Below are 56,150 nucleotides of genomic sequence, written 5' to 3' on the forward strand. Positions count from 1 at the left end.
AAAGAAGCACTGAAACAGCGCTTCGACAAATCGGACAAGGAACAATGGGGATGGAATATTGTCGAGTTCTACCTGGGCAACATTAGCGAAGCAACGCTAATGGAACGGCTCAAGGCGGACGCAACGGATAACACCTCGCTCGCTGAACATCTCAGTGAAACCAACTTCTATTTAGGTAAGTACTACCTAAGTCTGGGGGATATGGACAGCGCTACGGCACTGTTCAAATTAGCGGTTGCTAACAACGTACACAACTATGTTGAGCACCGTTATGCATTGTTGGAATTATCGCTCTTGGGCCAGGAGCATGACGACCTGGCAGAATCGGACCAGCAATAGCTGACGACATAAACATCAGCCCGTAATCTTTTGATTGCCATCACCTTCACTGGTGAGGGCGTTGTTGTTCGTCAATACACCTACTTTGAGCCGGTTCACACTTTTCAATGAAAATTGCTAATCATTTTCACGATGAGCTAAGTAGACTGGCCGCCATTAATATCGAGGCACTTGTACTACATGGCTGAATTCGAAACCACTTTTGCAGATCTGGGCCTGAAGGCTCCTATCCTTGAAGCCCTTAACGATCTGGGTTACGAAAAACCATCTCCGATCCAGGCAGAGTGTATCCCACATCTGCTCTCTGGTCGTGACGTGCTGGGCATGGCCCAGACGGGTAGCGGTAAAACTGCGGCGTTCTCGCTGCCGCTGCTGAACAACATCGATCCGGACCTGCGTGCACCGCAGATCCTCGTTCTTGCTCCAACCCGTGAACTGGCTGTTCAGGTTGCAGAAGCAATGACTGAATTCTCTAAACATATGCGCGGCGTAAACGTGGTAGCCCTGTACGGCGGCCAGCGTTATGACGTGCAGTTACGCGCCCTGCGCCAGGGCCCACAGATTGTCGTCGGTACGCCGGGCCGTCTGCTGGATCACCTGAAGCGCGGTACCCTTGATCTCTCTAAACTGAGCGGTCTGGTACTGGATGAAGCAGATGAAATGCTGCGTATGGGCTTCATCGAAGACGTAGAAACCATTATGGCGCAGATCCCGGAAGGTCATCAGACCGCTCTGTTCTCTGCAACCATGCCAGAAGCTATCCGTCGTATTACCCGCCGCTTCATGAAAGAGCCGCAGGAAGTACGTATTCAGTCCAGCGTGACCACGCGTCCTGACATCAGCCAGAGCTACTGGTCTGTGTACGGCATGCGTAAAAATGAAGCGCTGGTACGCTTCCTGGAAGCGGAAGATTTTGATGCGGCGATCATCTTCGTGCGTACCAAAAACGCGACCCTGGAAGTGGCTGAAGCGCTGGAGCGTAACGGCTATAACAGCGCAGCGCTGAACGGTGATATGAACCAGGCTCTGCGTGAGCAGACGCTGGAACGTCTGAAAGACGGTCGTCTGGATATCCTGATTGCAACCGACGTGGCAGCACGTGGTCTGGACGTTGAGCGTATCAGCCTGGTTGTGAACTACGACATTCCAATGGACTCCGAGTCTTACGTTCACCGTATCGGTCGTACCGGTCGTGCGGGTCGTGCTGGCCGTGCGCTGCTGTTCGTTGAGAACCGCGAGCGTCGTCTGCTGCGCAACATCGAACGCACCATGAAGCTGACCATTCCAGAAGCAGACCTGCCAAACGCAGAGCTGCTGGGCAAACGCCGTCTGGAAAAATTCGCCGCCAAAGTTCAGCAGCAGCTGGAAAGCAGCGATCTGGATCAGTACCGTGGTCTGCTGGCGAAGATTCAGCCAGTGGAAGAAGGCGAAGAGCTGGATATGGAAGCTCTGGCTGCGGCACTGCTGAAAATGGCTCAGGGCGAACGTACCCTGATCGTTCCGCCAGATGCGCCAATGCGTCCTAAGCGTGAGTTCCGTGACCGTGACGACCGTTTCGAGCGTCGTGGTGATCGTAACGACCGTGGCCCACGTGGCGATCGTCCAGAGCGTGGTGGTGAAGACCGTCCACGTCGTGAGCGTCGTGACGCTGGCGATATGGAACTGTACCGTATTGAAGTTGGCCGTGATGATGGTGTTGAAGTTCGTCATATCGTTGGCGCTATCGCTAACGAAGGCGACATCAGCAGCCGTTACATCGGTAACATCAAGCTGTTCGGTACCCACTCTACTATCGAACTGCCGAAAGGTATGCCGGGCGAAGTTCTGCAGCACTTTACTCGCACCCGCATTCTGAACAAACCGATGAACATGCAGTTGCTGGGCGATGCTCAGCCGCGTCCTGACCGTGGCGGCGAACGTCGTGGCGGTGGTGAGCGTCGTGAAGGTGGTCGTAGCTTCGGCGGCGGTGAGCGTCGTGAAGGCGGTCGTGGTCCTCGTCGTGAAGGCGCTGCGCCAGGCGCGGGTCGCTTCAGCGGTGAACGTCGCGAAAACCGTGGTCCACGTCGTGACGAAGGCACCAGCCGTCGCCGCTTCGGTGGCGATGCGTAACCCCTGCGTTAACTAGCGTAAAGTAATCTATACAGCCCCGGTAATCATTATCGGGGCTTTTTTTATTCCTTTTGTACTCTTGTACTGGTACAGTGCAGCGCATTGATATGCTGTACCAAATTTATGACTGGAGATCTGGCTGTATGGCGACACTAACCACCACCCAAACGTCACCTTCGCTGCTCGGCGGCGTGGTGATCATCGGCGGCACCATTATCGGCGCGGGGATGTTCTCCTTGCCGGTGGTCATGTCCGGGGCGTGGTTCTTCTGGTCACTGGCAGCGCTGGTCTTTACCTGGTTTTGTATGTTGCACTCCGGGCTGATGATTCTGGAAGCCAACCTGAACTACCGCATAGGTTCCAGCTTCGACACCATTACGAAAGACTTGCTGGGCAAAGGCTGGAACCTGGTAAACGGTCTCTCCATCGCCTTCGTGCTTTATATCCTGACGTACGCCTACATTTCTGCGAGCGGTTCGATTCTGCATCACACCTTTTCAGAACTCTCATTAGACGTGCCGGCGCGTCTGGCGGGGTTGTGCTTTGCGCTGGCGGTGGCCTTTATCGTCTGGCTGAGCACAAAGGCCGTCAGCCGCATGACGGCCATTGTACTGGGCGCCAAAGTCATCACTTTCTTCCTCACCTTTGGCAGCCTGCTGGGGCATGTGACGCCAGCAACGCTGTTTAACGTGGCGGAAAGTCATGCCAGCTACACGCCGTACCTGCTGATGACCTTACCGTTCTGTCTGGCGTCGTTCGGTTATCACGGCAACGTGCCGAGCCTGATGAAGTATTACGGCAAAGATCCGCGCACCATCGTGAAGTGCCTGGTGTACGGCACGCTGCTGGCGCTGGGGCTGTATGTCATCTGGCTGCTGGGGACGATGGGTAACATCCCGCGTCCGGAATTTATCGGCATTGCGCAGAAGGGCGGAAACATCGATGTGCTGGTGCAGGCGTTAAGCGGTGTACTGAACAGCCGCAGTCTGGATCTGCTGCTGGTTATTTTCTCGAACTTCGCGGTGGCAAGTTCCTTCCTCGGCGTGACGCTGGGCCTGTTTGATTACCTGGCGGATCTGTTTGGCTTTGATGATTCCGCGCCGGGGCGCTTCAAAACCGCGTTGCTGACCTTCCTGCCCCCGATTGTGGGTGGTCTGATGTGGCCGAATGGTTTCCTGTATGCTATCGGCTATGCGGGGCTGGCGGCCACCATCTGGGCGGCAATTGTTCCTGCGCTGCTCGCACGTAAATCGCGTCAACGCTTCGGCAGTCCAACATTCCGCGTCTGGGGCGGTAAGCCGATGATTGCCCTGATTCTGGTCTTCGGGGTGGGCAACGCCCTGGTGCACATCCTGTCGAGCTTTAATCTGTTGCCGGTATATCCGTAAATCGGATCATTTTGCCCTCTCCCCACAGGAGAGGGCAGAATCACAACTAACCCACCAATTCTTCTTTCACCTGCATCGCCAGATCAAACGAGTGTAAACGAGCCTGATGATCGAAAATCTGGCCGTTGACCATAATCTCGTCGGCCTGGGTTTCACGCAGAACCGCTTCCAGCCCATGGCGTACTTTCGCTTTATCGCCCACCAGCGACATACTCAGCGCCTGCTGAACCCCGTACTGCTCGGAGGCCGACCACAGCTGATGGATATTATCGACGGGCGGCGGTAACTGCCCGCTTTCGCCGCGACGCAACTTCATAAACGCCTGCTGCATAGAGGTAAAGAGGAACTCTGCATCGCGGTTGCTATCGGCAGCAACAATGTTAATGCAGACCATCGCATACGGCTTCTCAAGTCGCGCAGACGGCTTGAACTGGGTACGATAAAGATGCAGCGCCTGGTGCAGCATATCTGGCGCGAAGTGCGACGCGAAGGCAAAAGGCAGGCCAAGCTGGGCTGCGAGCTGGGCGCTATAAAGGCTAGAGCCCAGCAGCCAGACGGGGATCTTCTCGCCATAGCCCGGCACCGGGCGGACATGAGGATTCGGGTCGCGAGCGTCGAACCACTCGACGAGCTCAAGCACATCGCGGGGGAAATTGTCTACATCGCCGCTCATATGGCGGCGCAGCGCGCGCATCGTGGGCTGATCGCTACCAGGCGCACGGCCCAGACCTAAGTCGATGCGCCCCGGGTAAAGGGTATTTAAGGTCCCGAACTGCTCGGCGATGACCAGCGGAGAGTGGTTCGGCAGCATGACGCCCCCTGAGCCCAGGTGCAGCGTGGTGGTATTCGCGGCCAGATAGCCCAGCAGCACAGAGGTTGCCGCACTGGCGATGCCCACCATATTGTGATGTTCCGCCAGCCAGTAGCGATGATAGCCACGCTGTTCAGCCTGACGCGCGAGATCCAGGGAGTGTGAAAAAGCCTCTCGGGCAGAGGAGCCTTCAGGGATCGGTGCCAGATCCAGCACCGAAAACGGAATGGTTTTATCAGTCATAAGAGCTCACTTTGTTCCGGTTAATCTTTCCATACTGCATTAAAGATTAGCTAAAGTTGTTAACAAAGTGAGCTATTACGTCAGCCCTGCAGCTCCAGCCCGGCAAGGCGTTTCCAGTAGCCGTTGCAGTCACTGTTGGCAGTCAGCGGCAGGGGAGCTTCGCCGTGTTGATTGGCGCGAAACGCATCGAGCATGGCGAAAACGTTAGTATCCAGTGGGGACAAGCGCACCATATCCACCAGCCCGTCCATCGACGTCAGCTCGTTACCGAGATTGTAGACATAGCCGCTCATGGTCTGAATACCGTTGAGGACGAAAACCTGCTGATTTTCCTGCGACAGCATGCTGCGCCCGTTCGGGTACTTGATGCAGCAGGTTTCGCATTCGTCCTTCGGACGGTCTTCCGAGCGGGCGGTAAAGCAGCGGGCAGAGTAAGCCAGCGGCAGATGACCATAGCTCAGCACCTCCACTTCAAACTGATTGCGGATCCCCAGCGTTTCGCACTGGTCTAGCAAATTGACCAGCCAGTCACGCGACAGCTCAACCGGCATACACCAGCGGGTCATCCCCTGTTTAAGCAGCAGACGCAAGGTTACGGCGTTATAGCAGTTCAGCGCATGGCCTGCGACAAACGGCAGCTTGCGCTCGGCGCACAGGTTCACCACCCCCAGGTCGCTGGCCTCGAGTAAAAACTCACCGTTATCAACGTATCGTTTTATTTCGCCCAGCTCAGAGGAGGCTTGCACCAGCGCAAGCGTTGAAAGCACCACCTGTTTGCCGCTGCCCGCCAGATTTTTTGCCATCTCCAGCCAGTCACCCACTTTTGTGGCGCGGCGTTTACTGCACACTGCTTCGCCAAGATAGATCACATCGGCGCTGCTGGTGGCCGCCTGCTGATAGAACGCTTCCAGCGTCTCTTTCGGCCAGTAGTAAAGCACCGGCCCTAAGGAATATTTCATGGTTATCTCACTGCCATTTACGGTGATACGCGCCAAGCGTAGTTTGGGTGCCTTCGGACATGGCGCCGAGCGTCTCCATCCAGGCGGGCTGTGGCGCATAGTTTTGTGGATCGGCCATACAGCGATCTATCGCCTGACGCCACACTTTTGCCACCTGGCTAACGTAGGCCGGGCTACGCTGGCGGCCTTCAATTTTCACCGAGGCGATATTCGCAGCCAGCAGCTCTGGTAATAGCGACAGCGTGTTAAGGCTGGTGGGCTCTTCAAGAGCGTGATAGCGCTCGCCGTCCACCAGGTAGCGCCCTTTACACAGCGTTGGGTAGCCTGCGTTTTCCCCCTCCTGGTAGCGGTCGATCAACACATCGTTCAGGCGAGACTCCAGCCCTTTCGGTGTCTGCTGCCAGCGTACAAAGCGGGCAGGGGAACATGCGCCAACGGTATTGGGTGATTCCCCGGTTAAATAAGAGGAGAGGTAGCAGCGCCCTTCGGCCATGATGCACAGGCTGCCGAACGCAAAAACTTCCAGCGGAACTGGCGTGACGCGCGCCAGTTGCTTAACCTGATGAATAGAGAGCACCCGCGGCAATACGACGCGGGCAACATCGAAGTGGCGATGATAAAAACGGATCGCTTCTTCGTTGGTCGCCGAGGCCTGTACCGAGACATGGCGCTCAATATGAGGATAGCGTTCTGCGGCATACTCCAGCATAGCGAGATCGGCCAGGATCAGCGCATCGGCACCTGACTGAGCTGCCATATCCACCGCGCGCTCCCAGCGGGAATAGCCATCCGGGTGGGCGAAGGTGTTAATCGCAATATGCAGTTTACGGCGATGCTGGTGCACAAAACGAGCGGCTTCCTGCAGCTTTTTCTCGGTAAAATTGAGGCCTGCGAAGTGGCGGGCGTTAGTGTCATCTTTCAGACCGATGTAAACCGCATCGGCGCCATTTTCGATAGCCGCCTTAAGCGCCGGAAGATTTCCGGCAGGACAGAGCAGTTCCATAATTTATCCTGACGTTCGCAGCCCAGGGGATGCAAAAATGTTATAAAACAGGGATTTTAATGAACCCCCTGGGGACAAATTTTGATTTGAGGCAGTTAATCGCGTATTGATGGGACCAATAATGGCTGATGAAGGTCGCTGGTTTGTTGATTTACGCCGCTATACCGACGACTGGATATGGCAATATATCGGGACTATAGATATCAGGGAGAAAAGTTCGTGCTGGAAAAACTGCGTTCACGACTCGTACAGGCAGGCCCGTCACTGTTAAGTTTGCCGGTGAAGCTAGCCCCCTTTGCACTGAAGCGCCAGGTGCTGGAACAACTGCTAAGCTGGCAATTCCGCCAGGCGCTGGAAGAGGGCGAGCTGGAATTTCTGGAAGGGCGCTGGTTAAGCATCACCGTTCGTGATATCGGTCTTTGCTGGTTTACCTCTGTTGAAAAGGGTCGGCTGGTCGTTCGTGAATCTGCCGACGCCGATGTCAGTTTCAGCGCAGATGCCAGCGATCTCCTGATGATCGCAGCGCGTAAACAGGATCCGGACACGCTCTTTTTCCAACGCCGTCTGGTGATTGAAGGGGATACCGAGTTAGGTCTGTATGTGAAAAACCTGATGGATGCCATTGAGCTGGAGCAGATGCCAAAAGCGTTACGCATGGCCTTGCTGCAAATGGCCGATTTTGTCGAGGCAGGTCTGAAAAGCCCGCCGGAGAGTAAACACACTTCAGTAGGTGAGCCATGCTGATTCGAGTTGAAATTGGGATTGATGCCCCCGGCATCGATGCCTTATTACGTCGCGCTTTCGAAGGTGAGGGTGAAGCGCAGCTGGTGCATAATCTTCGTGAAGATGGCCTGATCACCCTTGGGCTGGTGGCGACCGATGATGAGGGGCAGGTCGTTGGTTACGTCGCGTTCAGCCCGGTTTCCGTACAGGGTGAAGAGCTGCAGTGGGTCGGTATGGCTCCGCTGGCGGTAGACGAAAGTTATCGTGGCCAGGGGCTGGCACGCCAGCTGGTTTATGAAGGGCTGGACTCCCTGAACGAGTTTGGCTACGCCGCCGTGGTCACTCTGGGCGACCCTGCCTTTTACAGCAAGCTAGGCTTTGAAAAGGCAGCCCATTACGATCTGCATTGCCGCTGGCCAGGTACAGAATCTGCGTTCCAGGTGCATCGTCTGGCTGATGACGCGCTGCAGGGGGTAAGCGGCCTGGTTGAGTATCACGACCACTTTAACCGTTTTTAACTCACGGCGTTAGCAGGCTCTCGCGTAGCGCCTCGAACGATCCATCCCCGGCGACGAGGCGCTCTTTCTGGCGCTTCGTAAGCTGCTTGATCCTGTATTCCAGCCGCAGCGCCAGCGAGCGCTCACCCACCGGTGCCGCAAACGCCAGCTGCAGCTCACCTTTTCCCCGCAAGGCTTTTGCCCCTTTTCCGGTTTGATGTTGCAAGAAACGCCGCGCCACATCGGTGGTGATCCCCGTGTAGAGTGCATTATCAGCGGTACGGATAAGATAGAGAAACCAGCACACGGCTATCAATTCGTTATGTTAAGGTGAACGCACCTTAGCAAGAGAGACGCAAAATGGAAACACTGCCCACCATTAACCGCTGGCTGGCAAAGCAGCACGTCGTGACCTGGTGCGTACATCACGAGGGCGAAATGTGGTGTGCGAATGCCTTCTATTATTACGATCCACAAGCTGTGGCTTTCTATGTCTTAAGCGAAGATAAGACGCGTCACGCACAAATGACCGGGCAACAGGCGAAAGTAGCAGGCACTGTCAATGGCCAGCCAAAAAGCGTGGCGCTGATCCGCGGTGTGCAGTTTAAAGGGGAGATTCGCCGCCTGGAGGGAGAGGAAAGCGACGCGATGCGTAAGCATTACATCCGCCGCTTCCCAATTGCCGCAGCGATGTTAGCGCCGGTATGGGAGATCCGACTCGATGAACTGAAGTTCACCGATAACACGCTGGGCTTTGGTAAAAAACTGCACTGGTTACGCGCCGAGCAGGCGTAGCGCTTCCCGGTTAAAGGCAGGCAGATCGTCTGGCGTACGGCTGGTGACCAACTGGTCTTTATCGACCACCACTTCCTGGTCGTAAAAATCTGCCCCGGCATTTTTCAGATCAATGACGATCGGTTTAACCGCGGTCAGCTTACGTCCGCGCACCACATCCGCGCTGATCAGCAGTTGGGGGCCATGGCAAATGGCGAACACCGGTTTCCCGCTGGTAACGAAATCGCGCGTAAAGGTAACGAAACGGTCATCTCCGCGCAGCGAGTCCGGGGAGTGGCCACCCGGCAACAGCAGGGCGTCGAAATCTGACGGGCTGACCTCATCAATGTTTTTATCGATGGTCACTTTCGCCTCGCCTTTATGCCCCGTGACGGTTTTGCCGGTCTCTTTCTCAATGGTGATGACCTCATGTCCCGCTTTGCGGAACGCCTCAGCGGGTGAGGTGAATTCTGAATCTTCAAACTCGTCGGTAATCAGGACCGCAATTTTCTTGCTCATGTTTCCTCCGTTGTTTTGGCTTCAGACAGATTTTTCTACGTTTGTGGTAAATACTTACCTCACAGACTTCTAAGTGTGGTCGAGCAGGGCAAAATCGCCTACGGACTATTCTGCAAAGGGGAAAAAAATGAGTCAGGTGCTAATTACCGGCGCCACCGGACTGGTGGGCGGGCATCTACTGCGAATGTTAATTCAGGATCGGCGGGTAAATTATATCGCCGCCCCCACGCGTCGTCCGCTGGCGGATATTTCGGGCGTTTTTAACCCTCACGATCCGCAGTTGAGCGATGCGCTGGCGCAGGTCCAGGACCCGATTGATATCGCTTTTTGCTGTCTGGGAACCACCCGGCGCGAAGCGGGCAGCAAAGAGGCTTTTATCCATGCGGACTACACCCTGGTCGTGGATACCGCCCTGACGGCGAAAAAGCTGGGCGCTAAACACTTCCTGGTGGTCAGCGCAATGGGGGCCAGCGCCCGCTCTCCCTTCTTTTATAACAAAGTGAAGGGGAAGATGGAGGAGGCGTTAATCGCGCAGAAGTGGGAACGGCTGACCATCGTTCGCCCTTCCATGCTCCTGGGTGAGCGTGAAAAGCACCGTTTTAGCGAGTCCCTGTTTGCCCCTCTCTTCTCACTGTTACCGGGCAACTGGAAATCAATCGACGGACGCGAAGTGGCCAGAGCGATGCTGAGCGAGGGGCTTTCCCCCTCCAGAGAGGGGGTAAATATTATTCCTTCAGCAAAACTGCATGAAATTTCAAAAGGCGAGGCGTAATATCCCCGGGCAAAATTAAAAACACTCCCCGGGGAATGCTATGACTGGTCAGTCTTCATCTCAGGCGGCAACACCACTGCAGTGGTGGAAGCCCGCTCTCTTTTTTCTCGTTGTTATTATTGGGCTCTGGTATGTGAAGTGGCAGCCCTATTACGGCAAAGCCTTTACTGCCGCCGATACCCACTCGATCGGTAAATCAATTCTCGCTAACGCCAACAGCAGCCCGCTGCAGGCGGCGTGGGACTATGCGCTGGTCTACTTCCTGGCCGTATGGAAAGCTGCGGTGCTAGGGGTATTACTTGGCTCGCTGATCCAGGTGCTGATCCCACGTAACTGGCTGCTGCGAACCTTAGGGAAACCCCGTTTTCAGGGGACCCTGCTGGGTACGCTCTTCTCATTGCCGGGCATGATGTGCACTTGCTGTGCCGCGCCGGTGGCCGCCGGGATGCGTCGCCAGCAAGTGTCGATGGGCGGGGCGCTGGCATTCTGGATGGGCAACCCGCTGCTCAACCCCGCCACGCTGGTGTTTATGGGCTTCGTGCTTGGCTGGCATTTTGCCTTTATTCGTCTGGTCGCGGGTCTGTTGACCGTGCTGGTGGTGGCAACCCTCGTGCAGAGACTGGTGAAAGAGACCGCCGTGACCCCTGCGCCGCTGCAGGTCGAACTCCCGGAGCCGCAGGGCAGTTTCCTGTCGCGCTGGGGTAAAGCGCTCTGGCAGCTCTTCTGGAGCACGATCCCGGTCTATATCCTTGCGGTACTGGTTCTTGGCGCAGCCCGCGTCTGGCTCTTCCCGCATGCGGACGGTGCCGTTGAAAACTCGCTGCTGTGGGTGATCGCGTTGGCCGTGGCCGGTATGTTATTTGTAATTCCTACTGCCGCCGAGATCCCGATTGTGCAAACCATGATGCTGGCGGGTATGGGCGTCGCCCCGGCGCTGGCGCTACTCATCACGCTTCCGGCGGTTAGCCTGCCATCGCTTATCATGCTGCGTAAATCATTCCCGGCAAAAGCGCTGTGGCTGACGGGGATGCTGGTTGCGCTGAGTGGAATTATTGTGGGAAGCATTGCGCTGGTATAAAAAAAGCCGGATGGCGTTAAGCGCATCCGGCCTGTTGTAAGACCTTCTTGAGGGCAAGAAGGTTATTTGATGAAGGTAAAGGCGGTAGTGACGTGCTTCACGCCGCTCACCCGGCTGGCGATATCCGCTGCCGCTTTGCCTTCACGATCGGTAACCAGACCGAGCAGGAAGACTTCACCGTTCTCGGTGGTCACTTTTACGTTGGAAGATTTCACCTGATCGCTACCCAACAGCTGCGAACGCACTTTGGTGGTGATCCAGGTATCCGATGACGCAGTGGTCAGACCGATTGGCTGCCCCTGACGCACTTCGTTGAACACCTCTGTCGCACCTTCAACGCCCATGGCGATCTGCTTCGCACGGGATGCCAGTTCGGTGGTGGGCGCCTGGCCTGCCAGCAGAACTTTGCCCTGATAAGCGGTCACGTTGATGCGCGCTTCTTTCTTAATCTGTTCGTCTTTGGACAACGCGCTGTTTACACGCAACTCAAGGGTGCCGTCATCTACCTGCGTGCCCACGGAGCGTGGGTCGGTTGCGGCTTTGGTGCTCACTGCGGCAGTACCCACGACCGCTGCGGCGACACATCCCTGAAGCAGCAGCGCAGAAATAAGGACTGCGAGGGGCGAAAATGCCTTCATGTTGACTCCTTAATCATCCTGGTGAGGGAAAAGCGTGTTATCGATCAGATCGCATAAACAGTTCACCGTCAGCATATGCATCTCCTGGATGCGCGCACTGCGGTGAGAGGGAATGCGAATTTCCACATCCTGCGGACCCAAAAGCCCGGCCAGCTCGCCACCGTCGTATCCCGTCAGCGCTACGATAGTCATATCGCGAGTGACGGCCGCTTCTACGGCTTTGACGATGTCGCGGCTGTTACCGCGCGTAGAGATAGCCAGCAGCACATCACCGGCATGCCCTAACGCACGGACTTGCTTGGCATAGATTTCATCGTGAAGACGATCGTTAGCAATCGCTGTTAAGACCACGTTATCGGTATTAAGTGCAATGGCGGGTAAACTCGGACGCTCCGTTTCGAACCGGTTGATCATGCTGGCGGCGAAATGTTGGGCGTTGGCGGCCGAGGTACCATTACCGCAGCACAGAATTTTGTTGCCATTGAGCAGGGACTGCACCAGCGTCATCGCGGCGCGTGAGATGGCATCCGGCAGCGCTTCTGCCGCGGCTATCTGAGTCTGAATGCTTTCTGTGAAGCACACCTTAATTCTTTCGAGCACAATATCCCTTAACGATCTGGTTTACGCGTCTTCGCCGAAGGCGTTTTTAAGCCATTCGATGGCGTTTCCGGTGAAGGCTACCACATCGAACCGGCAATCCACAGTATCAAAACTCCCATTATGGCGGGCAAGCCACACGCGGGCGGTCTGTAATAATTTTTGTTGCTTGGCCCGGGTCACGCTGGCGGCGGCACCGCCAAAGTGGGATGTTTGTCGGTAGCGAACCTCGACAAACACCGTCACCCGGCCCTCTTTCATGATGAGGTCAATTTCACCGCCGCGCGCGCGGACGTTTGCGGCGATAAAGCGCAGTCCCTTGCTCTCCAGCCAGCGACGCGCCTGTAATTCCCATGCGTCGCCGGTCTGTTTACGGCTTAACTGGCCGGGACGATCTGCCCCTGCTGGTATTTGAGCCATGATAACTTCCTGTTAATCACGCAGTCCTGAGTCGCGGTCAGATCGCCAGTGTTGCCGCTAATTCCAAAGCCGGGTACCTGACGCATCTGAGTGAAGTGGTTTGCCAGCGCCCAGGCATCAACGCCCATGGCGTACAGGCGGGCCAGCGAGTAGTCGTTACGTACGCTGCCGAGCGCTTGCTGCATCAGCGCCGGGTTACTGCCGGCGAGCATGGGGATCTCACTGTACTGCAGACCTTCCATCTCCAGACGGAAGTCAGGGCCAGAGGTGCCCTGCGCGCTGCGGGAGCTGGCATACAGCGTCACGCCGCTCTGGCTACCATTGCGCATGGCAATCATCGGTTTGATGAAGGCGATCTCCTCCGGTGTGGCCACAATGTACGCTGAATCGACCTTACCGCCACCCGAGATTTGCGCATCCGTTGGCGGAGCCGGTATGTTCAGGCCGCCGATGGTCACACCCTGCTGCTGCGGCAGACTGGCGGTGACCGGGCTGCCACTCAGCGCGATACCTGCGCCGCCGTTAATCCCGGCGCGCAGCTCTGAGCTTGAGCCGAATTTCTGCTGCAGCACGATGCCGCCACCCAGCTGTTGCCACTCCTGGGCAAAGGCATTCGCGACGCGATCGCCCAGCGTAGAGCGTGGGGTCAGCAACAGGGGCGCCTGCTTACCTTGCTCATGGATATGACGCGCGGCGTCGCGGGCTTCGTCTTCCGGAGAGAGGGCGAAATAGCAGATATTGGCGCGGTTCTGTACCTGCTCTGGCTGATTAAGCGCCAGCACGTTTAACGAGGTGTTGCTCTTCATCAGCTCTTCCACGTTGTTTTTCAACAGCGGCCCGACCACGATGCTGGCGCCGTCCTGTTGAACCTGAGCCAGCACCTGATCCAAAGGTTGTGCGCTGGTGTCATAAATCTTCAGCTCAGCGCCCGGGTTCGCCGTGGTCGCTGCTACGGCCTGCGGTTGCGCAGCCGGTTGTTGTGGCTCAGTAGTCTGCGGTTGTGCCGCCTGTTGTTGTGGCTCCATAGTCTTCGGCTGCTCCGTGGCTGCCGCATTCGTCGCCGGGGTGGCCTGCGATTGCGGAGCTTGCTGGGTCGCCGGGGCTGCGGATGGGGTGGTAGGGGCGGTAACCGGGTTCTGCATCGTGCCCTGCGGCTGGGTCGCCGTCAGATCGCTGGTCTCTGCCGCAGAAGGGCTAACAACGTCATTCACGTTTGCAGCCTGAGCTGTCTGCGCCGGTACTGCGCTCCCCGTCACCGCCGTGGTGCCGTTTTTCGCGGCTTCAAAGCCTTGCTGGATGGTGCGTCCAAATACGGCTGCCTGGCCATTTAAAGGCAGCAGCAGCGCTATTTTGCTGGTGGAGGCAGGTTTGAAATTCTGCACGTTCACCAGCTGCGTTGGCAGCATTTTAGCACCAGGGTTGTTGGGATAACGGGTCTGCCAGTCGGTAATACCCGCTTTCAACATCGTGGGATCATTGCGGTTATCAAACCAGACGCGCTGGAGATCCAGCCAGCCCTGCAGAATGTTTTCATCGGCGTTGATCACCAGCTTACTGGCCTGATCCTGCGTCATGGACGACAGCGCCTGCCAGGTGGCATCAATATTCTTTTGCTTCAGGTCCCCTGCCAGCAAAGGCTCTTGTGCAATCAGAGCACGGAGAAGCGTCAGGGAAGGGCGGCCTTGCTCGGTGGTGATGACGGCCTGCCAGTAACGTGCCTGCTGGTTGTTTTCCAGTGCATTGACGTCAATATCGGCAAGGATCTTTTTCGCGCCAGCAGCGTCGTTCTGTGCCACTTTCAGCTCAGCGGCAAGAAGCTGCTGCTCGCGACGCTGGCTGTCGGTGAGATCCTGCGGCAACTGGTTAAACAGTTCGCTTGCCCGCTGGGTTTGGCCTTCTTTCAGCAGTGCACGAATGGCAAGTAATTGCCAGTTGATCCTGGTATCATTCGAGCTCTGCTCCATCTGGTGCAGATAATAGCCGGAATCAGCCTGAGCAGTGCCCTCCATGTGAGGAGTCGTCTGATCGGGCGCCTGGGTGCCACAGCCTGCAAAAATCAGCGCGGCAACTACAAGGGGAAGGCTGCGCGTGACTTTGTTACGAAGAAACGTTAAGGGTACCATACTGTATCCAGTGATATTTTTTACGCATGCTCAATATTAAATCGGCAATACGGATGAAACAATGAAACAACACGAAACGGCAGATAATTCTCAGGGTCAACTGTATATTGTACCTACTCCCATCGGGAATTTGTCTGATATTACCCAACGTGCACTCACCGTATTGCAAAGCGTTGATTTAATTGCAGCTGAAGACACCCGCCATACGGGATTACTGCTACAGCATTTCGCTATCAGCGCGCGGTTGTTCGCGCTGCACGACCATAATGAGCAGCAAAAGGCAGAGACGCTGGTCGCGAAGCTGAAAGAGGGGCAGAACATTGCCCTGGTATCAGATGCCGGCACGCCGCTCATCAACGATCCTGGATATCACCTGGTGCGTACCTGCCGGGAAGCGGGCATCCGCGTAGTGCCACTGCCTGGCCCCTGTGCCGCCATCGCGGCCTTAAGCGCTGCGGGTCTGCCTTCCGATCGTTTCTGCTATGAAGGTTTCTTACCGGCAAAATCGAAAGGACGTCGCGACGTACTTAAAGCGCTGGAAGCCGAGCCGCGCACGCTTATTTTCTATGAATCCACCCACCGCCTGCTGGAGAGCTTAGAAGATATGGTCGCCGTCTGGGGAACGTCGCGCTACGTGGTGCTGGCACGCGAGCTCACCAAAACCTGGGAGACGATCCATGGCTTGCCCGTCGGCGAACTGCTGGCGTGGGTTAAAGCGGACGAGAACCGTCGTAAGGGCGAGATGGTACTGATTGTGGAAGGCCACAAAGCCGAAGAGGACGCGCTGCCTGCCGATGCGCTGCGCACCCTGGCGCTGTTGCAGGCCGAGCTTCCCCTGAAGAAAGCCGCCGCGCTGGCCGCCGAAATCCACGGTGTGAAAAAGAATGCGCTGTATAAATACGCCCTGGAGCAGCAAGGGGAGTAAGCGGTGAGCCGGTATCACACCGGCCAGCCTCAATCAGGCCGTTGAGATCGCTTAACGGCAGACACCCTCGGCCGGCATCCTGCGCTGAATGCAGAATAAAAAAAAGCATGGCCGAAGCCATGCTAAGCAAGGTTTACTGCCAACTCAGGTAACTGGCGCCGGGTTAAACACCGCCAGTTGATTGTGCAAGCCCCACTGGTCAGAGAAGGTTTTCTTACGGCCGCTCGCCACATCAAGAATAAAGTGGAACAGCTTCCAGCCCACATCCTCAATGCTCTCTTCACCGGTGGCGATGGTGCCAGCGTTGATATCCATTAAGTCAAACCAGCGGTTTGCTAACTCGGTGCGGGTGGCCATCTTGATCACCGGAACCGCCATCAGGCCGTACGGGGTGCCGCGTCCGGTGGTGAATACCTGTACGGTGATACCGGAGGCCACCTGCTGGGTGCCGCAGACGAAGTCGCTCGCCGGGGTCGCCGCGTAGATCAGGCCACGTTTGGTTGGACGCTGACCCGGGGACAACACTTCCACAATGGCGCTCTGGCCAGATTTGGCAATCGAGCCGAGGGCTTTCTCCACCACGTTTGCAAGGCCGCCCTTTTTGTTGCCCGGAGAGGGGTTAGCGCTGCGGTCGGTTTTACCCATATCAAGATAGTTGTCGTACCAGGCCATCTCTTCCAGCAGACGTTTACCCACCTCTTCATTGACGGCGCGCGGGGTCAGCAGATGGATTGCGTCACGCACTTCCGTGACCTCAGAGAACATTACCGTGGCGCCGCAGCGTACAAACAGGTCCGAGGCGTAGCCGACCGCCGGGTTCGCGGTCACGCCTGAAAACGCATCGCTGCCGCCGCACTGGGTACCCACAACCAGCTCGGAAGCCGGACAGGTTTCACGCTGGCGTTGATTGAGTTTCGCCAGATGGCGTTCGGCCACCTGTAAAATGTCGTCGACCATCGAACGGAAGCCCACGTGCTGCTCGTCCTGCAGACGCACGATACTGGCGTCATCCACCGGAATAGCCTGCACATCTTCGGTGCCCATCAGCAGTTTTTCTGGCTGCAGTTTTTCACAGCCGAGCCCGATGACCATCACCTCGCCGCCGAAGTTGGGGTTCAGAGCGATGTTATGAATCGTCCGGATGGGGACGATGGCCGCCGGGGCGTTGATCGCCACGCCGCAGCCGTACAGGTGGTTAAGTCCTACCACGCCGTCGACGTTGGGGTATTTAGGCAGGAGATCACGCTCAATGATTTTCACCACATAATCCACTACGCCTGCCACGCAGTGTACGCTGGTACTAATGCCGAGCAGATTTTTTGTACCTACGCTGCCGTCTGCGTTGCGGTAGCCTTCAAAGGTGTAACCCTCAAGCGGCGGCAGCGGCTCCGGCACGCGGGTCGCCAGCGGCAGGGTATTCAGCGGTGGAGCTTTTGGCAGTTCGACCAGTGATTCATCGATCCAGCTGCCCTGTGGAATAGCACGCACCGCGTAGCCAATAACTTCACCGTAACGAACAATTTCGCCTTTCGCCGGAATATCCACCAGCGCCACCTTATGTCCCTGCGGGATATGCTCAATCAGCTCCAGTCCGTCCGGGAAGCGGGTTCCTGCTTTTAACCCATAATCGTTAACAATAATCGCCACGTTATCGGTGTCATGCACCTTTATATAAAACGCCGTCGGCGACTCTTGACGAATTTCGATGTCGGCCATTGTTCAGTATTCTCCAGCGAAGTTTTAGATATTAAAAGTCGATAAGAGGATGCTTATTTTCTTATTGTCAGAAATAAAGTCTCGGTCTTGTTGAATAAAGAATGTCAGGACTCCGGGAATAAAAAAGTGATCATGATCACTCATCGGGGAGAGAGAGCGCCGCGACTGGCGGCTTATGCGTAAATCTGTGCATCAGCGCCCAGGATGTTGTGCATATGCTCAATATATTATTCGTTATTGGCGTGATAATTGAGCTTTAACACAATGTGCAGGTTGAGTCTGATGTTTATACTTATTCTCGATTTCATTGTATCTGGTTAATTAATTGATATTACCTGCTGTCTAAAATAACCAGGGAAACTTCTTCTTAAAATAATAAAAAGTATAGCGATGTGCCCGAGGAATTATATATGAGCCTGGATACTGCTGTAGAAACGAAAAAGGGTATTCATACCCGTCATTTAATATTGCTGATTATTTTTATTGTGACTGCGGTTAACTACGCTGACCGCGCGACCTTATCGATTGCCGGGACGGAAGTGGCAAAGGAGCTGCAGTTAAGTGCCGTGTCGATGGGATACATCTTCTCCGCATTCGGCTGGGCTTATCTGCTGATGCAGATCCCGGGCGGCTGGCTGCTGGATAAGTTTGGCTCCAAAAAAGTCTATACCTACAGTCTGTTCTTCTGGTCCCTGTTTACCTTCCTACAGGGCTTTGTCGATATGTTCCCGCTGGCCTGGGCCGGTGTGTCGATGTTCTTCATGCGCTTTATGCTCGGCTTCTCGGAAGCGCCCTCCTTCCCGGCAAACGCCCGTATCGTGGCTGCCTGGTTCCCGACCAAAGAGCGTGGCACCGCATCGGCGATCTTTAACTCTGCGCAGTACTTCTCGCTGGCGCTGTTCTCCCCGCTGCTGGGCTGGTTGACCTTTGCCTGGGGCTGGGAACATGTCTTTACCGTTATGGGTGTCATTGGCTTTGTGCTGACCGGCATGTGGGTGAAGTTCATTCACAACCCGACCGACCATCCGCGCATGTCTGCTGAAGAGCTGAAATTCATCTCTGAGAATGGCGCCGTGGTCGATATGGATCACAAAAAGCCCGGCGACAAAGCAGCGAATGGTCCAAAGCTGCATTATATCAAGCAGTTATTGACTAACCGCATGATGCTGGGCGTCTTTTTTGGTCAATACTTTATCAACACCATTACCTGGTTTTTCCTCACCTGGTTCCCTATCTACCTGGTGCAGGAGAAGGGGATGTCGATTCTGAAGGTGGGCCTGGTCGCCTCCATCCCTGCGCTGTGTGGTTTTGCCGGTGGTGTGCTGGGCGGTGTGTTCTCGGATCACCTGATTAAACGCGGTATGTCACTGACGCTGGCACGTAAATTACCTATCGTGCTCGGGATGCTGCTGGCCTCGACCATCATTCTGTGTAACTACACCAATAACACCACGCTGGTGGTGATGCTGATGGCGCTGGCATTCTTTGGAAAAGGCTTTGGCGCGCTGGGCTGGCCCGTTATCTCCGATACTGCGCCGAAAGAGATTGTCGGCCTGTGCGGTGGGGTATTCAACGTATTCGGTAACGTAGCGTCAATCGTCACTCCGCTGGTGATTGGCTATCTGGTAAGTGAGCTGCATTCGTTTAACGCGGCGCTGGTCTTCGTAGGCTGTTCGGCGCTGATGGCGATGGTCTGCTACCTGTTCGTGGTAGGCGACATCAAACGTATGGAATTGCAGAAATAAGCAAAGGTATAAGCGATGAGTAACGATATCTTCCCGAACAAATTCAAAGCTGCGCTGGCGGCAAAAGAGATCCAAATCGGCTGCTGGTCTGCTCTGGCGAGCCCCATCAGCACCGAAGTGCTGGGCCTGGCAGGTTTCGACTGGCTGGTACTGGACGGCGAACATGCCCCGAACGATATCACCACCTTTATTCCTCAGCTGATGGCGCTGAAGGGAAGCCACAGTGCACCGGTCGTGCGCGTGCCGACCAACGAGCCTGTGATCATCAAGCGCCTACTGGATATCGGGTTTTACAACTTCCTGATTCCGTTTGTGGAGAGCGAAGAAGAGGCGGTGCAGGCGGTGGCCTCTACCCGTTACCCGCCGGAGGGGATCCGTGGCGTATCGGTTTCTCATCGCGCCAACATGTTTGGCACCGTGCCGGACTACTTAGCGCAGTCCAACAAAAACATCACCATCCTGGTACAGATTGAAAGCCAGCAGGGGGTGGATAACCTGGACGCTATCGCCGCCACCGACGGTGTAGACGGTATCTTTGTCGGGCCAAGCGATCTGGCCGCCGCTTTTGGTCACTTGGGTAATGCCAACCACCCGGACGTACAGCGTGCTATTCAGCATATTTTTGCCCGCGCCAAGGCACACGGTAAGCCGTGCGGCATTTTGGCGCCGGTTGAGGCTGATGCCCGTCGCTATCTGGAGTGGGGCGCAACCTTTGTCGCCGTAGGCAGTGACCTGGGCGTATTCCGTTCCGCCACGCAGAAATTAGCGGATTCCTTTAAAAAATAATCACCACTGAGAGAAAGAGAGAGACGCAATTATGACGATGAAAGTTGGTTTTATTGGCCTGGGTATCATGGGTAAACCAATGAGTAAAAACCTCATCAAAGCAGGTTACTCACTGGTGGTTGCTGACCGTAATCCCGACGCTATTGCGGATGTGATTGCCGCCGGGGCAGAAACAGCCGCCTCTGCGAAAGCCATTGCAGAGCAGTGCGATGTGATTATCACGATGCTGCCAAACTCCCCGCACGTAAAAGAGGTGGCGCTGGGTGAAGGCGGCATTATTGAAGGGGCGAAGCCGGGCCTGGTGGTCATTGATATGAGTTCTATCGCCCCGCTGGCGAGCCGCGAAATCAGCGAAGCGCTGAAGGCGAAAGGCGTAGATATGCTGGATGCGCCGGTCAGCGGCGGTGAACCGAAAGCGATCGACGGCACCCTGTCCGTGATGGTGGGCGGCGATAAAGCGATCTTCGACAAATATTATGACCTGATGAAAGCGATGGCGGGCTCCGTGGTTCATACCGGCGAAATCGGTGCCGGTAACGTGACCAAGCTGGCGAACCAGGTGATCGTCGCGCTGAACATCGCCGCGATGTCCGAAGCGCTGAGCCTGGCAACCAAAGCAGGTGTTAACCCGGACCTGGTCTATCAGGCAATTCGTGGCGGCCTGGCGGGCAGTACCGTGCTGGATGCGAAGGCACCTATGGTGATGGATCGTAACTTCAAGCCTGGCTTCCGTATCGATCTGCATATCAAAGATCTGGCGAACGCGCTGGATACCTCTCACGGCGTAGGGGCGCAGCTGCCGCTCACCGCAGCGGTTATGGAGATGATGCAGGCGCTGCGTGCAGATGGACTGGGCACGGCGGATCACAGCGCAATCGCATGCTATTACGAAAAACTGGCGAAAGTGGAAATCACGCGCTAACGAAGAAGGGCGCGGGGACGCGCCCGGTATTTCTGCCTCGAGCGGTAACAGGCTATAACTATGAAAATCGTAATTGCCCCTGACTCTTACAAAGAAAGTCTCTCCGCTACCGAGGTAGCGCAGGCAATAGAAAAAGGATTTCGGGAAATTTTCCCCGACGCAGAATATGTCTCTGTTCCGGTCGCCGACGGCGGCGAAGGCACGGTCGAAGCGATGATCGCCGCCACAAACGGCGCGCTACAGCACGCTGCCGTCACCGGGCCACTGGGTGAAACGGTGAATGCCTGCTGGGGTATCTCTGGCGATGGCACCACGGCTTTTATCGAGATGGCGGCGGCCAGCGGCCTGGCGCTGGTGCCTCCGGCACAACGTAACCCCTTAACCACCACCTCTCGCGGCACCGGGGAGCTGATCCTCGCTGCGCTGGATAAAGGGGCGCGTAATATCATTATTGGCATCGGTGGCAGCGCCACTAACGACGGCGGTGCGGGCATGGTCCAGGCACTGGGGGCCCGGCTGGTGGATGCTAATGGCACCGACATTGGTTATGGCGGCGGAAGCCTGGTGGCGCTGAATCATATTGATACCAGCGGCCTCGACCCGCGCCTGAAGCATTGCGCTATTCGCGTGGCCTGTGACGTGACCAACCCGCTGGTGGGGGAGACGGGCGCCTCGAGGATTTTCGGCCCACAGAAAGGGGCGACGGAGGCGATGATTGTCGAGCTGGATACCAATCTTGGGCACTTCGCCGACGTGATTAAAGCATCGCTGCGTATCGACGTGAAAAATATGCCAGGTGCCGGCGCGGCAGGCGGTATGGGCGCGGCGCTGACCGCCTTCCTTGGTGCGGAACTGCGTAGCGGTATCGAAATTGTCACCCAGGCCCTGCATCTGGAAGAACATATCCACGATTGTACGCTGGTAGTCACAGGGGAAGGGCGCCTCGACAGCCAGAGTATTCACGGCAAAGTGCCGGTGGGCGTGGCAAGCGTAGCCAAAAAATATCATAAACCGGTGATTGGTATCGCCGGCAGTCTGACCCGCGACGTAGCGGTGGTGCATCAGTATGGTATCGATGCCGTATTCAGCGTGCTGAACAGTATTGGGACGCTGGAAGAGGCCTTCCGTAACGCATCGGATAATATTTATCGCGCTTCGCGCAATGTTGCCGCCACCTTAAGGGTGGGGATGCACACGCGAGGGTGACAGCGGGGCGCAAACCCTCTATACTTCGCGCCGAAGCTGACCAGACAGTCGCCGCTTCGTCGTCGTCCCTTTCGGGGGAGACGGGCGGAGGGGAGGAAAGTCCGGGCTCCATAGGGCAGGGTGCCAGGTAACGCCTGGGGGGGGAACCCACGACCAGTGCAACAGAGAGCAAACCGCCGATGGCCCGCGCAAGTGGGATCAGGTAAGGGTGAAAGGGTGCGGTAAGAGCGCACCGCGCGGCTGGTAACAGTCCGTGGCACGGTAAACTCCACCCGGAGCAAGGCCAAATAGGGGTTCACATGGTACGGCCCGTACTGAACCCGGGTAGGCTGCTTGAGCCAGCGAGCGATTGCTGGCCTAGATGAATGACTGTCCAACGACAGAACCCGGCTTATCGGTCAGCTTCAACTTCTTAAAGAAAACCCCGCTACGGCGGGGTTTTTTGCTTTTATACTTCAAGAAAACCCCGCCTCGGCGGGGTTTTTGCTTTGGCATGTTTTTTAACGTGCAACGCTAATACCAAGAAAATCATTCCTTTAGGCACACAATCAGGAGCAATTTTTGCTCTAATTTTCGAAAAGCCTTATTAATATTGTGACTTTTTTCTCTTCACCTGCGGGTATGATTTTCCCCATTCCAATAATTCGCGCCTGCACATCTCTGGCTCATTATCGCTGATGAGCACAGACCCAAAAATGAGAACTCTATACCCTACACAATAAGCGAGAGCCTTATGGATACGGCGAAAAATAGCAGCGTGATGGTCACGGATTCCCCTGCGGCAATGCGAGCGGGAATGCGTGAAAGTGAATGGCAAGAAGCCATTAAATTCGACAGTACCGATACCGGTTGGATCATTATGAGTATCGGCATGGCGATAGGTGCGGGAATTGTTTTTCTCCCGGTCCAGGTGGGATTAATGGGCCTGTGGGTATTCCTGCTCTCTTCAATAATCGGTTATCCGGCAATGTATCTCTTCCAGCGTCTCTTTATAAATACGCTGGCGGAATCACCAGAATGCAAAGATTACCCGAGCGTTATTAGCGGCTACCTGGGCAAGAACTGGGGGATTTTATTGGGCGCGCTCTATTTCGTGATGCTGGTGATCTGGATGTTTGTCTACTCCACGGCGATCACCAATGACAGCGCCTCTTATTTACACACCTTTGGCATTACCGACGGCCTGCTTTCGGAAAATCCCTTCTACGGCTTGCTGCTGATCTGTATTTTGGTGGCGATCTCATCGCGCGGTGAAAAGCTCTTATTTAAGGTTTCAAGCCTGATGGTGCTTACAAAGCTGTTTGTCGTCGCGGCGCTGGGGCTGTCGATGATTGGTCTCTGGCACTTAGCCAACGTGGGCATGCTGCCGCCCGTCGGACTGCTGATTAAAAACGCCATTATTACGCTGCCCTTTACGCTCACTTCGATTCTTTTTATTCAGACGTTAAGCCCGATGGTGATCTCTTATCGCTCGCGAGAAAAGTCGGTAGAAGTCGCGCGCTATAAAGCGCTGCGGGCGATGAATATCGCCTTCGGCATTCTGTTTGTCACGGTCTTCTTTTACGCGGTCTCTTTCACGCTGGCGATGGGGCATGACGATGCGGTAAAAGCGTATGAACAGAATATTTCCGCGCTGGCGATTGCGGCACAATTTATTAGCGGCGAGGGGGCGAGCTGGGTCAAAATTGTCAGCGTCATCCTCAATATTTTTGCCGTTATGACCGCGTTCTTCGGTGTGTATCTCGGCTTTCGCGAAGCCACACAGGGCATCGTGATGAATATTCTGCGCCGCAGGATGCCGGCAGAAAAAATCAATGAATCCCTGGTACAGCGCGGCATCATGCTTTTCGCCATTTTACTGGCCTGGAGCGCCATTGTCTTAAATGCGCCGGTACTGAGCTTCACCTCTATTTGCAGTCCTATCTTTGGCATGGTGGGGTGCTTAATTCCCGCCTGGCTGGTCTATAAAGTCCCCGCACTGCATAAATACAAAGGCGTATCGCTGATGATCATTATTATCACCGGCGTGCTGCTTTGCGTTTCTCCTTTCCTCGCCTTCTCCTGAGGATCATTTAGGTGGTTAAGATGTCTGAGTTCACGAATCCTTTATGGAACCCTTTTATTCGCGCTGTCCGGGCGGAAGTAAAACCTGCCCTTGGCTGTACCGAACCCATCTCTCTGGCGCTGGCCTGTGCGATTGCCGCCGGGCAACTCACGAAGCCGGTAACGCACATTGAAGCGTGGGTATCGCCAAATCTGATGAAAAACGGGCTGGGGGTAACAGTACCAGGAACCGGGATGGTCGGGCTGCCTGTTGCCGCGGCGCTGGGAGCGCTGGGGGGCAATCCGCAGGGCGGGCTGGAAGTGCTCAAAGAGGCCTCAGCCGAGGCGCTCACCAGGGCTAAAGCATTGCTGGATGCCGGTAAAGTGCAGATAAACTTGCAGGTGCCGTGCGATGAGATCCTCTATTCCCGCGCCTGCGTCTATGCAGATGATGAGTCAGCCTCGGTGACCATTGCCGGTGAACATACGCGTGTGATCGAGATTACCTGCGGCGGAAAAACATGTTTTCATCGCAATGAGAAGGTAGAGCACCACGACGATGATCCACTGGCTGTACTTTCCACGGCTACGTTGTCGCAGATCTTTGAGTTTGCCGGGCACGTTCCCTTTGCGGATATCCGCTTCATCCTGGAGGCCGCCCGGCTCAACGATGCGCTTTCCCGCGAGGGGCTGAGCGGGAAATGGGGTCTCCATATCGGCGCTACGCTGCAAAAACAGCGCGAGCGTGGCTGGATGGCGCAGGATCTTGCGTCGGAGATTGTTATTCGCACCAGCGCCGCCTCGGACGCACGCATGGGCGGAGCGACACTGCCGGCGATGAGTAACTCAGGCTCTGGCAACCAGGGGATCGCTGCCACTATGCCGGTCGTGGTCGTTGCTGAATATGTTCAGGCCGACGAGAACATGCTGGCACGGGCATTAATGCTGTCTCATCTGGTGGCCATCTACATCCATAACCAGCTTCCGCGATTGTCGGCACTGTGTGCCGCCACGACGGCAGCAATGGGGGCAGCAGCAGGCATGGCCTGGCTAATGGGCGGCAACTACCAGACGATGGCGATGGCGATCGGCAGTATGATCGGGGATGTCAGTGGCATCATCTGTGACGGGGCGGCGAACAGCTGCGCCATGAAGGTCTCTACCAGCGTATCCAGTGCCTGGAAAGCGGTGATGATGGCACTGGAGGAGTCTGCCGTGACGGGCAATGAAGGGATAGTTGCGCAGGATGTGGAACAGTCGATCGCAAATCTGTGCGCGTTGGCATGCCGCTCAATGCAGGCCACGGATAAGCAGATCATTGAGATTATGATGAGCAAAGTGTAACGCCTTTCCCGTGACCCTCTCTTTCTGAGAGGGTCAGCAGGGATTATCGTCACACCGGCAAATCAATCAGCAATGCCCGCAGCGGTGAATCCGCGACCAGGGTAATATTCGCTTCATCACGAATAAACGCCCCGTCACCACAGGTCAGCGCTTCTTTCCCTTGCGCATGCGTGACGGCATGTACCGTGCCGTGAATCGACTGCAGATAGGCGCGCGGGCCATGCAGCTGGAAGCTAAGCTCCTCGCCTTTCTTCAGCTCAATATGATGCAGCCAAATCTGCTGGCGCAGTTGCAGGCTACCCTGGCTGCCGTCCGGCGAAGCGAGCAGCTGCTGCTTACCGTCCTGCAATACCATCTTCTGAACCGGTGCATTTTCACGCTCCGGGCATGCGTCCAGCCACAGCTGCAGGCGGGTCAGCGTTTTGTCTTTGCTGAGATTATGCTCGCTATAACTTGTGCCTGGTTGGGTGGCAATCAACAGCGCTTCACCGGCCTTCGCCTGGACATGATTGCCTTCGCTGTCGCGGTACTCGGCTTCGCCTTCCAGAATCACATTAAGGATATCCACTTTAGGATAGGTACGCGGCTGGAAGGAGGCGCCTGGTGCAAGCACTTCCTGATTCAGCACGCGCAGTGAGGCGTAGCCCAACAGTTTCGGGTCAAAGTAGTGTCCAAAGGAAAAGGTATAGCGGGCCTGCAACCAACCGAAGTCGGCTTGTCCACACTGCTTTGCAGTTCTTGTAGTAATCATAATGCTTGACCTCTCTTTACACTAAAACAATGGTAAAGGTATGGACGCTGCATTGTTAGCCAGATATTCTGCCCACTATGTTCAAATTTCCTGAATGATAACGTTATGGCTAAAGAGAGAGCACTGACGCTTGAAGCGCTGCGCGTCATGGACGCGATTGACAGACGTGGCAGCTTTGCTGCGGCTGCAGACGAGCTGGGGCGCGTGCCGTCAGCCCTGAGTTACACCATGCAGAAGCTGGAAGAAGAGCTGGATGTGGTGTTATTTGACCGCTCCGGTCATCGAACAAAATTCACCAATGTTGGCCGCATGTTGCTTGAGCGCGGGCGTGTACTGCTGGAGGCGGCTGATAAACTCACTACCGATGCAGAGGCTCTGGCTCGCGGCTGGGAGACTCATCTCACTCTGGTAACAGAAGCGCTCGTCCCGACGCACGCGCTCTTCCCGCTGGTAGAAAGACTGGCGGATAAAGCCAATACGCAGCTGTCGATCATCACCGAGGTGCTGGCAGGGGCGTGGGAGCGTCTTGAAACGGGCAGGGCGGATATTGTCATTGCGCCGGACATGCACTTCCGATCCTCGTCTGAGATCAACTCCCGTAAGCTCTATAGCGTAATGAATGTCTATGTTGCTGCCCCGGATCATCCGATTCATGACGAGCCCGAGCCGCTCTCAGAAGTTACCCGCGTGAAGTACCGTGGTGTGGCGGTGGCCGATACCGCCCGCGAACGTCCGGTACTGACCGTGCAGCTGCTGGATAAGCAGCCGCGTCTCACCGTCAGTACGCTGGAAGATAAACGCCAGGCGCTGTTGGCCGGGCTGGGCGTCGCCACTATGCCTTATCCGTTCGTGGAAAAAGATATTGCTGAAGGGCGCCTGCGCGTGGTCAGCCCGGAGTACACCAGCGAAGTGGATATCATTATGGCGTGGCGTCGGGACAGCATGGGCGAGGCCAAATCCTGGTGCCTGCGCGAGATCCAGAAGCTGTTTACCGTCAAATAAGTGCATGCCCGGTGGCGCAATGCCGCCGGGCAAGGTATCAGGCTTGCCGTTTAGGATCCGGCCCGAAACGGTTTTCACCCGGCGTGCCAGCCTGGCAGTTGAAGATCAGAATAATTAGCCAGCCGACGATGGGAATAAGCACCAGCAACAGCCACCACGCCGATCGGTCAGTGTCGTGCAGGCGCCGGAACAGAACGGCCCAGGACGGCAGCAGAACCAGCAGACCATAAATCGTCGTCAGCACCCCTTCGCCCCCGGCGCGCTCCCAGCCGAGCATTTTATCGAGGATGCCCAGCACGAGGATAAGGATGAAGTTCACCAGAACAAACATCCAGTACTCTTTGCGGCGGGCGCGGCCACCAAATCCAATGTAGTTGCGCAGTACTTTGAGATACCAGTCCATATATCTTGCCTCAATAATCAGTCAATCACTTGTTTTCTAAGCGATCGAGGTAAGAATAGACGGAGATTGTGAATAAAAAAAGGGCATCAATTGATGCCCTGAATATTTAGCCGAAACGGGCGTCACGGCCATGCGGTTCGTTCAGATCCTGCCATGGACCAATGGAGATAATACCCGTTGGGTTGATGGTTTTGTGGCTGCGGTAATAGTGGGTGCGGATGTGGTCAAAATCGACCGTTTCGGCAATCCCCGGCATCTGGTAGATGTCGCGCAGGAAACCATACAGGTTCAGATAATCGCTGATGCGATGCTTATCGCATTTAAAGTGGGTGACATAGACCGGATCGAAACGTACCAGCGTTGTCCACAGACGAATATCGGCTTCTGTCAGTCGATCGCCGGTGAGGTAGCGATGCTGGCCAAGGATCTGCTCAATGCGCTCCAGCGACTCAAAGACTTTCTCGACCGCCTCGTCGTAAGCTTCCTGGCTGGTGGCAAACCCGGCCTTGTAAACACCGTTATTGACGTTGTCGTAAATCCAGCTATTCAGCTCATCAATTTTTTCCCGCAGTTCAGTGGGATAATAATCGCCCGCCCGCGCGCCGTGAGCATCAAAAGCGGTATTGAACATGCGGATAATTTCAGCCGATTCATTGCTGACGATGGTCTGGTTTTTCTTATCCCACAGTACCGGAACGGTGACGCGTCCAGTGTAATGCGGATCGGCACGCAGATAGAGCTGATAGAGAAAATCGTGGTGATAGAGGTCATCGCCCGTGGCGGCCGGGAAATCCTTGTCGAAGGTCCAGCCGTTTTCCAGCATCAGCGGGTTAACGACCGAAACGGGGATCAGCGATTCCAGCCCTTTCAGCGTGCGGACAATCAGTGTGCGATGCGCCCACGGACAGGCGAGTGAAACGTAGAGATGATAACGGTCTTTCTCCGCCGCGAAGCCGCCTTCACCGCTCGGGCCGGCGGAGCCGTCGGCGGTGAGCCAGTTGCGGAAGGCAGAAACAGAACGCTTAAAACGTCCTCCGGTAGATTTGGTGTCGTACCAGGTATCCTGCCAGACGCCGTCAACAAGTTGTCCCATTTTTTCCTCCTTCAGATAGCCAAAGCGAGGAGATATCTCCTCGCTTCAAGTTTACTCGGGTAATCGGCTTACCACTTTTTATTCAGCACACGGTCGATGCTGAATGCGCCTGGACCGGTGATACCCAGCAGCAGGAAACCGCCTGCGATAGTCAGGTTTTTCATGAACATCAGAGAGTTCACGCCTTCTGCAAAATTACTGTGGAAGATGAATGCCGTCAGCAGAGTAAAGCCTGCGGTGAACAGCGCGGTGGTACGGGTCAGGAAACCGAACAGAATTGCCAGACCGCCGCCAAACTCAAGCAGGATGGTCAGAGGCAGCAGGAACCCCGGTACGCCCATGGCTTCCATATACTGTTGCGTTCCTGCGTAACCAGTGATTTTGCCCCAGCCTGCTGTAATAAACAGAATCGGCATCAAAATACGCGCAACTAGTACACCAACATCTTCTAATTTTTTCATTTTACTCTCCACGAAACCACAAGGGCTGCTGATTTTTATTTTTCCGCAAATCCGGGCACCTGCCGCGCATTTGCTGTCGATGGAGAGGATATTAAACGGGGCGATTGGCAATTGTTAGCAAGGAAAACTGTCAATCTTAATCAAAGATATTGAGCAATCAGAAAGGGGTGCGCAGGCCGGAAGAGGACTAACCCGGCCTGCGGAGTGGGGCTAATTACCCAGCTGTTGCTGGCGAAGGGTCGACTTAACCAGTCGCCATGCGGTCCATGCGCCAAAACCGCGACGTGCCCAGCGAACCAGAAGATTGGGATGGCGTACCGTCCAGATAGCCATCACGCTGCTGCCAACCAGCGCCCATGAGCGTAAGCTCAGAAAGGTATTCCAGCCGCGATCGTACGAACGCGTTACGGCTAGCCAGTCGCGACGGCTGGCGGACAGATCCAACCGCTGCTGTTGGATCTGGCTCAGCAGAAACGCCTTTCGCTGTTGACGATCTGATTTGTCACTCACGACTTGTCATCCTCCAGCAGAGACCGGTCGTTGGCCAGTTCATGACGAGTATGACGGAGCAGGCTTGACTGACGCGCTTTACGCATCGTCCAAATCCCGCCAATCAGGGCTGCCACCAGCAATACTACGGTAGTCGCGATCATGGCGTTCAGACGATACTGCGGATCAATCGCCCAGATAATCAGCACCATCAGGCTCATCAGGCCAAAGGCGGCGAAGAGCATGGTCAGCCCCAGCATAAGCAGCATCTGGAAGAGGTTGGCCTTCTCCTCTTCAAGTTCAACCACAGCCAGCCTGACGCGTGTCTCCACGATGCCAACCAGAGTGGTTAAAATACGCTGCCCAATGCCGAGGACGTTTTTTGCAGGGCCTTGTGCTTGACGAGGATCTTCCATAATCAACGACGCGTCAGCAGGACACCCAGAACGACACCGATAGCGGCGCCAATGCCCACTCCGGTCCACGGGTTGTCACGTACATATTCATCCGCGCGAGCGGCTGCTTCACGGGTCTGTTTGGCCAGCGCGTCACCTGTCTCACCCAGGCGATAACGGCTGTCTTTCAGGGCGCTTTCGGCTTTACTGCGCAGTTTGCTCAGCTCTTCCTTTGATTTGTCTGAAGAGGTATTCAGCACCTCTTCCAGGGTATCCGCCAGGGATTTCAGTTCAGCGCGCAGATGTTCCGATGTGGTATCTTTGGACATGATTCTCTCCTGTTAAGACTTCCGTTGGCTTAATAATCGCGAGACTCCAGCGCATGCAGCTCTTCCTGCGCTTCTTTCAGTTTCTTTTCACGCTTTTCGATCTTATCCGCATCGCCTTTCGCTTTTGCTTCCACCAGATCCTGACGGCGTTCGGCAATCTCTTCTTTCTGCTCAGCAATATCTTTCTGGTGTTCAGCACGCAGCTTACTGTCCGTACAGTTCGCCTGTACTTCACTCAGCGCTTTTTTCAGACCACTGATGCGGCTCTGATTGTTATGCTTTTCGGCGTAACTGATCTCACGCTTGATATCCTGTTCCTTCTCCTGACACAGGGAAGTGGCGAAAGACGCTGTGCTAATTGAAAAAAGGGCAAGACCCAGAACGATGCGGTAATTCATGATTGAAACCTTCCATTGTTAACGGCAAATCCTAACGAAATGCCGATTTTCCAGAGTGCTGCGGAGTACATCGAGAGGTGCTCCGCGTACTTAAGCATAGTAAGTAAACGGCGATATCACCAAAGTGGGTGAAAAGATTCAGAATCCTGGAAGTTTAGCCCGCCAGGCGAGAGGTATCACGCAGGCGAGTTAGCCAGAGTGCAGCCTGGTTAGGATCATCCTGTTGCGCGATGATATAACCCTGCGGCAGCGTACGGTCGAGCACCTTTTTCGCTTCAGCGCTTTGGGCGCTGGAGTCGAAGGTGATTAACAGCACGTCATTCTGAGGCGTAATGCTTTTAAAGCGAATGCCATTAGCATCCAGATGGTGCCAGATAGAAAAGCCATCTGGCACGCTCGAACCCTGAATCACCGGGCGAATCGCCAGCGTAGACTCGTGGGTCTGGAGCGCTTTCCAGACCAGCAGCATGGCGCTGAGCATACAGAGCGCCACCATGGCGTAAGTAAACTGTCGCATTGAGAGGCGCACGTTAACCTCGACTCCCATGTTTTTTCTTCCACAGAACAACCAGCGAGCCAATCAGGCCAAACACCAGCAGCACCACCGGAAGCAACATCAGGCACGACATTAGCGCGTCTTCATATTTAAGGAACACCGGCGTCTTGCCGAGCGCGTAGCCCAGGGTGGTCAGAATCAATACCCACAGCAGGCCGCTCATCCAGTTGAAGAACTGAAAACGGGCGCTGTTCAGCCCGGAGAGACCGGCTATGGTAGGTAAAAGGGTACGGACGAACGCGATGAAACGGCCAAGCAGCAGGGCGGAAAGACCATGCTTATGGAACAGATGGTGCGCACGCTGATGGTAGTGCGCCGGAAGATGTGAAAGCCAGTTCTGCACAATACGCGTATTGCCCAGCCATCGCCCCTGAATGTAGCTCACCCAACAGCCCAGGCTGGCGGCAATGGTCAGTAACACTACCGTTTGCGGGAAGGCCATCGCCCCCTTTGCGCAGAGCACCCCTACCAGCACCAGCAAGCTATCGCCCGGCAAAAACGCGGCGGGCAGCAGGCCGTTTTCAAGAAACAGAATCATAAACAGGACAAAATAGAGCATGCCAATCATGGAAGGATTGGCCAGGGTTTCGAAATCCTGGGCCCATAAGGCATTAAGTAATTGGGTAAAAAGTTCCATTCAGTGTTCCTGGAAATCGGTTAACGTCATGCCCGTCAACCGGGTCAAAACAGCACGGCGATAGTTTTTATAAAGACATTATGATCGCTCGCGGACACATTGTGTGGCCAGAACTGTTCCCTGTTAAATGGCTGGGTAAGCAAGCACTAACTTACAGAAATGCAAATTGCATCTAATTGTAACAAACCCCGCGGTTCTGCGTCACAGAATTTCACGAGGATAATGATGTGATTTTGGCTTAACCCAGGGAGGGGACGCGAGGGTATTTACAAAGGCTGACACTATAGAGGTTTGCTTACCCACAGACGCCAGAAGGCGCAATGATGCGCCCGCCAGCAGAGAAGAAAACTATTTTGTGCCGCTTGCGGCAGTATCAAGGTGAACAACCGGATTTTCGGCAAAAAGGTAACGGTCAGCGTTAAATTCGAAGTCATCACTCGTTTCGTTAAACAGCATCTGTTTAGTGTTCTCCAGGTGCTGCCACATGGCCAGCTTCGCCGCATGCGGATCTTTTCGAATCAATGCTTTAAGGATCTGGTCATGATCGTCACACCAGTTATCCACGGTGCGCAAATCGATATGATCGTGCAGTTTTTTCCAGTACGGGTTATGAACGCGCTGAGTCCACATTTTTTCAACAATCGCCGCCAGCGCCGTGTTTTGCGTTGCGAGCGCCACCTGGACATGGAATTGCAAATCCCATTCGGAATCGCGGAAACATTTTTCCTGACGCGCTTTATCCTGGATCTCCATCAGCTTCATGATGTCCTGTTTGGTCACCTGGGTGGCGGCAAACTCGGCGATATTACTTTCAATAAGCTGACGCGCCTGCAGAAGCTCAAAGGGGCCGTAACTGGCAAATTCCAGACTTTCGTCCGGTGCTGGGGAGTGTTTTGCCTGGCTGGAGATAACATGAATGCCGGAGCCTTTACGCACTTCGACGTAACCTTCGACCTCCAGCATAATGATAGCTTCACGAACCACGGTGCGGCTGACGCTCTTCTCATCGGCAATGAAACGCTCCGCAGGCAGTTTATCGCCCACCAGATAGACGCCTTGCTCGATGCGATCTTTCAGCTCGGCAGCAAGTTGCTGATAAAGACGACGGGGTTCGTTGATTTCCATATGCGCTCCAGGCAGGGTACGGCAGATGATATTTGTTATACCACTTTTGCTAAACCCCCACCAGATTTCGCCATCAAAAAAGCCGCCCTGACAGGCGGCTTTAGTTCACACTTTTCTTCGCTAACTCTGGGCGGCGGGGCCGCCTATGGTGCTCTTTGCCAGCTCCTCGGCAGACTGGTTTTTCAGTACCGTCCAGATAACGATGGCCCCCAGCACGTCGAACACCGCCAGTACCGCGAACAGCGGGCTAAAGCCGATAGTATCTGCCAGTGCGCCCACAACCAGTGCAAACAGGGTGCTGGCGGTCCAGGCCGCCATACCGGTCAGGCCGTTGGCGGTTGCCACTTCGTTACGCCCAAAGACGTCGGAAGAGAGGGTAATCAGCGCGCCAGACAGAGACTGGTGAGCAAAACCACCGATGCACAGCAGGCCAATCGCCACGTACGGGCTGGTGAAGAGGCCGATCATGCCTGGGCCAATCATCAGCAGTGCGCCCATGGTCACAACCATCTTACGTGACACAATCAGGTTAACACCAAACCAGCGCTGGAATAGTGGCGGCAGGTAACCCCCCACGATGCAGCCCAGGTCAGCAAACAGCATTGGCATCCAGGCAAACATGGCGATCTCTTTCAGGTTAAAGCCGTAAACTTTAAACATGAACAGCGGGATCCAGGCGTTGAAGGTACCCCAGGCCGGTTCTGCCAGGAAACGTGGCAGGGCGATACCCCAGAATTGACGGGTACCCAGAATCTGCCAGACAGACATCTTTTTACCGTTGTTGGTCTGGTGCTGTGCTTCCTGACCACCAATGATGTATTCACGTTCTTCTTCAGAGAGTTTTTTCTGATCGCGCGGGTGTTTATAGAAGACCAGCCACGCCATTGCCCATGCAAAGCTCAGCACGCCAGAGATGATGAATGCCATCTGCCAGCTGTGCATCACGATAGCCCATACCACCAGCGGCGGGGCAATCATCGCACCAATAGAAGAACCCACGTTGAAATAGCCAACGGCGATGGAGCGCTCTTTCGCCGGGAACCATTCAGAGCTGGCTTTCAGGCCGGCCGGGATCATAGCGGCTTCTGCAGCACCTACTGCGCCACGTGCCAGCGCCAGTCCACCCCAGCTGCCCGCCAGCGCGGTCGCGCCGCAGAATACTGCCCAGGTGACGGCGAAGAAGGCGTAGCCAATTTTGGTGCCGAGAATATCCAGCACATAGCCGGCAACGGGCTGCATGATGGTGTATGCCGCAGAGTAAGCGGCGATGATGTAAGAGTATTGCTGGGTCGAAATGTGCAGCTCTTCCATTAACGTTGGCGCCGCAGCCGCCACAGTGTTACGCGTCAGGTAGCCCAGCACGGTGCCAAGCGTCACCAGTGCGATCATGTACCAACGTAACCCTTTAATTTTACGCATGTAAAACCTCATCGTTATGTTATATCTGCGCTCTGGCGCAGCGCCTCTCTCGGTAAACCTGAGCGGCTTCTTTAACGGGAGGGCGTAACCGGGAGTGTCTCCCGGAACGGCCCGAACCTTGCCATAAGTGAATCGTGCATAAGTCGGTATCCGTACCGTGTATTCCGGTTGTGATAGAAACCGGTAAATCATTCCGTCGGCTTATAAATTGCGACGGCGAGAAGATAACTTGTCATACAACTTTAAAAGGTGAGTGACATCACAAAAGTGTGAATCTTTGTAAGGTCATTATTTGCGGCGAGCTAAGCCAGTGCTGGCGCGGCTTCCAGCGGCCTCTGCCCCTTTGGAGGTAATTTTTTTGTGGGCGTTTATTGATCTAACTCACGAAAAAATCTTCTGGCTCTGGAAATTGGTGTGATAACTTTGCAGCATCTGAACATAAGCTTTCTGACGCACTCGTAATGAGGATGACGATATGACCGCGTTTATGACCGACGATTTCCTGTTAGATACCGAATTTGCCCGCCGCCTGTATCATGACTATGCAAAAGACCAGCCGATTTTCGACTACCACTGCCATCTGCCGCCGCAGCAGGTTGCCGAAAATTATCGCTTCAAAAACCTGTATGACATCTGGCTGAAAGGTGACCATTACAAGTGGCGCGCCATGCGCACCAACGGCGTAGCCGAGCGCCTCTGCACCGGTGATGCGTCAGACCGCGAGAAATTTGATGCCTGGGCGGCAACCGTGCCGCACACCATCGGTAACCCGCTGTACCACTGGACGCACCTGGAATTGCGTCGTCCGTTTGGTATCACAGGCAAACTGCTGTCCCCGACCACGGCAGACGAGATCTGGGATGAGTGCAACGCGCTGCTGGCGCAGGACAAATTCTCTGCCCGCGGCATCATGAAGCAGATGAACGTGAAGATGGTCGGCACCACCGACGATCCGATTGACTCACTGGAGCACCACGCCATCGTTGCACAAGACAGCAGCTTTGATGTGAAAGTGCTGCCAAGCTGGCGCCCGGATAAAGCCTTCAATATTGAACTGGCCACCTTTAACGATTACATGGCGAAACTTGGCGACGTCTCTGATACCGAGATTCGTCGCTTTACCGACCTGCAAACGGCTCTGACAAAACGTCTGGATCACTTCGCGGCGCACGGCTGTAAAGTGTCTGACCATGCGCTGGACGTGGTGCTGTTTGCCGATTCCAGTGAAGCCGAGCTGGACAGCATTCTGGCCCGTCGCCTGGCAGGTCAAACCCTAAGCGAACACGAAGTGGCGCAGTTTAAAACCGCCGTACTGGTCTGGCTGGGCGCGGAATATGCCCGTCGCGGCTGGGTTCAGCAGTACCACATTGGCGCGCTGCGTAATAACAACCTGCGTCAGTTCAAACTGCTGGGACCGGACGTGGGCTTTGACTCCATTAACGACCGCCCGCTGGCGGAAGAGCTCTCTAAACTGCTGAGCAAGCAAAACGAAGAGAACCTGCTGCCAAAAACCATCCTCTACTGCCTGAACCCACGCGATAACGAAGTGCTGGGCACCATGATCGGTAACTTCCAGGGCGAAGGGATGCCAGGCAAGATGCAGTTTGGCTCCGGCTGGTGGTTCAACGATCAGAAAGACGGCATGGAGCGTCAGATGACGCAGCTGGCGCAGCTGGGTCTGTTAAGCCGCTTCGTCGGGATGCTGACCGATAGTCGTAGCTTCCTGTCTTATACACGCCATGAATATTTCCGCCGCATTCTCTGCCAGATGATCGGCCGCTGGGTCGCCGCGGGCGAAGCACCGGCAGATATCCAGCTGCTGGGCGAAATGGTGAAAAATATCTGCTTTAACAATGCGCGTGACTACTTCGCCATTGAACTGAACTAAGGCCGTTAGGGGTTGATATGCAATACATCAAGATCCATTCGCTGGATAACGTTGCGGTAGCGCTGGCGGATCTGGCCGAAGGCACGGAAGTGACTTTTGATAACCAGAGCGTCACGCTTCGTCAGGCTGTTTCGCGCGGACATAAGTTTGCCCTGCGCCTGATTGCCAAAGGGGAGAATGTCGTCAAATACGGCCTGCCTATCGGCCATGCGCTGGCAGACATTGCGCCGGGTGAATTCATTCACTCCCACAATACCCGCACCAATCTGAGCGATCTGGACGAGTACAGCTATCAACCCGATTTCCAGGCCGGGGAGCAGCAGGCCGCGGATCGCGACGTGGAGATCTACCGCCGCGCCAGCGGTGAGGTGGGGATCCGCAACGAGCTGTGGATCCTGCCGACTGTCGGCTGCGTGAACGCCATGGCCCGTCAGATGCAGAACCGTTTCCTGAAAGAGACGAACAACGCCGAAGGTATCGACGGCGTTCACCTGTTTAGCCATACCTACGGCTGCTCGCAGCTGGGCGACGACCACATTAATACCCGGACCATGCTGCAAAATATGGTGCGTCACCCGAATGCCGGTGCAGTGCTGGTGGTGGGGCTCGGTTGTGAAAACAATCAGGTGGATGCCTTCCGCGAGACCCTGGGGGAGTATGATCCCGATCGCGTGCACTTTATGGTCTGTCAGCATCAGGACGATGAAGTGGAAGCGGGGCTTGAGCAGCTGCACCAGCTGTATGAGGCGATGCGCCACGATAAACGCGAGCCAGGTAAGCTGAGCGAGCTAAAATTCGGCCTCGAGTGCGGCGGTTCTGACGGTCTGTCCGGCATCACCGCTAACCCGATGCTGGGACGTTTCTCTGATTACGTGATTGGCAACGGCGGCACCACCGTGCTGACTGAAGTGCCGGAGATGTTCGGCGCAGAGCGTATTCTGATGAGCCACTGCCGCGATGAAGCGACCTTTGAAAAGACCGTGACCATGGTCAACGACTTCAAACAGTATTTTATCGCCCACAACCAGCCCATCTATGAAAACCCGTCGCCGGGCAACAAAGCGGGCGGGATCACCACCCTGGAGGAGAAATCCCTCGGCTGTACGCAGAAAGCGGGGGCCAGCCAGGTGGTTGATGTGCTGCGCTACGGCGAGCGCCTGAAGACGCACGGCCTGAACTTGCTGAGCGCGCCGGGCAACGACGCGGTCGCCACCAGCGCCCTGGCGGGAGCAGGCTGTCATATGGTGCTGTTCAGTACCGGGCGCGGTACGCCGTACGGCGGCTTTGTCCCTACGGTGAAAATTGCCACCAACAGCGAGCTGGCGGCGAAGAAGAAGCACTGGATCGATTTCGACGCAGGCCAGTTGATCCACGGCAAAGGGATGCCTCAGGTGCTGGATGAGTTTGTTGATCTGATTGTTGATATTGCAAACGGCAAATCTACCTGTAACGAGAAAAACGACTTCCGTGAGCTGGCGATCTTCAAAAGCGGCGTGACGTTGTAAGTCACAGGGATCGAATTAAAGCGGCGTTTCTTAAGGAAGCGCCGTTTCTTTTTGCCTGACCACAGGAAACCTTCATGACCACGTATTGGCTTGCCCAGGGCGTTGGTGTCCTCGCCTTTCTGATCGGCATTACCACCTTCCTCAACCGCGACGAGCGGAAATTCAAAATTCAGCTCTCCCTCTACAGCGCCGTTATTGGCATCCATTTCTTTCTGATGGGAGCCTTTCCGGCTGGCTCCAGCGCCATGCTCAATACCGTGCGCACGCTTATTACCCTGCGCACCCGCAGTCTGTGGGTGATGACGGTGTTTATTGTCCTGACGGGCGGCATCGGGCTGGCTAAATTCCATCACCCCATGGAGTTGCTGCCGGTTGCCAGCACCATCGTTAGCACCTGGGCGCTGTTTCGCAGCAAAGGGCTGACGATGCGCTGCATTATCTGGTGCTCCACGCTCTGTTGGGTGATTCATAACTTCTGGTTGGGGTCGATTGGCGGAACCTTAATCGAAGGGAGTTTTCTGGTCATGAACGGGCTGAACATCATCCGTTTCTGGCGCATGCAGCGCAGGGGGATCGATCCGTTTAAAGTTGAGAAAGACTTGCGGGAAGAGCGCCCCTCCGTCCGTTGACGGAAGGGCTTGAGTGTTAACTGCGCAGGGCGTTTTTCGCCAGACGCGCATCTTCTGCCTGGCAGGCTGCTGCGGTGAAAAGTACATCGGTCGATGAGTTCAGCGCCGTTTCGCAGGAGTCCTGCAATACGCCGATAATGAAGCCCACCGCCACCACCTGCATGGCAATCTCGTTTGGAATGCCAAACATATTACACGCCAGTGGGATCAGCAGCAGCGAGCCGCCCGCCACGCCGGATGCACCACAGGCGCACAGTGAAGCCACCACGCTCAACAGCAGCGCCGTTGGCAGGTCAACCGGAATACCCAGCGTATGTACGGCCGCCAGAGTCAGTACGGTAATGGTAATCGCCGCGCCGGCCATATTCACGGTTGCGCCTAACGGAATCGACACCGAGTAGGTATCGCGATCCAGGTTCAGCTTCTCGGCCAGGGCCATATTCACCGGAATGTTCGCCGCGGAGCTACGGGTAAAGAAGGCGTATACACCGCTTTCGCGCAGGCACATCAGTACCAGCGGGTACGGATTACGACGGATTTGCCAGAAGACCAGCAGCGGGTTAATCACCAGCGCAACCAGCAGCATGCAGCCAATCAATACCATCAGCAGCTGGGCATAGCCCCACAGGGTGTCGAAGCCGGTGGTTGCTAACGTGGAAGAGACCAGGCCGAAGATACCGATAGGGGCGAAGCGAATCACGATTTTCACCATAAAGGTCACGGCATTGGACATATCGTTGACCAGGTTTTTCGTCGTTTCGTTACCGTGACGCAGCGCGAAGCCCAGGCCAATTGCCCACACCAGGATGCCGATATAGTTCGCATTCAGCAGGGCATCCACCGGGTTAGAGACCATGCTCATCAGCAGGCCACGCAGCACCTCAACGATGCCGGATGGTGGGGTAATGTCTCCCGCAGCGCTGGTCAGATGCAGCGTTGAAGGGAAGAGGAAGCTAAAAATGACCGCCGTCAGCGCAGCAGAAAATGTGCCTAACAGGTAAAGGAACAGGATAGGGCGGATGTTAGTTTTCTGGCCGTGCTGATGATTAGCAATAGAGGCCATCACCAGCATTAACACCAGCACCGGCGCCACCGCTTTCAGCGCGCCAACAAACAGCGTACCGAGCAGACCGGTGGCAATTGCCGCAGATTTAGAGACCAGCGCCAGCAAGATACCCAGCACCAGGCCCACCAGGATTTGTTTTACCAGGCTGCCATGCACGAGGCGTTGAAGCAGACCCGAAGATTGTGTCGTCATAGAAATTCCTAAAGTGAAATTGCGTTCCATCCTGGCCGTGATCTCAGTCACGTTTGTGTCTGGATGTAACTAAATGTTTGCCTGGTTGAGTATAAAGAATGTGCGGTAAGGGGGAAGCGCAAAATGCTGGAATTTACGCACTGCGTCATGTTTTTTAACTGTCTGTTTACATTTTTGCGGAGCAGAGCAATATCCAAAAAAAACGGCAACCCGGAGGTTACCGTTTTCAGTCGAATTTAACGCGTCAGGAGGCGATATCCGACCTTACTGCGTCTGCTGCTTTTTATCGTTCTGATGGTTCACCCAGGCGTTGATGATTAAGGTCAGCGCCAGAATGCCAAACACTATGCCCAGCGAGATGGCGATCGGAATATGATAGAAGTCGACAATCAGCATCTTAATACCGATAAAGACCAGGATAACCGACAGGCCATACTTCAGCATTGAGAAGCGCTCCGCGACGCCCGCCAGCAGGAAGTACATGGCACGCAGGCCCAGAATCGCAAACAGGTTTGAGGTCAGGACGATGAACGGGTCGGTGGTCACCGCGAAGATCGCCGGAATGCTGTCCACCGCGAAGATCACATCACTCAGCTCAACCAGAATCAGCACCAGCAGCAGCGGCGTGGCAAACAGCAGGCCATTTTTGCGTACAAAGAAGTGCTCGCTCTCGATGGTATCGGTCATGCGCAGATGGCCGCGAAGCCACTTGACCATCGGCTTTTCGCCGATGCCGGTTTCGTCCTCTTTCGCCAGCGCCATTTTGACCCCGGTGAAGAGCAGGAACGCGCCAAAGACATACAGCAGCCATTCGAACTGTGTAATCAGCCAGCTACCGGCGAAGATCATGATGGTACGCAGGACAATGGCACCCAGTACCCCATAAACCAGCACCCGGCGCTGCAACGCCGCCGGTACCGCGAAGTAACTGAACAGCATCAGCCAGACGAAGACGTTATCCACCGCCAGCGCTTTTTCAATCAGATAACCGGTGAGGAAGGCGAGCGCCTGCGGATCGGCGACAGCGCGGCCCTGGGTCGTCGCCAGGTACCACCAGAAAGCGGCGCAGAAGAGCAGAGAGAGGGTGACCCACACCAGGGACCAGGCGGCGGCTTGCTTCATGGTCATGCCGTGTTCGCCGCGACGACCCTGCAAAAAGAGGTCTATCGCCAGCATGATGAGCACGACAACCGCGAATCCGCCCCACAACATTGGAGTGCCGACAGAGTGCATAATTTTTTTCCTCGCACATAAAAAACAAAAACGGCTATGGTCGAAAGACGATAGCCGTTAGCTTTTTATGCATAGACCTCGCCTTTCGGCAAGGTCTCACTTACAACCATGAAGGTTGCCCGGCGACCGGATGCGGTTTTGCACACATCGTAATGACGATCCACCGGCAAGGAAGTTACTCCCCTTTGCACGTAACAAAATATGTCAGGTCAATGATTTCGTCAATCTCCTGCCAGACTTTATTACATAGCTTTACGCGGTGACTTCAGCGCTCAGACCGTCAGCGGGGAAGACCACACCGGTCTGACGGCGGATTTCCGTCTGCAGTTTCGCCGTGGTGCGGCTGACCGCGAGGCCCGGGTGATTCACTTCGTTGTCTTCAACCAGTCGCGCGAATACCTCTGCCTCATAAAGCATAGTGTTAATATGCTGAGGCTGCGTCAGCTCCTGCGCTTTGCCGCCGCGCGGCACGAAGCTCAGTTTCTGGCACTCAGAGATTTTTTCAATCACCAGCGAGCCGTTTTCGCCCTGAATTTCGCTTGGCAGCACCGAATCACTCACTTTGGAGTGTTGCAGCGTGACGCTAAAATCGCCGTAATCCAGTACTACTAGCCCGTGGGCATCGACGCCGCTCTCCAGCAGACTGGCGGTGGCGGTTACACCGTGCGGTTCGCCCCATAGCGCCACGGCACTGGCGAGGCAGTAGAACCCAATATCCATAATCGAGCCGTTAGAGAAAGCCGGATTAAAGGTGTTTGGGTTTTCGCCGTCAAGATAGCGCTGATAGCGCGACGAATACTGGCAGTAGTTGATAAAGGCTTTACGCACCTTGCCAATTTTTGGCAGGGACTGCTGCAACAGCAGGAAGTTTGGCAGGCTGGCGGTTTTGAAGGCTTCGAACAGCACCACCTGGTTTTCGCGGGCAAGCGCAATGGCGGCTTCTACTTCCTGAATATTTGAGGCCAGCGGCTTTTCGCAAATGACATGTTTTTTATGGCTGAGGAACAGTGCCGTTTGCGTAAAGTGCAGAGAGTTTGGGCTGGCGATATAGACAGCATCAATGGCATCGCTTTGAGCCATCTCTTCCAGAGAGGTAAACAGGTGTTCGACGAGATAATCACCGGCAAAAGTCTGGGCCTGTTCAAGGCTACGGGAAAAGACTGCGGTGAGTTTGAATTTGCCGGTCTCGTGGGCGGCGTCAACGAACTGACGGGTGATCCAGTTCGTTCCAATGACTGCGAAACGTATCATAAACGTTTACGTACTCCGTAGCTGGGAACCTTTAGCCACTGTAGCACGGCCGCGTGACAAAATGAGTGCGCTATTCCGCATTACCTTTTAACGATAAATGCGTAAGCCATAACCGGGTATCAAACTCCAGCTGGTGGTATTGCGGTTCCATATGGCAGCACAGGGAGTAGAACGCTTTGTCGTGCTCTTTCTCTTTCAGGTGCGCCAGCTCATGCACCACGATCATTCGCAAAAACGCCTCGGGGGCGTTGCGAAACACCGTCGCTACGCGGATCTCGGCTTTGGCTTTTAGCTTGCCGCCCTGCACGCGGGAGATGGCGGTATGCAGGCCGAGGGCGTTTTTCAGGACGTGGATCTTGTTGTCGTACATCACCTTATTGATCGGCGGCGCGCTCTTCAGATACCGGTTTTTCAGATCCTGCGTATACTGCCAGAGCGCCTTATCGGTCGCGAAATCGTGCGTGCCGGGGTAGCGTTTTTCCAGCACCGCGCCCAGCTTTTGCTCGGCAATCAGGCTGCGAACCTGAGTCAGTAAGTTCTCCGGGTAGCCCTGGAGATAAGTAAGTTGGTTCATCAAGGCCCCAAAATAGTGTGAAAACAGGTATACTCACGCACCCTTTTCAGGGATACGCCAAATTTTACCATTCAGGAGGGCCGATGAGCCACTTAGACAACGGTTTCCGTTCACTCAACCTTAAACGTTTCCCGGAAACGGATGACGTTAACCCGCTTCAGGCGTGGGAAGCGGCGGATGAGTATCTGCTGCAGCAGTTGGATGACACTGAAATCAGCGGCCCGGTTCTGATCCTGAATGACGCCTTTGGCGCGCTGGCCTGCGCGCTGGCAGAGCACACGCCCTACAGCATCGGCGACTCTTACCTGAGCGAGCTGGCAACGCGTGAGAACCTGCGCCATAACGATATCGATGAAGGCAGCGTGAAGTTCCTCGACAGCACCGCGGACTACCCGCAGGCGCCGGGCGTGGTGCTGATTAAAGTGCCAAAAACCATGGCGCTGCTGGAGCAGCAACTGCGCGCGCTGCGTAAGGTTGTTACCCCGCATACGCGTATCGTCGCCGGTGCCAAGGCGCGCGATATCCACACCTCGACGCTGGAACTGTTCGAGAAAGTGCTCGGCCCAACCACCACCACGCTGGCCTGGAAAAAAGCGCGCCTGATCAACTGCACCTTCAGCGCACCGGAGCTGGCTGACGCACCCGAAACCCTGAGCTGGAAGCTGGAGGGTACCGACTGGACTATTCACAACCATGCGAACGTCTTCTCCCGCACCGGGCTGGATATTGGGGCGCGTTTCTTTATGGAGCATCTGCCGGAGAACCTCGAAGGGGAGATTGTAGACCTGGGCTGCGGTAACGGCGTGATTGGCCTGAAGCTGTTGGCGAAGAACCCGGACGCCAGCGTGGTGTTTAGCGATGAGTCGCCAATGGCGGTGGCATCAAGCCGTCTGAACGTCGAAACCAACATGCCGGACGCGCTGGATCGCTGCGAGTTTATGATCAACAACGCGCTGTCGGGCGTGGAGCCTTTCCGCTTCAACGCCGTCTTCTGCAACCCGCCGTTCCACCAGAAGCACGCCCTGACGGATAACGTTGCATGGGAGATGTTCCACCATGCCCGCCGCTGCCTGAAAATTAACGGCGAGCTGTACATCGTGGCGAACCGCCACCTGGACTACTTCCACAAGCTGAAGAAGATTTTCGGTAACTGCGTCACCATCGCGACGAACAATAAGTTTGTGGTGCTGAAAGCGGTTAAGCTGGGACGTCGTCGGTAAGATGATTACCCCCTCACCCTAACCCTCTCCCCACGGGGGAGAGGGGACGAATACACCCTCGCCCCTGTGGGGAGAGGGCCGGGGTGAGGGGAAAAATTAAATGCTTAATGCCAGCATCGTCCCCTGCGCAATCGCCCGTCGGGCATCCAGCTCCATCGCCACATCACACCCACCAATCAGATGCACCGTTTTGCCGGCGTCGCGCAGCGGATCCGCCAGATCGCGTTTCGGCTCCTGCCCGGCACATAAAATCACCTGATCCACCGCCAGCAGCTGCGGCTCTCCGCCGATTGTCACATGCAGCCCGTCGTCGTCGATCTTCTGGTAGCTCACCGCCGGGATCATCTTCACCCCGCGTGAGAGCAGGGTGGTGCGGTGGATCCAGCCCGTGGTTTTACCCAGCCCTTCGCCCGGTTTGCTGGCTTTACGCTGCAGCATCACAATCTGGCGCGGGCTTCGCGGCAGTTGCGGCCCTTCGGGGCGTAACCCACCGGACTGGTTCAGGCTGGTATCGATTCCCCATTCCACACAAAATTCGGCAATGTTCTGGCTGGTGGCCTCCCCTGGCTGACTCAGGTACATGGCGGTATCAAAGCCGATTCCGCCGCAGCCGATAATCGCCACCTTTTCGCCCACCGGCACTTTATCGCGTAGCACGTCGAGATAGCTCAGCACCTTCGGATGATCGATACCCGCGATCGCCGGGGTACGCGGGGCAATCCCGCTGGCAAGGATCACCTCGTCGAAACCGATCAGATCGGGCGCATTCACTCTCTGGTTGAGCTGCAGATCGACGCCCGTGACCTCGATCATCCGGCGGTAGTAGCGCAGCGTCTCGTAAAACTCCTCTTTGCCGGGGATCTGTTTGGCGATATTAAACTGCCCGCCAATCTCGGCAGCCGCGTCAAACAGCGTGACGCTGTGCCCTCGAGCGGCGGCATTTACCGCAAACGCTAACCCTGCCGGCCCTGCACCAACCACGGCGAGACGCTTTTTAACGATCGCCGGGATCACCGGCAGTTTGGTTTCGTGGCAGGCGCGCGGGTTGACCAGGCATGAAGTGACTTTGCCCACAAAGATCTGATCCAGACAGGCCTGGTTACAGCCGATGCAGGTGTTGATCTCATCTGCGCGGCCGCTCTGCGCTTTAGAAAGGATCTCCGCATCGGCGAGGAACGGGCGCGCCATGGAGACCATATCGGCATCACCGCGTGAAAGCACATCGTCCGCCACCTGCGGATCGTTAATACGGTTGGTGGTCACCAGCGGAATAGAGACTTTGCCTTTCAGCTTACGCGTCACCCAACTGAACGCGGCGCGCGGTACCGGGGTGGCGATGGTCGGGATGCGCGCCTCGTGCCAGCCGATGCCGGTGTTGATGATCGTGGCTCCGGCGGCTTCTATTGCCTGGGCCAGCTGGACGGTTTCGTCGAAGGTGCCGCCGCCCTCCACCAGGTCGAGCATCGAGAGACGGTAGACGATAATAAAATCTGCACCCGCCCGTTCCCGTACGGCGCGCACCACCTCGACGGCAAAACGCATGCGGCGGGCATAATCGCCGCCCCATTCGTCGTCGCGCTGGTTGGTGCGGGCGGCGAGAAACTCGTTAATCAGGTAGCCTTCCGACCCCATGACCTCTACGCCATCATATCCTGCTTCCCGCGCCAGTGCGGCGCAACGGGCGAAGTCGTCAATTAGCGCCAGGATCTGGTCGTGGCTGAGCGCCTGCGGTTTGAAGCGGTTAATCGGTGCCTGAATGGCAGAGGGCGCCACCAGATACGGCTGATAGCTGTAACGGCCGGTATGCAGGATCTGCAGCGCGATTTTGCCCCCCTCACGATGGACGGCGTCGGTCACGAGGCGGTGATGGGGAAGCTGGCTGGCGTCATTCAGTACCGCGCCGCCCTCCATCGTAACGCCAGAAAGGGCGGGGGCCACGCCGCCGGTCACAATCAGCGCCACGCCATGGCGGGCGCGCTCGGCGTAGAAAGCCGCCAGGCGCTCAGCGCCGTCCGGACGCTCCTCCAGACCGGTGTGCATCGATCCCATCAGTACACGGTTTTTGAGGGTGGTGAACCCCAGGTCGAGCGGGGCGAATAACGACGGGTAGCGGCTCATACTCTCTTCCAGTGTTAATTTATTGTTATGTGGTCGGATGAGTTACTAATTTAGCCAGCGGAGAGTAAAAGGGAAAAGGGGAATGCGGTGATTGTGATGGGATTCAAATATTCCCCCTCACCCTAACCCTCTCCCCACAGGGGAGAGGGGACTGACCTGTGCGGTCCTAAAGTGTTGGCTCAATGTGGTTTTCCCCCTCGCCCCTTTGGGGAGAGGGCCGGGGTGAGGGGGATACCCGCACCAGCCCAGGCGCCTGCCACATTGACGTGGTCAACCCGCTATCCACCAGCCCAAGCTGATCCGCGTACACCGCCTGCCATTTCTGCATCATGCCGTCGTACAGTTCCCGGTGTTCCGGGTTCGGCGTAAATTCGCGGCTCCATTTCACCAGCCGCTCTCCCGTTGAGGCCATATCCGCAAACAGCCCGGCGCCAGTACCCGCCGCAATTGCACAGCCGAGCGCCGTCGCCTCTTTTACCTCGGGTACACGCACCGGCAGGCCAGTGACGTCACTTAAAATCTGGCTCCATAAGGCGCCTTTCGCTCCGCCGCCCGCAAAGACCAGGCTCTCAAACGTCACCCCGGAAAAGTGCGAAATTTGCGTCAGGTTGCAGGCGGAGACAATCGCCGCGTTCTCTTCCAGCGCGCGGAATAGCGTGGCTTTGTTGCACTTTTCCGGGTCGATGGAGAGATTGATAAACGACGGTGCCGCGTGATACCACTGCTTAAAGTGCATCGCATCAGAAAATATCGGCATCACACCGTGGGATCCTGCCGGCACGCGGCTCGCCATCTCTTCCAGCAGGCTGTAGGTATCTACTCCCATCCGCTCGGCAATGAGCTTCTCTTCCGCGCAAAAGGCATCGCGGAACCAGCGCATGGTCAGCCCGGTAAAGAAGCTGATCGACTCTGCCTGGGCCATACCGGGGATGACGTGCGGGTTAACGCGAATATTCATATCAGGATCGGTTCGCACTTGCGGCAGGTTTACCACCTGCTGCCAGAAGGTGCCGCCTAATACCGCCGTTTGCCCGGCGCGCACTACCCCTAATCCCAGGCAACCCAGCTGTACGTCGCCGCCGCCCATCACTACCGGCGTGCCTTCGCGCAGGCCGCTCTGTTGTGCGGCTTCGCGGGTGATGGCCCCCAGCACGGTCCCCGTCTCTTTCACCGGAGAGAGAATATCGGCGCGCAGCCCGGCCATGTCGAGCAGCGCCGGACGCCAGTCGCGGGAGAAGAGATCTAACATGCCCGTGGTCCCCGCGTTGGACGGATCGACCGCCAGCTCGCCGGAGAGTTTTGCCGCCAGCCAGTCGCTGATCATGGTGATGGTGGCGGCTTTGCGATAGATATCCGGGCGATGGTGCGCCAGCCACAGCAGGCGCGGCATGGCGCTGAGGGCCAGGGTCTGGCCGGAAACGTCATACACCTCGGATTCGAAACGGTAGTCGTGGATCTCTTTAAGTTCGGCTACCTCGCGGCTGGCGCGGGCATCGACGTTGGCACAGGCCCAGATGGCCTCGCCGTTGCGGTCATACAGCACAATCCCTTCGCGCATCGAGCAGCAGGCGACGGACTGAATATCCGCCGCATTCAGATGCGCGCGCGTCAGCGCCTGCTGAATGCACTGGCAAGCCAGCCGCCAGTTGGTATCGAGGTCAAACTCCATCGACCCAGGCACATTCTCCACGCTCAGGTGTTTCCACTCGGCCTGGCCGACGGCAATCTGGTTGCCTTGTAGATCGAAAATCACGGCGCGAACGCTGCCTGTCCCTGCATCTAACGCTAAAAGGTAACTCATGAGCATGCCTCGTGGTTTGCACGAGCTACGCCCTTATTTTGCCAGGGCCAGCACCGCGCGGGCTGTGGTCTCTTCCGTCACCAGGCCATTGATACGGCGACCTTTCAGTGCGGCATAAATCGCATCGGCTTTCTCTTCGCCACCGGCCACACCAACGATAGTGGGCAGTTGCGCCAGCTCTTCGAGGGTCACGCCGAGCAACTCCTGATGAATCTCCAGATCCTCAACCCGCTCGCCGCCGGCGTTAAGGAAGTAACCGAGGATGTCCCCCACGGCGCCCTTACGGGCGAACATCAACTGTTCTCCCTCGCTGATGTAGCCGGAGCGTAAAATCGTGGCATCGCGACGCTGGTTCACCGATCCGATACCGACTACGGCTGCATCGGCGGCCGTGGCGGCGAGGATCACATCCCTTACGCTGGCTTCACGCTTTAAGATCCCGGCAACGGATGCTGACGACACACGCAGCGGGGCGGGGATCATGCTTACGCTACAGGCCGCATCCAGCTGGCCAATACCGGTCATATAGGGCCCGACGCCGCCCGAAAGGGTCACCAGCCGTACCTGCTGTGAACCAATAAAACCGCTTAAGTGCTGGATGCAGCTCATGGTGGTTTCACCAAATCCCACTGCCAGCAGCTGCCCGGGTTCCAGTACGCCCATTAACGACTGGGCGGCACCAATGCCCAGGCGTACGCTCATCGCTGGGGTATTCAGGGCCGGTAACACGCGGGCCAGCTTCAGGCCAAAACGCTGTTGCAGCTCGGTTTCCAGAGCCAGGCACCCCTCGTAGCGCGAGTTAATCTGTACGCGGATCACCCCCGACTGACGCCCTTTCTCCAGCAGGCGGGAGATCTTCAGGCGCGGCAGGCCTAACCGTTCGCCTATGTCGTTCTGGGTCAGGCCGTCGTGGTAGTAACACCAGGCCACGCGAGCCACCAGCTCTTCCTCTGACAGCGCCAGTCCGGCAAACCGGCTCTCTTCGACAATGCGTTTCTCGCTCATAGATGAACTCTTATAAAAATTTAGATCATATGTTCGTGATGTTGCGCCGCGAAAATGTGAGCCACGCGACAAAACGGATCTTTTAATTTGTTTGGCTAATCTCTGGATATCAAACCATAAAACTGTGATCCCTGCACGGTTGTAAATATAGTTCAGGGTCTACGCTTTTGAACATTATTAAATCTAAAAATCTTTTGTTCAATGGCGGCGTGATGATGAAAACACTCTTAGAGGCACGCGATATCCATAAGCAGTTCTCTGGCGTTCCGGTGTTGAAAGGCATTGATTTCACACTGCTGTCAGGCCAGGTGCATGCGTTAATGGGCGGTAATGGTGCGGGAAAATCGACGCTAATGAAGATCATTGCCGGGGTTGAGACGCCCGATCGCGGTGAACTCTCTGTGGCCGGTCACGCATTTGCGCGTCTTAAGCCCGGTCAGGCGCACGGGCTTGGCATCTATCTGGTGCCGCAGGAGCCGATGCTGTTTCCCAATCTCACGGTGCGCGAAAACATTCTTTTCCGCCTGCCGCGCGGCAACGACCTTAATACACGCCTGACCGATAAGCTCCAGCAGCTGCAGTGCCAGCTAAATCTCGACGCGGCCGCCAGTACTTTGGAGGTGGCAGATCAGCAGATGGTGGAGATCCTCCGCGGGTTAATGCGCGAGGCGCAGATCCTGATCCTTGATGAACCTACCGCATCGCTCACGCCCGGGGAAACCGAGCGCCTGTTCCGCCAGATCCGCGCGCTCCAGGCGCTGGGGGTCGGCATTGTTTTTATCTCTCATAAGCTGCCGGAGATCCGCGCGCTCGCCAGCCACGTGTCGGTGATGCGTGACGGCGCGGTGGTACTCAGCGGCGAAACCGCGCAGCTGGATGACAATGCGCTGATCGCTGCCATGACCCCGGTCAGCCGGGATCGCAGCTTAAGCGATACACAAAAACTGTGGCTGGCCCTGCCGGGAAACCGCCGTACCCAGGCGCAGGATTTCCCGGTCCTGCGGGTGGACGATCTCACCGGGGAGGGGTTTATCGATCTCAGCCTGGAAATTTACGCCGGCGAGATTGTCGGCCTCGCCGGGCTGGTGGGATCCGGGCGAACGGAGTTTGCTGAAACCCTCTATGGCCTGCGTCCGGCACGCGGAGGGCGCGTCTGGCTGGAGAATCAGGAGATCGGCCACGATACCGTTTCGGCCCGCCTCGGGAAGGGGCTGGTCTACCTGCCGGAGGACAGGCAGGTATCGGGTCTGTTCCTGGATGCGCCGATCCGCTGGAACACCGTGGCGCTGAACGAGCCCTCTGTCTGGCAACAGCGCAAGCGGGAATCTGCGGTGGTGGAGCGTTATCACCGGGCGCTGGGGATCAAACTCAACCATGCAGATCAAACCGTGCGTACCCTCTCCGGCGGTAATCAACAGAAGGTCCTGCTGGCACGCTGTCTGGAGGCCAACCCACTGCTGTTGATCGTCGATGAACCTACGCGCGGCGTAGACGTCTCGGCGCGCGCCGATATCTATCAGCTGCTTAAGAGCGTGGCGGCACAAAACGTGGCGGTGCTGATGATCTCAAGCGATCTTGATGAGTTTCCCGGTCTGGCGGATCGCGTGCTGGTGATGCACCAGGGGAGGCTCAGCGGCGAGTTGCCCCGCCAGGCGGTCAGCCTCGATCGCATGATGGCATTGGCGTTCGGAGGCCAGGCATGAAGACCTTATTAAAGAACCGTGAGCTGAGCGCTTTACTGGCGATCCTCGCTCTGTTTGCCGTACTGGTGGCACTGAATCCGACCTATTTAAGTCTACAGACGCTGGGAATGATCTTCGCCAGCGCGCAGATCCTGATCCTGCTGGCGATCGGCGCGGCGCTGGTGATGCTGACCCGTAATATTGATGTTTCAGTGGGATCGACCGTCGGCCTCTGCGCCATTGCTGTAGGCGTGGCGCTTAATAACGGCTATAGCCTGCCGGTCTCTATGCTCTTTGCGCTGATGATAGGCGCGCTGGCCGGTGCGTTTAATGGTCTGCTGGTGGTGGGGCTACGTATCCCGGCGATTGTGGCCACCCTCGGCACGCTGGGGCTCTATCGCGGTGGCATGCTGCTCTGGACCGGTGGGAAGTGGATAGAAGGGCTGCCTCCGGCCCTGAAAGGCCTCTCAGCGCCGGTCGCCCTCGGGATTTCACCGTTGGGCTTTGTGGTGCTGTTTATCGCCGCCGTGGGGGCGTGGATCCTGTCGCGCACCGCTTTTGGGCGTGATTTTTATGCGGTGGGCGACAACCTCGCCGCCGCGCGCCAGCTGGGCGTGGCGGTAAACCGCACCCGCATGCTCGCTTTTACTCTGAACGGCATGCTGGCGGCCTGTGCGGGCATTATCTTTGCCGCGCAGATTGGCTTTGTGCCAAACCAGACCGGCAGCGGGCTGGAGATGAAAGCCATCGCCGCCTGCGTGCTTGGCGGAATTTCGCTGCTGGGCGGGACGGGCACGCTAATTGGCGCGCTGCTCGGCGCCTTCTTCCTGACCCAAATTGACACCGTGCTGGTGCTGTTCAGGCTCCCGGCCTGGTGGAACGACTTTATCGCCGGGCTGGTGCTGCTGGGGGTGCTGGTGCTCGACGGGCGCTTGCGTCAGGCGCTGGCACGACATCAGCGGGCGCTGAAATACAGCCGTTTCCAGCCGGGCAACAAAGGGGGAAAACACGTCACCCCCTTTCCAAAACGCAAAAAAGAGGTGGCGTAAATGAAGCTTAACTGGGAAAGCGCGCTGCTGATCTTGCTGGTGCTGGAGATCCTGCTCTTTGGCGCCATTAACCCGCGGATGCTCGATATCAACATGCTGCTGTTCAGCACCAGCGACTTTATCTGCATCGGCATTGTGGCGCTGCCTCTGACGCTGGTGATCATCAGCGGTGGGATTGATATTTCGCTGGGGTCGACCATCGGCCTGTGCGCCATTGCGCTGGGGGTGATGACGCAGGCGGGGTGGCCGATGGCCGTCGCCATTCCGTTGACGCTGCTGCTCGGTCTGCTGTGCGGATTGCTCAACGCCGCGCTGATTCACTACACCGGTATCAGCCCGCTGGTCATTACCCTCGGCACGCTCTACCTCTATGGCGGCGGGGCGCTGCTGCTCTCTGGCATGGCGGGTGCGACCGGCTATGAGGGGATTGGCGGCTTCCCGGAGAGCTTTACCGCCTTCGCTAACCTGACGCTCTTCGGCGTGCCGATCCCGCTGGTGCTCTTCGCCGTCGTAACTCTTTTCTTCTGGCTGATCACCCATCGCGGACGCTTTGGCCGGCATCTGTTCCTGATCGGCCAGAACCCCCGCGCGGCACGCTATGCGGCGCTGTCGGTAAACGGCATGCCTTACGCGCTGTATGGTCTGGTGGGCGTGGCTGCGGCGATTGCCGCCCTGGTGATGGTCTCTTATTTCGGTTCGGCGCGTTCGGATCTCGGGCGCGATTTACTGATGCCGGCCCTCACCGCCGCCGTGCTCGGCGGGGCGAATATCTACGGCGGGTCAGGTTCGGTTGTGGGTACGGCGCTGGCGGCGCTGCTGGTGGGCTACCTGCAACAGGGGTTACAGATGGTCGGCATCCCCAACCAGGTGTCGAGCGCGCTGTCAGGGGCGCTGCTGGTTGTGGTGGTGATGGGACGTTCGCTGAGTCTGCACCGTGAATGGGTGCGCAATATCTTCCTGAAAACTACCCGGAGCGTACGATGAAAACAAAACTGATAGTGATGGCGATGGCCCTCAGCTTCGCCTCGGCACAGGCGGCAGACCGCATCGCCTTTATCCCGAAACTGGTGGGTGTCGGCTTTTTTACCAGCGGCGGCAACGGCGCGAAAGAGGCAGGTAAAGCTCTCGGCGTGGACGTGACCTACGATGGCCCGACCGAGCCAAGCGTCTCCGGCCAGGTGCAGCTGATCAACAACTTCGTCAACCAGGGGTACAACGCCATTATCGTCTCTGCCGTGTCGCCGGACGGTCTCTGCCCGGCGCTGAAGCGCGCGATGCAGCGCGGCGTGAAGGTGCTGACATGGGATTCCGACACCAAACCGGAGTGCCGCAGCATTTACATCAACCAGGGCACACCGGAACAGCTGGGCGGCCTGCTGGTAGAGATGGCCGGCAAGCAGGTCACCAAACCGAATGCCAAAGTCGCCTTCTTCTACTCCAGCCCGACCGTCACCGACCAGAACCAGTGGGTCAAAGAGGCGAAAGCTAAAATCGAGAAGGACCATCCTCAGTGGCAGGTCGTCACCACCCAGTTTGGCTATAACGACGCCACCAAATCCCTGCAAACCGCCGAAGGGATTTTAAAAGCCTATCCGGATCTGGATGCGATCATCGCTCCGGACGCTAACGCCCTGCCGGCGGCAGCGCAGGCGGCAGAAAACCTGAAGCGGGAAGGGGTCGCGATCGTCGGGTTCAGTACGCCGAACGTAATGCGCCCCTACGTTGAGCGCGGCACGGTAAAAGCCTTTGGCCTGTGGGATGTGGTGCAGCAGGGCAAAATTGCGGTCAACGTCGCCGATCATATGTTGAAAAAGGGCGATGTTAACGTTGGCGACAGCGTAGAGATTAAAGACATTGGGACGCTGAAGGTTGAGCCGAACAGCGTGCAGGGCTACCAGTATGAGGCGAAGGGCAATGGCATCGTGCTGCTGCCGGAGCGGGTGGTGTTCACCAAAGAGAACATTGATAAGTACGACTTCTGACGGGGGAGAACATGGCTGATTTAGACGACATCAAAGACGGCAAGGATTTTGGTATCGGTACGCCGCAGGTCAACGTACCTTACACCCTGAAGGGCTGCGGTTCGCTGGACTGGGGCATGCAGTCCCGGCTTTCACGCATCTTCAACCCGCAAAGCAACCGCACGGTAATGCTGGCTTTTGACCACGGCTACTTCCAGGGGCCAACCACCGGCCTTGAACGTATCGATCTCTCCATTGCCCCCCTGTTTGGCGAGACCGACGTGCTGATGTGCACCCGCGGCATTTTGCGAAGCCAGGTGCCCGCGGCTACCAACAAACCGGTGGTGCTGCGCGCCTCCGGGGGAAATTCGATTCTGGGCGAGCTTTCCAACGAGTGCGTGGCGGTCGCGATGGAGGACGCGCTGCGCCTGAACGTCTGCGCGGTAGCGGCGCAGGTCTATATCGGCAGTGAATTTGAGCACCAGTCCATCAACAACATCATCAAGCTGGTGGACGCGGGCGCGCGCTATGGCATGCCGACGCTGGCGGTAACGGGGGTGGGCAAAGAGATGACGCGCGACGCCCGCTATTTCTCGCTTGCCAGCCGCATCGCCGCCGAGATGGGGGCGCAGTTCGTTAAGACCTATTATGTCGACGAGGGCTTTGAGAAAGTGACCGCCAGCTGCCCGGTGCCGATTGTCATCGCCGGGGGCAAGAAGCTACCGGAAAACGAGGCGCTGGAGATGTGCTGGCGCGCCATCGACCAGGGAGCATCCGGCGTGGACATGGGGCGCAATATCTTCCAGTCCAGCGCGCCGCTCGCCATGCTGAAGGCGGTGAAAAAAGTGGTCCACGAGAACATGCGCGCGCGGGACGCGTTCCAGTTCTGGCAGGAAGAGAAACAGGGAGAAGCAAAATGAATGTGACGCTGGTAGAGATCAATATCAAACCCGAACGGGTAGATGAGTTTCTGGAGGTGTTTCGTGCCAATCATGAAGGGGCGATTCAGGAGCCGGGCAATCTGCGCTTTGATGTACTGCAGGATCCGCGGGTGAAAACCCGGTTCTTTATCTATGAAGCCTATAAAGACGAAGAGGCAGTATTAGCGCATAAGCAGACGCCGCACTATCTGGCCTGCGTGGATAAGCTCGAGGAACTGATGTCGGAGCCGCGTAAAAAACGCTGTTTTGTCGGGTTGTTGCCGGAATAACGGCCTTGCCCGGTGGCGCAACGCGGACCGGGCCTGTGGAGTGTAAATCCCGCTTGCCGGGTACGCGGAGCGCCAGCGGGTGGTTCAGGCCAGCTCAAGGCTGACAATCAGTCTCGCCAGCGCTTCACGCGGCTCGCCCTGGATCGCCTGCAGGGGAAACGGCAGTGCGGGCACCGTGACTTTTCCCATCATCTCGGCTGCGGCTGCCATGACGCGCAGGCTGCCATAACGGCGGAACAGCGCCCACAGCGGCTCAAGCCGTTCAGATTGCGCCGTCTCTTTTGAACGCGCAATCGCCAGCGCGGTCTGTGGGAACACGCCTGCGATAACCGAGTACCAGACGTCGAACCCGGCCTGCAGGGCTGGTGCTGCCTGCCAGTCACCGCTGATGCCCATGGTAACGTTGTCCGGAAGGCGCGAGCGTACCTGCGCGATATCCTCCGGCACGCGGCCAAATTTCACGGAGCCGATGTTCGGTAGCGCCGCCACGGCAAACATCAGCTCATCGCTAAATGTAAAGCCGGTGGTGGCCGGGTTATCGTAAACGCACAGCGGAACGGAGAGCTGGCGGGTTACCCGCTCGTACAGCGAATAGACCTCCTCTGCCGTCAGCCGCTGGTACGAGACCGGGGCCATTAGCACGCCAGCCGCCCCGGCCGCTTGCGCATCGTCGGCCAGACGTAGAATATCGTCCAGCCGAAGTGCGCCGATGCTCACCATCACGGGGATGCCGCCCGCATGCTCAACCGCACAGCGTGCTACCTGAGCCCGTTCTGCAACGGTAAGGTACGCGTAGCTGCCCGTGGAACCAAGAATACCCAGCGAATCTACGCCCGCATCCACCAGTGGGCGCAGAAGGGTTGTGAAAGCCTGCTCGTCGATCTTTCCCTCTTTCAGGGGGGTAAACGGAAATGCACTTAATCCGTGAAACATCGTCTCTCCTCTTAAAGCGCCAGCGGTGAACCTGAGCCGTCGTCATCGCGTTAAAAAAATAAAGCAGGGGCCATCACGGCAAGATGCGAGGCTAC

Annotated in this window: 57 protein-coding genes and 1 other RNA gene (1 of these 58 only partly in view); 28 read left to right on the forward strand and 30 right to left on the reverse strand. The window is 56.5% G+C overall.

Translation table 11 applies throughout. The features are described from left to right. The 4 genes from nlpI to mtr form a co-directional block, all read left to right on the forward strand. Positions 1-339 carry the end of a lipoprotein NlpI gene (gene nlpI / locus B3B59_RS08825; RefSeq protein ID WP_040073899.1) on the forward strand. The gene continues 546 nt to the left of window position 1, outside the view, so the window shows 339 of its 885 coding nt (coding positions 547-885); its start codon lies beyond the left edge, outside the window; the stop codon is at positions 337-339. A gap of 107 nt (positions 340-446) precedes the next feature. Further along, the gene (yrbN, locus tag B3B59_RS08830; RefSeq protein ID WP_097397692.1) at positions 447-527 is read left to right on the forward strand and encodes a protein YrbN; all 81 of its coding nucleotides are present in this window, start codon (positions 447-449) and stop codon (positions 525-527) included. After that, on the forward strand, positions 520-2,448 hold the full coding sequence (locus B3B59_RS08835; RefSeq protein ID WP_040073900.1) for a DEAD/DEAH family ATP-dependent RNA helicase: 1,929 nt from the start codon (positions 520-522) through the stop codon (positions 2,446-2,448). The genes yrbN and B3B59_RS08835 overlap by 8 nt, the downstream gene beginning before the upstream one ends. A 143-nt stretch (positions 2,449-2,591) precedes the next feature. After that, positions 2,592-3,836, forward strand: coding sequence for a tryptophan permease (mtr, locus tag B3B59_RS08840; protein ID WP_207292464.1), 1,245 nt, complete (start codon positions 2,592-2,594; stop codon positions 3,834-3,836). A gap of 46 nt (positions 3,837-3,882) precedes the next feature. On the opposite strand, the gene B3B59_RS08845 is transcribed toward mtr, so the two are convergent. From B3B59_RS08845 to ubiU, 3 genes are all read right to left on the reverse strand, one after another. Next, positions 3,883-4,890: a luciferase-like monooxygenase gene (locus tag B3B59_RS08845; protein WP_040073902.1), complete on the reverse strand. Its 1,008-nt coding sequence runs from the start codon at positions 4,888-4,890 to the stop codon at positions 3,883-3,885. Positions 4,891-4,970: 80 nt separating this feature from the next. After that, the gene (locus tag B3B59_RS08850; protein ID WP_040073903.1) at positions 4,971-5,849 is read right to left on the reverse strand and encodes a U32 family peptidase; all 879 of its coding nucleotides are present in this window, start codon (positions 5,847-5,849) and stop codon (positions 4,971-4,973) included. A 7-nt stretch (positions 5,850-5,856) separates the two neighbouring features. Next, positions 5,857-6,852: a ubiquinone anaerobic biosynthesis protein UbiU gene (ubiU, locus tag B3B59_RS08855; protein ID WP_212476754.1), complete on the reverse strand. Its 996-nt coding sequence runs from the start codon at positions 6,850-6,852 to the stop codon at positions 5,857-5,859. Between the two features lie 219 nt (positions 6,853-7,071). On the opposite strand from ubiU, the gene ubiT reads away from it, so the two are divergent. Both ubiT and B3B59_RS08865 read left to right on the forward strand, forming a co-directional pair. Then, positions 7,072-7,596, forward strand: coding sequence for a ubiquinone anaerobic biosynthesis accessory factor UbiT (gene ubiT, locus B3B59_RS08860; RefSeq protein WP_040073905.1), 525 nt, complete (start codon positions 7,072-7,074; stop codon positions 7,594-7,596). Then, positions 7,590-8,093 (forward strand): GNAT family N-acetyltransferase, encoded by a 504-nt coding sequence (locus B3B59_RS08865; RefSeq protein ID WP_046885792.1) that lies wholly within the window; start codon positions 7,590-7,592, stop codon positions 8,091-8,093. The genes ubiT and B3B59_RS08865 overlap by 7 nt, the downstream gene beginning before the upstream one ends. 1 nt (position 8,094) lies before the next feature. Here B3B59_RS08865 and B3B59_RS08870 read toward each other — a convergent pair whose 3' ends face one another. Further along, entirely contained in the window at positions 8,095-8,379 is a 285-nt protein-coding gene (locus B3B59_RS08870) for a GIY-YIG nuclease family protein (protein WP_040073907.1), read from the reverse strand. Between the two features lie 53 nt (positions 8,380-8,432). On the opposite strand from B3B59_RS08870, the gene B3B59_RS08875 reads away from it, so the two are divergent. Then, on the forward strand, positions 8,433-8,867 hold the full coding sequence (locus B3B59_RS08875) for a YhbP family protein (protein ID WP_286790072.1): 435 nt from the start codon (positions 8,433-8,435) through the stop codon (positions 8,865-8,867). Here the strand turns inward: B3B59_RS08875 and B3B59_RS08880 are convergent. Beyond that, positions 8,847-9,365, reverse strand: a complete 519-nt coding sequence (locus B3B59_RS08880; RefSeq protein ID WP_286808743.1) for a type 1 glutamine amidotransferase domain-containing protein — start codon at positions 9,363-9,365, stop codon at positions 8,847-8,849. The genes B3B59_RS08875 and B3B59_RS08880 overlap by 21 nt on opposite strands. Positions 9,366-9,492: 127 nt before the next feature. Here B3B59_RS08880 and B3B59_RS08885 point away from each other — a divergent pair, with 127 nt between their 5' ends. Both B3B59_RS08885 and B3B59_RS08890 read left to right on the forward strand, forming a co-directional pair. Beyond that, positions 9,493-10,137, forward strand: a complete 645-nt coding sequence (locus B3B59_RS08885) for an NAD(P)H-binding protein (RefSeq protein WP_046885793.1) — start codon at positions 9,493-9,495, stop codon at positions 10,135-10,137. Positions 10,138-10,177: 40 nt separating this feature from the next. Continuing rightward, the gene (locus B3B59_RS08890; RefSeq protein ID WP_046885794.1) at positions 10,178-11,215 is read left to right on the forward strand and encodes a permease; all 1,038 of its coding nucleotides are present in this window, start codon (positions 10,178-10,180) and stop codon (positions 11,213-11,215) included. A 62-nt stretch (positions 11,216-11,277) separates the two neighbouring features. Here the strand turns inward: B3B59_RS08890 and dolP are convergent, their stop codons facing one another. Genes dolP through B3B59_RS08910 form a run of 4 tightly spaced genes read right to left on the reverse strand, consistent with a single transcriptional unit; the run spans position 11,278 to position 14,993 of the window. Further along, positions 11,278-11,853, reverse strand: a complete 576-nt coding sequence (gene dolP / locus B3B59_RS08895) for a division/outer membrane stress-associated lipid-binding lipoprotein (RefSeq protein WP_040073912.1) — start codon at positions 11,851-11,853, stop codon at positions 11,278-11,280. 9 nt (positions 11,854-11,862) lie between these two features. Beyond that, the gene (diaA, locus tag B3B59_RS08900) at positions 11,863-12,453 is read right to left on the reverse strand and encodes a DnaA initiator-associating protein DiaA (RefSeq protein WP_003861754.1); all 591 of its coding nucleotides are present in this window, start codon (positions 12,451-12,453) and stop codon (positions 11,863-11,865) included. A gap of 21 nt (positions 12,454-12,474) precedes the next feature. Further along, positions 12,475-12,870: a YraN family protein gene (locus tag B3B59_RS08905; protein ID WP_207292459.1), complete on the reverse strand. Its 396-nt coding sequence runs from the start codon at positions 12,868-12,870 to the stop codon at positions 12,475-12,477. After that, positions 12,828-14,993, reverse strand: a complete 2,166-nt coding sequence (locus B3B59_RS08910) for a penicillin-binding protein activator (RefSeq protein WP_286808745.1) — start codon at positions 14,991-14,993, stop codon at positions 12,828-12,830. Before B3B59_RS08910 ends, B3B59_RS08905 begins: the two co-directional genes overlap by 43 nt. A 61-nt stretch (positions 14,994-15,054) precedes the next feature. Here B3B59_RS08910 and rsmI point away from each other — a divergent pair, with 61 nt between their 5' ends. Further along, entirely contained in the window at positions 15,055-15,918 is an 864-nt protein-coding gene (rsmI, locus tag B3B59_RS08915) for a 16S rRNA (cytidine(1402)-2'-O)-methyltransferase (protein ID WP_212476741.1), read from the forward strand. Between the two features lie 144 nt (positions 15,919-16,062). On the opposite strand, the gene garD is transcribed toward rsmI, so the two are convergent. Further along, positions 16,063-17,634, reverse strand: coding sequence for a galactarate dehydratase (gene garD / locus B3B59_RS08920; protein ID WP_040073916.1), 1,572 nt, complete (start codon positions 17,632-17,634; stop codon positions 16,063-16,065). A gap of 410 nt (positions 17,635-18,044) precedes the next feature. On the opposite strand from garD, the gene garP reads away from it, so the two are divergent. From garP to B3B59_RS08955, 7 genes are all read left to right on the forward strand, one after another. After that, on the forward strand, positions 18,045-19,379 hold the full coding sequence (gene garP, locus B3B59_RS08925; protein WP_040073917.1) for a galactarate/glucarate/glycerate transporter GarP: 1,335 nt from the start codon (positions 18,045-18,047) through the stop codon (positions 19,377-19,379). A gap of 15 nt (positions 19,380-19,394) precedes the next feature. Beyond that, positions 19,395-20,165, forward strand: a complete 771-nt coding sequence (garL, locus tag B3B59_RS08930; RefSeq protein WP_040073918.1) for a 2-dehydro-3-deoxyglucarate aldolase — start codon at positions 19,395-19,397, stop codon at positions 20,163-20,165. A gap of 31 nt (positions 20,166-20,196) precedes the next feature. Beyond that, a complete protein-coding gene (gene garR, locus B3B59_RS08935; RefSeq protein WP_046885798.1) occupies positions 20,197-21,087 on the forward strand; it encodes a 2-hydroxy-3-oxopropionate reductase in 891 nt (296 codons plus the stop codon). Between the two features lie 60 nt (positions 21,088-21,147). Continuing rightward, positions 21,148-22,293, forward strand: coding sequence for a glycerate 2-kinase (gene garK / locus B3B59_RS08940; RefSeq protein WP_212476736.1), 1,146 nt, complete (start codon positions 21,148-21,150; stop codon positions 22,291-22,293). A 32-nt stretch (positions 22,294-22,325) separates the two neighbouring features. Further along, positions 22,326-22,703: RNase P RNA component class A (gene rnpB, locus B3B59_RS08945), an RNA gene on the forward strand. A gap of 323 nt (positions 22,704-23,026) precedes the next feature. Beyond that, the gene (locus B3B59_RS08950; RefSeq protein ID WP_046885800.1) at positions 23,027-24,358 is read left to right on the forward strand and encodes an amino acid permease; all 1,332 of its coding nucleotides are present in this window, start codon (positions 23,027-23,029) and stop codon (positions 24,356-24,358) included. A gap of 20 nt (positions 24,359-24,378) precedes the next feature. After that, positions 24,379-25,680 (forward strand): serine dehydratase subunit alpha family protein, encoded by a 1,302-nt coding sequence (locus B3B59_RS08955; protein ID WP_286808748.1) that lies wholly within the window; start codon positions 24,379-24,381, stop codon positions 25,678-25,680. A gap of 49 nt (positions 25,681-25,729) precedes the next feature. On the opposite strand, the gene B3B59_RS08960 is transcribed toward B3B59_RS08955, so the two are convergent. After that, entirely contained in the window at positions 25,730-26,431 is a 702-nt protein-coding gene (locus B3B59_RS08960; protein ID WP_046885801.1) for a pirin family protein, read from the reverse strand. A 105-nt stretch (positions 26,432-26,536) separates the two neighbouring features. Between B3B59_RS08960 and B3B59_RS08965 the strand changes: the two genes are divergently transcribed. Further along, a complete protein-coding gene (locus B3B59_RS08965) occupies positions 26,537-27,433 on the forward strand; it encodes a LysR family transcriptional regulator (protein ID WP_040073923.1) in 897 nt (298 codons plus the stop codon). A 37-nt stretch (positions 27,434-27,470) separates the two neighbouring features. Here the strand turns inward: B3B59_RS08965 and B3B59_RS08970 are convergent, their stop codons facing one another. The 11 genes from B3B59_RS08970 to B3B59_RS09020 form a co-directional block, all read right to left on the reverse strand. After that, positions 27,471-27,836, reverse strand: coding sequence for a DUF805 domain-containing protein (locus B3B59_RS08970; RefSeq protein WP_046885802.1), 366 nt, complete (start codon positions 27,834-27,836; stop codon positions 27,471-27,473). Between the two features lie 106 nt (positions 27,837-27,942). Next, the gene (locus tag B3B59_RS08975) at positions 27,943-28,929 is read right to left on the reverse strand and encodes a glutathione S-transferase family protein (RefSeq protein WP_286808750.1); all 987 of its coding nucleotides are present in this window, start codon (positions 28,927-28,929) and stop codon (positions 27,943-27,945) included. Positions 28,930-28,997: 68 nt separating this feature from the next. After that, positions 28,998-29,390, reverse strand: coding sequence for a DoxX family protein (locus B3B59_RS08980; protein ID WP_040073926.1), 393 nt, complete (start codon positions 29,388-29,390; stop codon positions 28,998-29,000). A 210-nt stretch (positions 29,391-29,600) separates the two neighbouring features. Next, positions 29,601-29,900: a YqjK-like family protein gene (locus B3B59_RS08985; RefSeq protein WP_046885805.1), complete on the reverse strand. Its 300-nt coding sequence runs from the start codon at positions 29,898-29,900 to the stop codon at positions 29,601-29,603. Further along, positions 29,897-30,295 carry a phage holin family protein gene (locus B3B59_RS08990; protein ID WP_040073928.1) on the reverse strand — a complete coding sequence of 133 codons (399 nt, stop codon included), beginning with the start codon at positions 30,293-30,295 and terminating at the stop codon, positions 29,897-29,899. Before B3B59_RS08990 ends, B3B59_RS08985 begins: the two co-directional genes overlap by 4 nt. Positions 30,296-30,297: 2 nt before the next feature. Continuing rightward, complete coding sequence (locus B3B59_RS08995; RefSeq protein ID WP_040073929.1) at positions 30,298-30,603, reverse strand: DUF883 family protein; 306 nt, start codon at positions 30,601-30,603, stop codon at positions 30,298-30,300. 29 nt (positions 30,604-30,632) lie between these two features. Beyond that, on the reverse strand, positions 30,633-31,001 hold the full coding sequence (locus tag B3B59_RS09000; protein WP_040073930.1) for a DUF1090 domain-containing protein: 369 nt from the start codon (positions 30,999-31,001) through the stop codon (positions 30,633-30,635). 154 nt (positions 31,002-31,155) lie between these two features. Next, positions 31,156-31,548 (reverse strand): EnvZ/OmpR regulon moderator MzrA, encoded by a 393-nt coding sequence (gene mzrA / locus B3B59_RS09005; protein WP_040073931.1) that lies wholly within the window; start codon positions 31,546-31,548, stop codon positions 31,156-31,158. Continuing rightward, on the reverse strand, positions 31,532-32,194 hold the full coding sequence (gene yqjA / locus B3B59_RS09010) for a DedA family general envelope maintenance protein YqjA (RefSeq protein ID WP_040073932.1): 663 nt from the start codon (positions 32,192-32,194) through the stop codon (positions 31,532-31,534). The genes mzrA and yqjA overlap by 17 nt, the downstream gene beginning before the upstream one ends. Before the next feature lie 348 nt (positions 32,195-32,542). Next, positions 32,543-33,319 (reverse strand): transcriptional regulator ExuR, encoded by a 777-nt coding sequence (exuR, locus tag B3B59_RS09015; RefSeq protein ID WP_046885807.1) that lies wholly within the window; start codon positions 33,317-33,319, stop codon positions 32,543-32,545. Between the two features lie 120 nt (positions 33,320-33,439). Further along, positions 33,440-34,738: an MFS transporter gene (locus tag B3B59_RS09020; RefSeq protein ID WP_046885808.1), complete on the reverse strand. Its 1,299-nt coding sequence runs from the start codon at positions 34,736-34,738 to the stop codon at positions 33,440-33,442. A gap of 475 nt (positions 34,739-35,213) precedes the next feature. Here B3B59_RS09020 and uxaC point away from each other — a divergent pair, with 475 nt between their 5' ends. The 3 genes from uxaC (at position 35,214) to B3B59_RS09035 (ending at position 38,760) form a co-directional block, all read left to right on the forward strand. After that, complete coding sequence (gene uxaC, locus B3B59_RS09025) at positions 35,214-36,626, forward strand: glucuronate isomerase (RefSeq protein WP_207292444.1); 1,413 nt, start codon at positions 35,214-35,216, stop codon at positions 36,624-36,626. Between the two features lie 17 nt (positions 36,627-36,643). Continuing rightward, the gene (locus B3B59_RS09030; RefSeq protein WP_046885810.1) at positions 36,644-38,131 is read left to right on the forward strand and encodes a UxaA family hydrolase; all 1,488 of its coding nucleotides are present in this window, start codon (positions 36,644-36,646) and stop codon (positions 38,129-38,131) included. A 74-nt stretch (positions 38,132-38,205) separates the two neighbouring features. Then, a complete protein-coding gene (locus B3B59_RS09035) occupies positions 38,206-38,760 on the forward strand; it encodes a YgjV family protein (RefSeq protein ID WP_286808753.1) in 555 nt (184 codons plus the stop codon). Positions 38,761-38,776: 16 nt separating this feature from the next. Here B3B59_RS09035 and sstT read toward each other — a convergent pair whose 3' ends face one another. From sstT to B3B59_RS09055, 4 genes are all read right to left on the reverse strand, one after another. Further along, the gene (gene sstT, locus B3B59_RS09040; protein WP_046885812.1) at positions 38,777-40,018 is read right to left on the reverse strand and encodes a serine/threonine transporter SstT; all 1,242 of its coding nucleotides are present in this window, start codon (positions 40,016-40,018) and stop codon (positions 38,777-38,779) included. Positions 40,019-40,282: 264 nt separating this feature from the next. Beyond that, entirely contained in the window at positions 40,283-41,251 is a 969-nt protein-coding gene (locus B3B59_RS09045) for a TerC family protein (RefSeq protein WP_207292442.1), read from the reverse strand. A 252-nt stretch (positions 41,252-41,503) separates the two neighbouring features. Then, positions 41,504-42,502, reverse strand: coding sequence for a Gfo/Idh/MocA family protein (locus tag B3B59_RS09050; RefSeq protein WP_207292441.1), 999 nt, complete (start codon positions 42,500-42,502; stop codon positions 41,504-41,506). Between the two features lie 70 nt (positions 42,503-42,572). After that, positions 42,573-43,076, reverse strand: a complete 504-nt coding sequence (locus B3B59_RS09055) for a YgjP-like metallopeptidase domain-containing protein (protein ID WP_046885815.1) — start codon at positions 43,074-43,076, stop codon at positions 42,573-42,575. 83 nt (positions 43,077-43,159) lie between these two features. Between B3B59_RS09055 and rlmG the strand changes: the two genes are divergently transcribed. Further along, positions 43,160-44,296 (forward strand): 23S rRNA (guanine(1835)-N(2))-methyltransferase RlmG, encoded by a 1,137-nt coding sequence (rlmG, locus tag B3B59_RS09060; RefSeq protein ID WP_286808756.1) that lies wholly within the window; start codon positions 43,160-43,162, stop codon positions 44,294-44,296. Between the two features lie 96 nt (positions 44,297-44,392). On the opposite strand, the gene B3B59_RS09065 is transcribed toward rlmG, so the two are convergent. The 3 genes from B3B59_RS09065 to lsrR all read right to left on the reverse strand — a co-directional run bounded on the left by B3B59_RS09065 (position 44,393) and on the right by lsrR (position 49,220). Then, entirely contained in the window at positions 44,393-46,414 is a 2,022-nt protein-coding gene (locus B3B59_RS09065; protein WP_286808758.1) for an NADPH-dependent 2,4-dienoyl-CoA reductase, read from the reverse strand. 166 nt (positions 46,415-46,580) lie between these two features. Beyond that, a complete protein-coding gene (gene lsrK, locus B3B59_RS09070) occupies positions 46,581-48,215 on the reverse strand; it encodes an autoinducer-2 kinase (RefSeq protein WP_286808760.1) in 1,635 nt (544 codons plus the stop codon). Positions 48,216-48,248: 33 nt separating this feature from the next. Continuing rightward, on the reverse strand, positions 48,249-49,220 hold the full coding sequence (gene lsrR, locus B3B59_RS09075; RefSeq protein ID WP_040073944.1) for a transcriptional regulator LsrR: 972 nt from the start codon (positions 49,218-49,220) through the stop codon (positions 48,249-48,251). Between the two features lie 215 nt (positions 49,221-49,435). On the opposite strand from lsrR, the gene lsrA reads away from it, so the two are divergent. Genes lsrA through lsrG form a run of 6 tightly spaced genes read left to right on the forward strand, consistent with a single transcriptional unit; the run spans position 49,436 to position 55,122 of the window. Then, on the forward strand, positions 49,436-50,923 hold the full coding sequence (gene lsrA, locus B3B59_RS09080) for an autoinducer 2 ABC transporter ATP-binding protein LsrA (RefSeq protein ID WP_207292439.1): 1,488 nt from the start codon (positions 49,436-49,438) through the stop codon (positions 50,921-50,923). After that, positions 50,920-51,951, forward strand: coding sequence for an autoinducer 2 ABC transporter permease LsrC (lsrC, locus tag B3B59_RS09085; protein WP_040073945.1), 1,032 nt, complete (start codon positions 50,920-50,922; stop codon positions 51,949-51,951). Before lsrA ends, lsrC begins: the two co-directional genes overlap by 4 nt. Continuing rightward, on the forward strand, positions 51,952-52,935 hold the full coding sequence (lsrD, locus tag B3B59_RS09090; protein WP_286808763.1) for an autoinducer 2 ABC transporter permease LsrD: 984 nt from the start codon (positions 51,952-51,954) through the stop codon (positions 52,933-52,935). After that, positions 52,932-53,933, forward strand: a complete 1,002-nt coding sequence (gene lsrB / locus B3B59_RS09095) for an autoinducer 2 ABC transporter substrate-binding protein LsrB (RefSeq protein WP_286808765.1) — start codon at positions 52,932-52,934, stop codon at positions 53,931-53,933. Before lsrD ends, lsrB begins: the two co-directional genes overlap by 4 nt. A gap of 11 nt (positions 53,934-53,944) precedes the next feature. Further along, positions 53,945-54,832, forward strand: a complete 888-nt coding sequence (lsrF, locus tag B3B59_RS09100) for a 3-hydroxy-5-phosphonooxypentane-2,4-dione thiolase (protein WP_040073948.1) — start codon at positions 53,945-53,947, stop codon at positions 54,830-54,832. Further along, complete coding sequence (gene lsrG / locus B3B59_RS09105; protein WP_022649458.1) at positions 54,829-55,122, forward strand: (4S)-4-hydroxy-5-phosphonooxypentane-2,3-dione isomerase; 294 nt, start codon at positions 54,829-54,831, stop codon at positions 55,120-55,122. Before lsrF ends, lsrG begins: the two co-directional genes overlap by 4 nt. Positions 55,123-55,206: 84 nt before the next feature. On the opposite strand, the gene B3B59_RS09110 is transcribed toward lsrG, so the two are convergent. Continuing rightward, complete coding sequence (locus B3B59_RS09110) at positions 55,207-56,055, reverse strand: dihydrodipicolinate synthase family protein (RefSeq protein WP_286808768.1); 849 nt, start codon at positions 56,053-56,055, stop codon at positions 55,207-55,209. Positions 56,056-56,150 lie beyond the last annotated feature (95 nt).

The organism is Leclercia sp. UBA2479 (genome assembly GCF_002341985.1).
Taxonomy (GTDB): Bacteria; Pseudomonadota; Gammaproteobacteria; order Enterobacterales; family Enterobacteriaceae; genus Enterobacter; species Enterobacter pneumoniae.

Excerpts from the sequence above, each read along its gene's own strand:
- B3B59_RS08890 (WP_046885794.1), top strand. The coding sequence starts at position 10,178 with ATGACTGGTCAGTCTTCATCTCAGGCGGCAACACCACTGCAGTGGTGG.
- B3B59_RS08955 (WP_286808748.1), top strand. The coding sequence starts at position 24,379 with ATGTCTGAGTTCACGAATCCTTTATGGAACCCTTTTATTCGCGCTGTC.
- B3B59_RS09035 (WP_286808753.1), top strand. The coding sequence starts at position 38,206 with ATGACCACGTATTGGCTTGCCCAGGGCGTTGGTGTCCTCGCCTTTCTG.
- lsrB (WP_286808765.1), top strand. The coding sequence starts at position 52,932 with ATGAAAACAAAACTGATAGTGATGGCGATGGCCCTCAGCTTCGCCTCG.
- dolP (WP_040073912.1), bottom strand. The coding sequence starts at position 11,853 with ATGAAGGCATTTTCGCCCCTCGCAGTCCTTATTTCTGCGCTGCTGCTT.
- B3B59_RS08885 (WP_046885793.1), top strand. The coding sequence starts at position 9,493 with ATGAGTCAGGTGCTAATTACCGGCGCCACCGGACTGGTGGGCGGGCAT.
- lsrD (WP_286808763.1), top strand. The coding sequence starts at position 51,952 with ATGAAGCTTAACTGGGAAAGCGCGCTGCTGATCTTGCTGGTGCTGGAG.
- mzrA (WP_040073931.1), bottom strand. The coding sequence starts at position 31,548 with ATGGGAGTCGAGGTTAACGTGCGCCTCTCAATGCGACAGTTTACTTAC.
- garD (WP_040073916.1), bottom strand. The coding sequence starts at position 17,634 with ATGGCCGACATCGAAATTCGTCAAGAGTCGCCGACGGCGTTTTATATA.
- B3B59_RS08950 (WP_046885800.1), top strand. The coding sequence starts at position 23,027 with ATGGATACGGCGAAAAATAGCAGCGTGATGGTCACGGATTCCCCTGCG.
- B3B59_RS08845 (WP_040073902.1), bottom strand. The coding sequence starts at position 4,890 with ATGACTGATAAAACCATTCCGTTTTCGGTGCTGGATCTGGCACCGATC.
- B3B59_RS09055 (WP_046885815.1), bottom strand. The coding sequence starts at position 43,076 with ATGAACCAACTTACTTATCTCCAGGGCTACCCGGAGAACTTACTGACT.
- yqjA (WP_040073932.1), bottom strand. The coding sequence starts at position 32,194 with ATGGAACTTTTTACCCAATTACTTAATGCCTTATGGGCCCAGGATTTC.
- B3B59_RS08905 (WP_207292459.1), bottom strand. The coding sequence starts at position 12,870 with ATGGCTCAAATACCAGCAGGGGCAGATCGTCCCGGCCAGTTAAGCCGT.
- B3B59_RS08965 (WP_040073923.1), top strand. The coding sequence starts at position 26,537 with ATGGCTAAAGAGAGAGCACTGACGCTTGAAGCGCTGCGCGTCATGGAC.
- B3B59_RS08875 (WP_286790072.1), top strand. The coding sequence starts at position 8,433 with ATGGAAACACTGCCCACCATTAACCGCTGGCTGGCAAAGCAGCACGTC.
- B3B59_RS09050 (WP_207292441.1), bottom strand. The coding sequence starts at position 42,502 with ATGATACGTTTCGCAGTCATTGGAACGAACTGGATCACCCGTCAGTTC.
- ubiU (WP_212476754.1), bottom strand. The coding sequence starts at position 6,852 with ATGGAACTGCTCTGTCCTGCCGGAAATCTTCCGGCGCTTAAGGCGGCT.
- rsmI (WP_212476741.1), top strand. The coding sequence starts at position 15,055 with ATGAAACAACACGAAACGGCAGATAATTCTCAGGGTCAACTGTATATT.
- lsrF (WP_040073948.1), top strand. The coding sequence starts at position 53,945 with ATGGCTGATTTAGACGACATCAAAGACGGCAAGGATTTTGGTATCGGT.
- B3B59_RS08910 (WP_286808745.1), bottom strand. The coding sequence starts at position 14,993 with ATGGTACCCTTAACGTTTCTTCGTAACAAAGTCACGCGCAGCCTTCCC.
- lsrR (WP_040073944.1), bottom strand. The coding sequence starts at position 49,220 with ATGAGCGAGAAACGCATTGTCGAAGAGAGCCGGTTTGCCGGACTGGCG.
- B3B59_RS09065 (WP_286808758.1), bottom strand. The coding sequence starts at position 46,414 with ATGAGCCGCTACCCGTCGTTATTCGCCCCGCTCGACCTGGGGTTCACC.
- B3B59_RS08865 (WP_046885792.1), top strand. The coding sequence starts at position 7,590 with ATGCTGATTCGAGTTGAAATTGGGATTGATGCCCCCGGCATCGATGCC.
- B3B59_RS09020 (WP_046885808.1), bottom strand. The coding sequence starts at position 34,738 with ATGCGTAAAATTAAAGGGTTACGTTGGTACATGATCGCACTGGTGACG.
- garR (WP_046885798.1), top strand. The coding sequence starts at position 20,197 with ATGACGATGAAAGTTGGTTTTATTGGCCTGGGTATCATGGGTAAACCA.
- yrbN (WP_097397692.1), top strand. The coding sequence starts at position 447 with ATGAAAATTGCTAATCATTTTCACGATGAGCTAAGTAGACTGGCCGCC.
- mtr (WP_207292464.1), top strand. The coding sequence starts at position 2,592 with ATGGCGACACTAACCACCACCCAAACGTCACCTTCGCTGCTCGGCGGC.
- B3B59_RS08835 (WP_040073900.1), top strand. The coding sequence starts at position 520 with ATGGCTGAATTCGAAACCACTTTTGCAGATCTGGGCCTGAAGGCTCCT.
- B3B59_RS08850 (WP_040073903.1), bottom strand. The coding sequence starts at position 5,849 with ATGAAATATTCCTTAGGGCCGGTGCTTTACTACTGGCCGAAAGAGACG.
- garP (WP_040073917.1), top strand. The coding sequence starts at position 18,045 with ATGAGCCTGGATACTGCTGTAGAAACGAAAAAGGGTATTCATACCCGT.
- lsrA (WP_207292439.1), top strand. The coding sequence starts at position 49,436 with ATGAAAACACTCTTAGAGGCACGCGATATCCATAAGCAGTTCTCTGGC.
- B3B59_RS08970 (WP_046885802.1), bottom strand. The coding sequence starts at position 27,836 with ATGGACTGGTATCTCAAAGTACTGCGCAACTACATTGGATTTGGTGGC.
- B3B59_RS08975 (WP_286808750.1), bottom strand. The coding sequence starts at position 28,929 with ATGGGACAACTTGTTGACGGCGTCTGGCAGGATACCTGGTACGACACC.
- exuR (WP_046885807.1), bottom strand. The coding sequence starts at position 33,319 with ATGGAAATCAACGAACCCCGTCGTCTTTATCAGCAACTTGCTGCCGAG.
- sstT (WP_046885812.1), bottom strand. The coding sequence starts at position 40,018 with ATGACGACACAATCTTCGGGTCTGCTTCAACGCCTCGTGCATGGCAGC.
- uxaC (WP_207292444.1), top strand. The coding sequence starts at position 35,214 with ATGACCGCGTTTATGACCGACGATTTCCTGTTAGATACCGAATTTGCC.
- B3B59_RS09045 (WP_207292442.1), bottom strand. The coding sequence starts at position 41,251 with ATGCACTCTGTCGGCACTCCAATGTTGTGGGGCGGATTCGCGGTTGTC.
- lsrC (WP_040073945.1), top strand. The coding sequence starts at position 50,920 with ATGAAGACCTTATTAAAGAACCGTGAGCTGAGCGCTTTACTGGCGATC.
- B3B59_RS08995 (WP_040073929.1), bottom strand. The coding sequence starts at position 30,603 with ATGTCCAAAGATACCACATCGGAACATCTGCGCGCTGAACTGAAATCC.
- garL (WP_040073918.1), top strand. The coding sequence starts at position 19,395 with ATGAGTAACGATATCTTCCCGAACAAATTCAAAGCTGCGCTGGCGGCA.
- B3B59_RS08880 (WP_286808743.1), bottom strand. The coding sequence starts at position 9,365 with ATGAGCAAGAAAATTGCGGTCCTGATTACCGACGAGTTTGAAGATTCA.
- B3B59_RS08980 (WP_040073926.1), bottom strand. The coding sequence starts at position 29,390 with ATGAAAAAATTAGAAGATGTTGGTGTACTAGTTGCGCGTATTTTGATG.
- lsrG (WP_022649458.1), top strand. The coding sequence starts at position 54,829 with ATGAATGTGACGCTGGTAGAGATCAATATCAAACCCGAACGGGTAGAT.
- lsrK (WP_286808760.1), bottom strand. The coding sequence starts at position 48,215 with ATGAGTTACCTTTTAGCGTTAGATGCAGGGACAGGCAGCGTTCGCGCC.
- garK (WP_212476736.1), top strand. The coding sequence starts at position 21,148 with ATGAAAATCGTAATTGCCCCTGACTCTTACAAAGAAAGTCTCTCCGCT.
- B3B59_RS09000 (WP_040073930.1), bottom strand. The coding sequence starts at position 31,001 with ATGAATTACCGCATCGTTCTGGGTCTTGCCCTTTTTTCAATTAGCACA.
- B3B59_RS08960 (WP_046885801.1), bottom strand. The coding sequence starts at position 26,431 with ATGATTACTACAAGAACTGCAAAGCAGTGTGGACAAGCCGACTTCGGT.
- B3B59_RS08990 (WP_040073928.1), bottom strand. The coding sequence starts at position 30,295 with ATGGAAGATCCTCGTCAAGCACAAGGCCCTGCAAAAAACGTCCTCGGC.
- B3B59_RS09030 (WP_046885810.1), top strand. The coding sequence starts at position 36,644 with ATGCAATACATCAAGATCCATTCGCTGGATAACGTTGCGGTAGCGCTG.
- rlmG (WP_286808756.1), top strand. The coding sequence starts at position 43,160 with ATGAGCCACTTAGACAACGGTTTCCGTTCACTCAACCTTAAACGTTTC.
- B3B59_RS09110 (WP_286808768.1), bottom strand. The coding sequence starts at position 56,055 with ATGTTTCACGGATTAAGTGCATTTCCGTTTACCCCCCTGAAAGAGGGA.